Origin of the sequence: Maribacter corallii, assembly GCF_047345415.1 — a bacterium.
GTDB lineage: Bacteria > Bacteroidota > Bacteroidia > Flavobacteriales > Flavobacteriaceae > Maribacter_C.
In genome coordinates, this window is record NZ_JBLFEP010000002.1 from 229,525 (window position 1) to 287,195 (window position 57,671).

Genomic DNA, 57,671 nt, shown 5'->3' on the forward strand with positions numbered 1-57,671 from the left:
ACTCTCTACCAACTGGGTAGGTAACTTACGGATGAATCCTACCGTATCGCTCAGAAGAAAAGGAAGATTTCCGATAACGACCTTCCGTACGGTCGTGTCTAGGGTAGCAAAGAGTTTATTTTCGGCAAAGACATCACTTTTACTAACCACGTTCATAAGGGTCGACTTGCCCACATTGGTATATCCGACCAAAGCAACTCTGACCAAAGCTCCTCTATTGCCACGTTGGGTTTCCATTTGACGATCTATTTTGAGAAGTTTCTTCTTCAAAAGAGAAATGCGGTCGCGAACGATACGCCTATCGGTTTCGATTTCGGTCTCCCCAGGTCCGCGCATTCCAATACCCCCTTTTTGACGCTCAAGGTGCGTCCATAGACCGGTCAGCCTAGGAAGAAGAAACTCGTATTGTGCCAGTTCGACCTGGGTGCGCGAATAACTCGTTTGCGCACGTTGCGCGAAAATATCAAGTATGAGACTCGTACGATCTATAATTTTACAGCGCAATTGCTTTTCGATATTCCGCTGTTGGGCCGGCGTGAGCTCATCATCGAAAATCACCGAACCGATTTCATGTTCTTCTACATAGGCCTCGACCTCTTTCATCTTTCCGCTCCCGATCAATGTTTTGGGGTTGGGCACATCCATACGCTGTACAAAGCGTTTGTACACTTCGCCACCGGCTGTATAGGTCAAAAACTCTAGCTCATCGAGAAATTCGGTTACTTTTTCCTCATTTTGCTCTCGATTGATGACCCCGATTAATACCGCTTTTTCGTATGCTATGGATTTTCTTTCTAACATGTATCACTTGAAAGTGCAAAATTAAGCAATAGAACACTAGCTATTTTCGTAAATTTACATCCCCAATAGAAAAATCCGTGAAGTTTTCGTTTTTTAAAAGAAAGAAAAAGAATATCTACTCAGTAGGTTTCTACAACCTAGAGAACCTTTTCGATACTATTGATGACCCAGATACCCTAGATGACGACTTTACCCCGAAGGGAATAAAAAAGTGGTCAAACAAACGTTATCGAAGAAAACTGTATAAATTGGCCAAGACCATTTCTGAAATAGGAAATGAGACCACCGACCATTGCCCAGTATTGATGGGGGTCGCCGAAGTCGAAAACGAAACGGTAATGCAGGATCTCATCGATGCGGAACCCTTGCGCGACATCAATTACGGTTTTGTTCATTATGACTCCCCTGATGAACGCGGTATCGATACTGCGCTAATTTACCATAAGGATTGTTTTGAGGTTTTGTATTCTGACCCGATTACCTTATTTATTTACGAGAAAAACGGAAATCGTGATACCACGCGTGATATTCTATACGTAAAAGGAAAATTGAACGGTGAGCTGGTACATATTTTCGTGAACCATTGGCCTTCAAGAAGAGATGGCTCCAATGAAACCAGCTATAAAAGGGTAAAGGCCGCCGAAACCATTAAGGCATATATGGCAGAAATAGAATTGGAGGAAGCTGAGCCTAACTATATCATAATGGGCGATTTTAATGATGGGCCGGAATCAGAGAGCATCAAAACGCTTATGGACTCAAATCGGCTCTATAACCCTATGGAAAAATTGCTCACCCCAGACCGCGGAAGCGCCAACTACAGACAATCATGGATGTTGTTCGATCAAATCATGGTATCCCATAACTTTTTGAACTACGAAAAAGGAACACATAGTTTTGCCCATGCGAATATCTTTGATGAAAACTTTTTAATGGAATTTAAAGGAAAGTACAAGGGAACCCCGTATCGAACCTATGCAGGCCGAAAGTATATCGGAGGCTATAGCGATCACTTTCCGGTATATATTCAATTGAAATACAACGGCTGAATCATACTTTTTTAATTTCACTTTCGTGAAGTAGTTCCTCATTTCTAAGACGGAGAAAAACTTGTGCAGTAGTCACCACATCAAGCTCGCAATATGTGATAATACGGTCGATATCTTGATCTTCATAATATACTTGACGCACCCTGCTGCCGTCAATATCCTGCTTTGGTGAAGGAATCCCTAAGATATGGGCCAAGAGTTTTAAAGAGGTAAAATGCTTGTAGTCGCCGAATTTCCAAAGATCCATGGTGTCGAGATGCGGCACTTCCCACGGTTTTTTGCCAAAAAGGTTGAGTTTGTAGGGCAATTCAATACCATGTATGATCATGCGCCGTGCGATATACGGAAAGTCGAACTCTTTGGCATTATGACCACACAAAAGGTGTTTTGCCAAATTGAAATGGCTATTGACCAAATTCTTGAAATCTTTCAGGAGTTTGGCCTCGGGCCCATAAAAGGAGGTGGTCCGGAAGGTTCTGATTTCTCCTTGGAAATGGAAGTAGCCTACCGAAATACAGATGATTTTACCGAATTCCGCCCAAATACCGGCCCGTTCGTAAAATTCTTCCGCCGTATAATCCTCCTTACGTTGGTATTTTGACTTATGCTCCCATAACTCCTTCTTTTCATCGTCAAGCGCATCAAAGCTGCTGTTTTCCGGAACGGTCTCTATGTCCAAAAACAAAATATGGTCCAAACGAATTCTTTCTAGCATAAAAACGATTTAGCGAATAAATATAAGAAAATAGTGGCCTTGGCTTCCGAAAACGAGGATATTTCCTACAATACTGATCCTGAAAGCAGGTAGTTCATCGAAATTGTTGAAGAATAACCAATATCAGAGTGAAGCCTCACGTTCATGGTATATCCCACAAATCTTAAAATTACTATGCAAAAACTAAAGCTACGGAAAAGACCTACTTTTGTCTCGTATTTGATCTTGACATTCTTTTTAATCTCCGTTATTACCTCTTGTAGTACGGATGATGGCATCCCTGATGAGGAAAGTGTTGAGAACACCTCCAAGGATGTACCTTGTGCCAATGCCGCCGATCTTGTTTTTAATGAAAAAGACGGACTCTTGGTGGTCGAATTCGAGAATGCCGAGTTTCCCGACAATTGGAAGTTAAAGAATGGAGGAAACGGTTTTTCTGGAAAAGGTTTTATGGTATGGCAGGGCGAACAATACTTTAGCCAACCGGGAAATGGTGCTGCCACCTTTAAAATCAGGATAAAGAATAGCGGACAGTACCGATTTCTTTGGAATTCGGCCGTAAAATCCGGCAACAACGGTACAGAACACAATGATACTTGGTTGCGATTTGCCAACGCTAAGAATTTTTACGCCCAGAAAGGGGACAGTCGAGTCTTTCCGAAAGGTTCTGGGAAAACACCGAATCCTGAGGGAGCCTCGAAAGACGGGTGGTTTAAAATCTACCGTGGAGGTAATGATTTGGGCTTCAAATGGCAGGCCTTGACATACGATAACAATGGCCATGAAGTTTTTGTGGTTTTCGATAAACCTGGCATTTACGAAATGGAGGTTTCGGCCCGTTCATCGGGGCACGCTATTGACAAATTCGTGCTGTTCAATTCATCACATACTCTTGAATCGGCCACCTCGTCCGATAAATTGAGTGCCACAAGCTGTAATTGATACGATATATTGGAGCTTGATATTTTTTGAACTCCATTGTCATCCTTTCTAACTTATAGTAGGAGCAACAACCTAAAACCGACCGATACGTCGGTTTTTACCTTGAGCATTTGAATGGAAAGTGTTCTCGCAGCTCTTGCAATCAATAGGTTTTATCGACGAAATACAAGACTTGCAACAATAGTCGTTGCGGACTAAATAAGAAAAGACCATTCGGTCGGTAATTTAACTCGATAAAAAACCTAAAACAGGAAATGGTACGTGTGCGAACCGAGGTCTGTAATAGGCGCTGGGATGCTGTTTTCTATTTAACACCCTAATTCTCCCATTTCATATCGGGAATGCGTATTTTTAATAAAAAAAGTGCGATGAAAAACTATCCTAAGGGCATCTTTGCCCTTGTCGTTTTTGCTCTTTTTTCGTGTGCTAAAGACGATGGTGTTGATATAGAGGTCTCTAATGAGCCCAATATCAATATTACTTTGGTGGGCGAGGATCTGGAAAGGGTATATCAATACGAGTATGATTCTTCCAGTGGTTTGGAAGTGCAATCTGACCTTACGCAAGAATTGGGGTTGGGGAGTTCGTACCTTACCCTTCGTCAAAAGGGGGATGTATTGTCATTCTATATTTTCTCTTCCGGTAATTTTTCCCTTATCCAAAAAAATGTGGAAACAGGTCAAAGTTCGATCAATTCAAATTTTTACACGGAAAACAACGAACGCAATATCCTCTGGGGAACCAATGATGACGAAAACATTTATCTAGGGATTTTTGAACCGCAGGGAACTTCAAATTTTGGGGTACTCACTATTGACAATGCAAATGGTATGCAGCGCCAACTCATGATCGAGGAGGACATTCAAATCTCATACCAGCCTATTTACCATCAGGGAAAGCTCTTGCTTACCTATCGCGATGGTCTGGATAATTACAAAGTAGCGGTGGTGGAAACAGCAACGAACAATGTCATCAAACGCTTGGATTTTGGCGAGTTAGTTCCGAATATTTTCATCGATGGTATGGACGATGTAGTTATCTTGAAAAGTGAAAGCGGCGAAAACTATAGCTACACCATTTATGATACGAACACGTTTGAACAGATTGAGGAAGTTGAATTTCCATTAACGCGTTACTTTGACCCCGGTATTTTAACGGCACGCTTTATTGGAAAGGAGCTTTTCTATTACAGTTTATATGTGCAACCCGCGGAAGTCCGATTCGGCCCCGCATCTTTTAATTTCACAACAAATAGTGAAACACTGGTTGACATGGAGCGTATTGTGCGCCAAGTGGAGGCCGAAAGTGGGAAGAGCATTCAACTGTTGTCGCAAGGAATAGATGAACAGACCGGGTCTTATCTTGTAGGTTACGTTGAGGTAAATGACAATGACCAGCTTGAAGGGGGCGCGCTTATTATTTCCTCTAAAGGCGAATTAATCAAAAATATCGAATTGCCTTTCGTGCCGACGTATTTTTTGATCAAAGACTAAAGGAGAAAGTCGTGTAAACGATGCTTAAAATAGGGACTGTTGCTGCACAGGTGATTCATGATCCAGCAGCCATTTTTTTCGATGTAATCCTCCCGCGTAGCCGGTCAAAGAACCATCGCTGCCAATTACCCGATGACAAGGTACTACGATCCACAAGGGGTTTTTGCCATTAGCGGCGGCCACGGCCCGAATGGCTTTTACATCGCCTAAGGTCTTCGATAGTTCTAGGTACGAGGTCGTTTTTCCGAAGGGAATATCGAGCAAGGCTTGCCAAACCCGTTTTTGAAAATCAGTGCCTTGCGGATTCAAATCAAGGGTGAAGTCCTTCCGCTTGCCATGAAAATACTCTTTTAGTTGGTAGGCACCATCTTCTAAGACTTCCGGAATAATTTCCGTGGGTTCTTCCTCCGTATTCATAACGGTTATGGCCCGTAGGCCGTTTTCATCGCCTTCAAGCTTGGTGATACCCAACGGAGTTGGTATGTAGGCCCTTTCCATTAGTCGCTTGATTGTTCCTTGTCAATAATGCCAATGCGCTGCGCCCTGTTCTTCCAAGTCTTACGGGCCAATTCCTGTAGGTCTGCGACATTATCGCTTTCGTCCATGATTTCAAGACCGAGTAAGGTTTCGATAATATCTTCCATAGTTACCAAGCCGCTCACTGAGCCGTATTCATCAACCACAAGCGCGATATGCTCTCTTTTACTGATCAGGGTATCAAAGAGTCTTGGAATAGGAGTATTGCGCTCCGTTACCAGAATATCGCGTTTGATTTCCGATAGAGGAGCATCCCCATTTTTGTTGATGATTTCTTCCAGAATGTTATCCTTGAGCACGAAACCGGTGATATGGTCTACTTTCTCTCCGTGAATCGGAATACGGGAAAAACGCATCTTAGGGTTTTCGCTGAAATAATCTTGTATGGTTTCTTCTTCGGAAGCGATTTTCATTACGGCCCGCGGCGTCATCACATCTTTGACCAAGACCTCATCGAAGCGAAGGAGGTTTTTGATTATGGTAGATTCCGACTGTTCAAAAACACCCTCTTCTTCGGCAATATCGGCCATAGCGCTAAAATCATCCCGACTGAGTACACTGCCATGGTGGCCCTTTCCACCAACCAATTTGGTGAAGAGTTGTAGAATCCATAGTAATCCGGTCCATTTCAACACAAGTACCATTCCCTTCAAGGTTTTGGCAGTAAAATTGGCCAGTTGTCTCCAAAAGGTCGCACCAATGGTTTTAGGAATGATCTCGGAAGCCACTAAAATCAAGATGGTCATGAGGGTCGATACGACCCCGACCATCAAATCTTCGGTGAACGTCAGTCCGAAAATGGAGCGTGGCGTGCTACCATAAAGCTCTGCATAGGCTACTTTTGCCTGGACCCCGACCAAGATTGCCCCTACAGTGTGGGCAATGGTGTTGAGCGTTAGAATCGCGATTAGGGGTTTATCAACGTCTTTCTTGAGTTCCTCCAGTGTTTCGGCATAGACTTTTCCTTCTTTTTTCTTGATATTGACAAAGGTAGGAGTGACACTTAGTAGCACTGCTTCTAAAATGGAGCATAAAAAGGAAAAGAAAATGGATATTACAGCATAAAAAATTAGAAGGCCCATGCAATCTGTTTAATGATACGAATGTACTAAGAAAAATACTAATCCGAATGGGTCGCTGCAGCTTCATAGAACACGGAATGCAACGCTGTTCTTATATTCAGGCTGTAGAGTTTCCGATGAGATCGGTAAGGGTACACGCGGTTGGATAGAAAAATAAATACCAATTGGTCTTTTGGGTCTGCCCAAACGAAAGTCCCGGTAAAACCCGAATGTCCAAAGCTTTCGGCGCTCGCTTTCGGTGCCGGATAAGCCGCTTCGAGTTTTAGCGTATCATTGCCCAAGAGTGGTTTGTCAAAACCCAGTCCCCTTCGATTTTCGTTTTCCGGAAACTGTACCTTGATGAACTCTTTTACGGTTTCTTCTTTAAGATACCTTCTGCCCCCATATATACCGTAGTTCATGTACATCTGCATAAGGCGGGCCAGATCTTTGGCCGTGGCGAATAGGCCAGCATTACCGGAAATTCCGCCCATCAGGGCCGCATTTTCATCGTGCACCCAGTCTTTGGTAAGCGAAAACCGGAACAGGGTATCTATTTCCGTAGGGACTATGGCATTCGAAAAGTTTTTGGTTTTGGGATTAAAGCCCATGGTCGTGTTTCCCAAAGGGTCATAGAATTGGGTTCTTAGGTATGTCGCGTAATTGGTTCCGGTTAAATTTTTTACAAGTTGGGGATATAGTAAAAAGGTGAGTCCTGAATACCGGTATTTTTTTTCATCGTCTACTGCGGAACGTGAAATTTCACGATAGACTTTTCGCTTGAATCTGTCTTTGATGAACAGTTCTTCGTAGGCTTGGTTATTGTACTTTGAATTTGCCTTGGGGCGCACCCATCTTTTTTTGAGCCTTCCGTTCTTTTTGGTAATCTCATTTAGAAAAACGATATATGGGGTAAGTCCGGCCTGATGTGACAGGATCTCACGAACGGTAAGTTGTTTTTTGTCGGCTACTTTTTTCCAAGGGTCCCAATAGGAGCTAAAGGGTTCGTCCAAGCATAACTTACCTTCACCGTGAAGTTTCATCAAGGCAGGAAGGGCAGCCGTGATTTTTGTCACGGAGGCGAGGTCATAGATGTCATTCAAGGCTACCCGCTGAATACTATCATAGGTGTGGTGGCCATACGCTTTGTGAAAGATGATCTTCCCCTTTTTCGCTACTAACAATTGGGCTCCGGGAAACGCTTCTTCCCGAATACCTAGGCTCATAATGGAGTCGACCTGGGTATAAATAAATGCAGAATCTAGGTCGACCTCTACGGGACGTCCATAGGTCAATTCTTCTGAAAAGGCAGTTAAATTTACTTCTGAAACACCTTGTGCATAGGCATTCGTAGCTAATAAACCGATTAGTATAATAAAAGTAGTTTTCATTTTCACACTTGTGAAGACCTGTCTTCTTTTTGCGATGGACTACCCCATCAATCGTACCGCATCTTTGGCAAAATAGCTCGCAATGATAGTTGCTCCCGCTCTTTTAAAGGCGATAAGCTGCTCCATCATTACAGCATCATGGTCGAGCCATCCTTTTTCGGCAGCGGCTTTCACCATGGCGTATTCTCCGCTGACCTGATACACCGCGACGGGTACATCGACCTCGTTTCGTATTTCACGAAGAATATCTAAATAAGCGGAACCCGGTTTCACCATCACGATGTCGGCACCTTCATCAATATCGGCTTGGGTTTCGGTTATGGCCTCAAATCGGTTGGCCGAATCCATTTGGTAGGTCTTCTTGTCTTTAGGTACGTTTTTCATATCGACCGGAGCGGAATCCAGCGCATCGCGAAACGGCCCATAGAAGGCACTGGCATACTTGGCGCTATAGCTCATGATCCCCGTATTGATATGGCCTTCATCTTCCAAAGCTTCCCGAATGGTGAGAATACGTCCGTCCATCATATCACTTGGTGCCACAAAATCCGCTCCGGCAGCGGCATGGCTGACACTCATTTCCGCCAAAACTTCAGAAGTTTCGTCATTTAAGATCATCCCATCTTGCACAATACCATCGTGCCCCAGTGAAGAATAAGGGTCCAAGGCAACATCGGTCATGACCAGCATTTCAGGACAGGCGTTTTTTACCGCTTTTATGGCCAGCTGCATGAGCCCGTCAGGATTGAGGGCTTCGGTGCCCTTATTGTCTTTTAGGTCATCGGGTACTTTCACGAACAGCAGTACGGCACATAGGCCCAGGTTCCATAATTCCTTGACTTCTTTTTCAAGTTGGTCGATACTCAACCGATAGTAATTGGGCATTGAAGCGATTTCTTCCTTTACGTTCTTTCCTTCGACCACAAAAAGGGGTACCAGAAAATCACTTGGTGTCAGAATAGTTTCACGTACTAAGTGACGAATGGCTTCGTTAGTTCTAAGTCTACGGTTTCTTCTTAAGGGATACATTGAATTGGCCTATTTTTGGAAACCCAAAGTTACTTATTATCTCTTTAAACCCATCAAAACCGCAGAACTCTTGACGGAACTCCGCAAAAAGCTAAAATTCAAATTCTCCTGGCGGAGCTATCAAGAAAAATTTCTCAGTCGGTTTGAAGATCATTTAGCGGACAAGCACCTGCATGTTGTTGCCCCACCAGGATCAGGGAAGACCATTTTAGGCTTGGAAATGCTTATACGGGTGAATGCCCCAACACTGGTGTTGTCACCGACATTGACCATACGCAATCAATGGCAACATAGGTTAGAGACTTTTTTTCGCTGTGATAACGGGTTTGATGAATATACCACTGATATCAAGAATCCAGCTGTCATTACCTTTTCGACCTATCAATCGTTACATGCCCTCGACAAGTCATTAGCTGAAAATCAAGAGTGCCTTGTAGATTATGTCACGAAACATGGTATCGAAACCTTGGTGCTTGACGAAGCGCATCATCTCAAAAATGTGTGGTGGAAAAGTCTTTTCGCATTGAAGGAGATCGCACATATGACAATCATCTCTCTGACCGCAACTCCACCATATGACAGCACATCCCAGGAACTCAAAAAGTATTTTGAACTATGTGGGCCTATTGACGATGAAATTGCAGTGCCGGACCTCATTGCGAATGGTGATCTGTGCCCTCATCAAGATTTTGTGTACTTCTCCCGACCCGATGCCGCCCAAATTAAATATATCGTTTCGTATCGAGAACAGATTATCGCGTGTAACAATGCACTGGTCGCCAATGCGCATTTTCAAAAGTTGCTCACTGAACTTCCGATTTATGCCAAGGCTGCGGAACATTTGGAGCTGATTTACGAAAACCCCGAGTTTTTCTCGTCCATACTCATATTCCTGAACGCCAGTGGACAGCCTATTGATAAAAAAAAGCTGAGGTTTCTAGGGTTCGACGACGGAAAAATAGAGTTCCCAAATTTGACCTATGAATGGTTGGAAATTTTGTTACAGCACCTATTGGTCGAACAAAGGGAAGCACTCTCGGCACACGAGCCGTTACTGTCCGATTTGGAAAAACAACTGGCACGTATTGGCGTATTCGATAAACGAAGAGTCGATTTCATTGGCGATGAACAGTTGTATCGAACGCTCTCAAACAGTCCTTCAAAACTTAAAAGTATTTCGTCAATACTTCTGCATGAGAAAGAGAACCTAAATCAAGAGCTGAAGGCCGTGGTGCTGACCGATTTTATTCGCAAAGAGTATATCGATTTTAAAGGAAACGATACGGATAAGCTTCAAAAACTTGGGGTGGTATCCATTTTCCAGTACTTAAGAGCGACTGTCGCTTTTAAGAGGGATATTGCGGTTTTAACGGGTTCCTTGGTGATACTGCATGCCAGTGCGTTAGATGATTTTCAGCAATTGGTCAAAAGCACGCAGGTGAGCACGGTGCCTCTACGAGGTGATGATGAATTCGTACTCATCAATTCTTCCGGAGGAGTCAAGAGCACTATAGTCGCTAGTATCACCCGATTGTTTCAAGATGGAATTATCAAGATTCTTGTGGGAACCAAATCGCTGCTTGGCGAAGGTTGGGATGCGCCGGCCATGAATACCCTCATTTTGGCGTCGTATGTAGGCTCTTTTGTGTCGTCAAATCAAATGCGAGGGAGGGCCATTCGAATTGATGCGAAAACTTCCGACAAAACTGGAAATATATGGCATTTGGCCTGTCTCGACCCAACGGCTGAAGATGGGGGCAAAGACTTGGAAAAACTCCAGCGAAGATTCGAAGCCTTTTCAGGAGTATCACTTTCGGGTACGACCTATATTGAAAATGGGTTGGAGCGACTTCAAATTCCTAAAAACTTTACTTCGGAGCAGAATTTGCAAACGTTGAACGACCCTATGCTACGGATAGCGGCCCAAAGGAATGAACTAAAAGACCGATGGTTCGATGCCATTTCAAAAGGAAGTGTGCTTATTCGCGAGGTCAAGCTCCCGTATTTTGATAAGGTACCTTTTCAAGAGGCAAAAAGGTTACGGTGGGGAAGCGCTTCAAAATATCTATTTTTTGAGGTCGTTGTCGGTGCGGCCCTGTTCTTTCCGGAATTTTTGGCCAAGCATCTGGCTACCTTATTTACACAAGGCGTTTTTCAATTCCTATATGTTTTTCTAGCGGGTATTTTCGTGAGCCTAGCCCCGAAGACCTACAAGGCGCTTAAACTGTATCTATTGTTTGGAAATACGTATAAAAAAACCAAGAAAATAGGGTCCGCCTTGTTACAGGTAATGTATCGCACGGGTAAAGTGAACACACCCATCGATACGATTTCGGTACAAACGGAACAGCAATTGAACGGAACCTTTGTCTGTTATCTGAAGGGGGCATCCAATGCTGAAAGTAGCCTGTTCGTGAATTTACTGGCGGAAATATTGGCCCCTGTGGAGAACCCTAGATACCTTTTGGTATATAGACACTGGATCAAGCGACATTGGGGCTTGCGAAATTATTATGTGGTACCGATGCAATTTGGGAAACGCAAAGAGGACGCCCATCTTTTTCATAAGTGTTGGAAGAGCCATGTAGACTCGTCAAAGCTTTTGTATACCAGATCGATCGCGGGCCGAAAGGAGCTGCTCAAAGCAAGGCTCTCCCATATCATATATCAATTCAAGCAAGTTTCCCAAAAGGCGATTACCTGGAAATAGGTGCGGAATCGTGGGCCGACCATATGACTTTTTAATTACGCGAAGCTTCATGACAGGTGATGATATCCTGTAATTTTCTGCCGAGCCCTTTTTCTGCCCAAAGGCCTACATCTTTTTTCAATTCCATAGCATTTTGATCGAGGTCGATATACCTCCTAACCGAAGTAATCAAGGGGTCCTCAGCACCTGATATCTTGAGGATCGATTTCCCGCCGGGTAGCGTATATCCACCTTCATAGTCATAGCAAAACACCAAAACCCGGTCTCCCGTCCGTAGATCGAGCCCATCAAAACAATCCGTGGTAATGAATTGTTGATTGGCATAGGTGTCTTCACCCAGATCTTTGATGGTATAGACCCGCTCAATTTCAATGGTTCCTTTTTGGGAGGTATATAAAGGCCCGGCATCGTCAGTAGCAGGCTGGAGATTGATGAGTGTTCCTGAAAACACCAGGGAGAGTTCATCTCCACACTGCCCAATGAATGGTCCTGATTCTGGCCACCAATAGGTATAGCCAACGTTCAACGTATCTTGAACGAATTCGATGTCGATATCGCTTTTTGATTTTTTACCTGTACAGCCTATCAAAAAAGATAAAATCAAAAGAAAGAAAGCCGGTCTATTTTTCAGATTCATCATACAAAGTTAATCGAAACCCAATTTACGATTTACCGCAGCGGCCTTTTCAATCCACTTTTTGGGTGCTTTAAAACGGTACCCCAAATATACTTCCACAAAATTAATATCGTCTTGCACGATGGAATTGCCGGTGGTATCGTATTCTGTAAACTGAGCGCTCAGATTTATTCCGGTAAAGAAATGCTCCGAATTGTAGCCCAAGGCGGTTCTGAGTGTGGTATGGAACAATACCGCAGTACTTGACTTGTCGAAAGATTTGGTATGGTTTAACCCAATGCCTGCGGTCAGGCCTGCGGAAAGGAGAAAATGCTTCTTGATGACCCAGTTGTAATAATAACCGGGTCCAATGGAGATATTGTAGGCTTTGCTACCTGTAATATCACCCAAACCTGTGTTTTCAATATCGAACTTGGTGTAGTATAAGGAGAAACTAGGAATAAAACTACCTGCACTTTTTTTCTGCCATTCGTTTTGAAAACCGATTGCTCGAAACGAAAAATTTCGATTGAAAATGTAGCTGGTCGTACCTCCGATTTTCAGGGTTCTCGCGTCCGGGAATGAAGTGGAAATCACCCCTTGAAAGTCGTCGAGGAAAAATCCTTTTTGCTGATAGAAATCCAATGTTTGCATCCATTGCCCTAAAAACATCCTAAAATTCAGGGTCAGTAATTTGGATCCTTTATTATCCGTATTCTCCGAAAAGAAATTAGGAGCATAGCCTAAATCCAATTCTACCGATCGAAAGAGGAAGGAAGCGCCCAAATAGGTTTTATCGTTCGGAAATAGGCCGACTTCTTCAGCTGTCTCATTATTTAAAAAATAAAAGGAGTTCGATGTATTCTGTACTCCAAATCGGATGGTGAACTTTTCGGGAAATTCTCGCACGTATGTGGAATCGCGTTGCGAAAATCCGAAGCTGCCAATAGTTAGGAAAATCAAAGTGACAAGCTCCCGTAAATTTGAAAGGCATTCCTTTAAGCTTCCAGGTGATGTTTTCTGAACCGGAATCAAACCTATTTTCAAATCCACTCCCTAGGGTTTTTAAGAACTTCCAATAGTTTGGCTTCCTCACTATCTTTTGCAGGCTGGTGGTCATAGCGCCATTGAACATGAGGTGGAAGGCTCATCAAAATACTTTCGATACGCCCATTGGTTTTTAAACCAAACAAGGTGCCTTTGTCATGTACGAGATTGAACTCGACATAACGGCCCCTCCTAATTTCTTGCCAATCGCGCTGAAGCCTAGTAAAAACTAGGTCTTTTCGATTCATAACGATTGGTATATAACCTTCAAGAAAACTATCTCCTACCTCTGTAACGAAGTTGTACCAATCGTGCATTTGCATTTTTTCCGAGGCTTTGCAGTAATCGAAAAAAAGCCCCCCGACACCTCTGGCCTCATTGCGATGAGTATTCCAAAAGTACGAATCACAGCGCTCTTTATATCGCGCATAGAAATCCGGGTCATGGGCATCGCAGGCGCGTTTGCAAACCGAATGGAAATGGATCACATCTTCTTCAAAAAGGTAGTAAGGGGTCAGATCTTGTCCGCCACCAAACCATTGGTCTACGATGTTTCCCTCTTTATCGTACATTTCAAAATAGCGCCAATTGGCATGTACCGTGGGTACCATGGGATTCTTGGGATGTAAGACTAGGCTTAAGCCACAAGCGAAGAAATCGGCATCCGCCACCCCAAAATAGGCTTGCATGCTTTGAGGAAGTGCCCCATGAACGGCTGAAATGTTGACCCCGCCTTTTTCAAAAACGTTTCCATTTTCAATAACACGTGTTCGCCCTCCTCCTCCTTCTGGGCGTTTCCAAATATCCTCTTGAAATCTGGCCTTCCCATCTATGGCCTCTAGTTTTGCAGTGATGCTATCTTGAAGCTGTTGTATGTAGTCATAGAATTTGTCTTTCATGGGTTTGAAGGTTTTACGAATGGCCTACCAAAGCTTGGGCGCAATGAAACGGCCTCGATAATTGCTAAGATACAATAGTACGCACATCCAAACGCAATCGCTACGTGCGGCATTTCAATGAGCAGTCCCGAGGCCGATGTATCGCCAGGGTAGCCGATCAGTTCTATCTTTTCTGGTGTTATCCCCCATTCCGGAACATATTCGGCACCAAAGGCAAACGGAAAAATCAACACAAAATAGGTCAACGCGGCTAGTACGGATTTCAGAATATTCTGTGCTTTGATTTCCTTGGGGACATCTGCAAAGGCAAACCGCATTCGATTGAACACTACGACCAGATAGATGATCAGGACAAGATTATCTTGGGCGGCCAAATTAAAGGCCAACGCAAAGAGGCCATAAAAGGGAATAAGTACGAATAGCGAAATTTTCTTGGGCATTGCCGACATGAACACCCCGGAATGTACCATGATGAATTCAAAACCCATCAAGAGTGACATCGTTGCGATTTTTGGTGCGTCATTCAAACCGGGATCTCGCCAGATAAGATAAAATTGGAAGGCGATCAATACGGTCATCAGCACGCCCGCATACTCAAACTGTCGATTGTATTTTTCGATGATGCCTTGGGTCATCGGTCAGGCATGAAGTTCATAGAGTTCCATATCCAAAGGAGATTCTCCTGGAGGGGTATGTTCGGCGATCAGTACTTTTTGCCAGGTATACCCGCTTTTTTCGGCTACTCGAATACTAGCGGCATTCGATTGATGTACGATGATTTGAAGCGTTTTCAATTGGAGTTCCTCCAATGCCCATTGAGAGATAGCTTTTACGGTCTTGGTCATATATCCTTTCCCCGCTACCTGATAGCCGACGGCATAGGCAAGCTCAGCTTGTTTCTTTTCCCAATCGAGCTCTTTGACGTAGATGAGACCGATCAAGGTGTGATTCTTCTTCTCTTTAAGTACAAACAAAAATTCATTCTTTTCCTGAAACTGCTTGACCTTGCGCTCCACAAAATACTTTGATAGATCGGGAGTCAGATTCTGCTCCAGAGTCTGGGGAAAGTAGCGTTTTAAACGTTCATCGTTGATGGTACAAAAATCACAAAGACGCCATGCGTATTTTTCATGGATGGCTTCTAGGTAGTAGTCTTCGAATTCTTGCATCATTATTTTTATACCGGGCTTTTGTACGTTTTGACCGCGTCGATAAAGGCTTTGGCGTTTTCCACTGGAATGTTCGGCAGAATACCATGCCCTAGATTGACCACATACCGATCTTTTCCGAACTCATTGATCATCTGAGTGACCATTTTCTTGATTTCGGCAGGGGGTGATAACAAACGTGCCGGGTCGAAATTGCCCTGTAAGGTGATATTTCCTCCTGTCAGATAGCGCGCGTTTCTCGCGGAGCACGTCCAATCCACTCCCAGGGCGGAAGCACCTGATTTGGCCATGTCGCCCAGAGCGAACCAACAGCCTTTTCCAAAGACGATGACCGGAATCTCATCTTTGAGCGCATCTATAATCTGTTGAATGTATTGAAACGAGAATTCTTGATAGTCGGTAGGTGAGAGCATGCCACCCCAAGAATCGAAAACCTGTACGGCATTGACACCTGCTCGTACCTTGGCTTTCAAATAGGCAATTGTGGTATCGGTGATTTTTTGAAGTAGGTCATGGGCAACCGTAGGTTGGGTGAAGCAAAGTTCTTTCGCCTTATCGAAGGTCTTACTGCCTTGCCCTTGTACACAATAGCACAATAATGTCCATGGAGAACCTGCAAAACCTATCAGGGGCACTTCATCATTCAATTTTTCCTTGGTTTCCTTTATTGCTTCCATGACATAGCCTAACGCATCGTTGACATCGGGAACAATAACCGAATCCAGGTCCTTTTGAGAACGGATGGGATGTGGCAAATATGGACCGAAATTTGGCTTCATTTCGACCTCGATATTCATCGCTTGTGGAATCACTAAAATGTCGGAAAATAAAATGGCCGCGTCCATTCCGTAGCGACGGATGGGCTGGACCGTAATTTCGGAAGCCAATTCAGGGGTTTGACATCGGGTAAAGAAATCGTATTTTTTTTTGATTTCCATGAATTCGGGAAGATATCGCCCAGCTTGGCGCATCATCCAGACTGGAGGCCGCTCTACGGTTTCGCCTTTGAGGGCTCTTAGGAATAGATCGTTTTTTATCATAGTTAGAGAATTGCTATTAGCCTTTGGCTTCTAGCTGTTTTTAATCTTTCTTATTAAACTATTTAGCATTTTTGATTCTTTTTCTAGTAAATCAAAAGTGATTTCAAGTTCATTGGAATCGATAAAACCTAATTCTTGGGTTAATATCAATTGCGTTTGAACCTCGAAAAGCGAACCCATGGCTATTTCTAAATAACGCTTGAACTCAATCTCACTGTTTCTACTACAACCTTCGGCAATGTTCGAAGGGATGGATACAGCAGCACGGTTAATTTGACTTTTTAATCCAAACTTTTCTTCTGAAGGCAATTTTTCTGACAAGCTGTACACTTGTTTTACGACCTCAATACCGTTCTTCCATATGTCGAGTTTTCGAAAGTCCCTCATATTTTATTTATTCTAGCCAACAGCCAACAGCCAACAGCCAACAGCCAACAGCCAACAGCCAACAGCCAACAGCCAACAGCCAACAGCCAACAGCCAACAGCCAACAGCCAACAGCCAACAGCCAACAGCCAACAACTACTTATAATTCTCGTTGACCAAGGCAATAACGCTCTCCGTATCCGGCATTCGCGCTACCCTCACGTCTGAAAAATAGGTTCGCGCATGAGTCGCGGTGGTCTCCCCGATACAGTAAGCGATTTTGTCCGGTTTGTTTTTCAATAGATAGCTATCAATAGTCGATGGACTAAAAAACAGTACGCCTTCCACTGATGGGTCTAGCGACACCGAATCATGCTTGGTCTTATAGGCTTCTATTTCGTTGATAACGATATTATGTTCCTTCAATATATCCGGTAATACGTCTAAACGGATGTTGCTACAGAAATAGGTCACTTCGGTACCCTCCATAAATTCCACGAGATAGTGAGCGAGCTTTTTGGCGCTGTTCTCCGAATGGGTCACCTTGCCGATGTGCCGTTCGATGGAACGCTTGGTCTTTCGTCCGACGCAATAGATATTCTTGAATTGCAATTTATTAGCAGGCATGGTAGTTAAAAGTGCCTCCACCGCATTCTTACTTGTGATGACGACGTTTTGAAGGGGCTTTTTCAAAATAGGCGCTGGAATTCTGGATGAATTTATCTTGACAAAATCATCGGAATCGACCTGTATGCCGTCCGCAAACAACTGTTGTTGTTCCGGGGTTATTTTCTTTGTTGAGAAAATGGTGGTTTTTTGCGCAACCTTTTGTAATTCGCTCATCAACCGTTTTCCCCCTCTAGCCAGAATGCTATTGGCACAGTCTTTTGCCAAAGACTGGTGTTGACCTAATCTGACGGTGAATTCCGCTTCTAGTTTTTGTGTTCCGTCCACCGTCAACAAGACACCCTTCAAGGTGATATCTTCACTTGTTTCGGTAGTTTTTATCGTGGCCAGGGCGCCTATGGGAGCGGTGCAACCACCTTCTAATATTCGAAGAAATTCACGTTCGATGTCCGTACAGATTTCCGTGGGTTCGTGATTGAGTTGGGCACAGGCTTCTTGAACATAGTCATCCGAAGCGAGAGCTGCGATCATAATGGCACCTTGGGCGGGAGCCGGTAGCATCCAGGTCAAGCCTATGGTGTTTTCAGGTTCCAGTCCGATTCTGTCCAATCCTGCGGCGGCGAAAATAGCACCGTTCCAATTGTTGTCTTCAAGCTTTTGAAGACGACTGTTCACATTGCCCCTTAAGTCCGTTATCGTATGGGTCGGATAGCGGTTCAACCACTGTGCCTGTCTACGCAAACTGCCGGTTGCAATGGTCGCTTGGCGTTGCCCCAAAAATTCTTGATTGTTCTTATATACCAAGAGATCTAAAAAGTTGGCCCGTTCGAGTACGGCTGCTTGAACGATACCCTTAGGCAAGGCCGTGGGTACATCTTTCATAGAGTGCACCGCAATATCGATATCCCCTTTGAGCATGGCCACATCTAAGGTCTTGGTAAAGATTCCGGTGATACCCAACTCATAAAGGGGTTTGTCCAAAACTAGGTCACCGGTTGATTTTACCGGAACCAATTGCGTTTGATATCCCAAGCTTTCCAGCTGGTCTTTGACGGTAGTTGCCTGCCATAGCGCCAATTCGCTATCGCGTGTACCGATACGGATTACTTTGGTCATTGAGTATCTAGTTCTAGTTGGAAGACTTTGCGTATCAAGGCCAAGCTGGTATCGGCATCGATACTGTCATCTTTGAGGTGATTGGCGAACTGCTTGGTGATTTTTTGAATAATCCTTTCACTGATAACATCGGCTTGCTTCTCGTTGAAATCGGAGATTTTCTTGGATTGATAATCCAACTCCTCGTCTTTCATGGTGTTCAACTTCTTTTTCAATGCTTTGATCACAGGTGCAAACTTTCGGGTCTCAAGCCATTGGATGAAGTCGTGTTTGACTTCTTCGATGATGGTCTCCGCATTCGGAATGAATTTTTTTCTGCGCTCAAGGGTGTCATCGGTCATTTTAGAGAGGTGGTCGAGATGTATGACGGTAACGTTCTCAAGATCTAGAACGTCATCGGAGACATTCTTGGGAATGGATAAATCTAAGATCAATAAAGGTTTTTTGGTATAAATGAGTTCCTTTGATATGGTAGGTGCTTGGGCACCAGTAGCTACGATCAAGATATCGCTATTGCGTATTTCGGTTTGAAGATCTCCATAATCCTTTACGAGAAGGTTGAATTTCCCAGCGACTTTTTCGGCCTTGTTCTTCGTGCGATTGATTAGGGTGATATGATTGTTCTTGGTGTGTTTGATGAGATTTTCACAAGTATTTCGACCGATTTTTCCAGTTCCGAACAGTAAAATGTTCTTGTCGGAAACATCGGCCACGGTGTTCATGATGTATTGCACCGAAGCGAAGGCTACCGAGGTAGCCCCTGAGGAGATCTCGGTTTCGTTCTTGATCCGTTTGCTGGCCTGAATCACAGAATTGGTCAACCGTTCTAAAAAAGGGTTGGCGATACCGATTCTTTTGGATCGATTGAAACCGGTGCGTAATTGGCTGATGATTTCGAAATCACCCAGAATCTGACTGTCGAGTCCTGTGCCTACTCGAAAGAGATGGCTGATGGCATCGTTATTTTTAAAAACGTAAGCCACTTCCTGAAATTCCTCCACCGAACCTACAGTATTGTCGCAGAGTAATTTTATGAGTTGAAAAGGGTGCTGTGCAAAACCGTGTAGTTCTGTGCGATTGCAAGTAGAGGTGACAATCAACCCATCGATTCCCAAGGCCAACGCCTGAGTCAATAACTTATCGGTAGCCTCGCCATCTAAACTGAATTTCCCCCTGACGTGGGCATCAGCTTTTTGATAACTTAGACCGATAGTATAAAAAGAGTTATGTTTGGAAATATGATAATCTTTCATATATACTTGACAATCGCCAGCAAATGTAATAGCATTGTTATTCAAAAAATAACGCTAGCGGAACAATAAATGTCGTTTCGCGTATTTTTAGATATAAATGAATATAAATCGGATGAAATCCAATACTTTTATAGTAAATACAGCGCTTATCACCCACTCTATTTAGACTCTTTCTAAATAAAAATGAACAAAACCGCTCATTTCATGGAATCAAAAAATATCGCTCAAGGTTCATTTTCTGAAATTCTTATCGAGGATGGTTTCTTCGTGTTGAAGATTCAAAACGATACTACGCAGGTGCAGAAGGTTACACGTGCTATCGATAGTTCATATATTCAATTTCATTTTTGCCTTAAAGGAAGTTCAAAATTCATTTTCAACGACGGACACTATGCTTTGGATGTCTCCGAGGAGAATTCGCTCTTGCTGTACAATACACAAATGGATTTACCCCTTAACCTGGAATTGCCCCCAAATTCCTGGTTGGTATCCGTGGTGATGACCATTCGGAAGTTTCATTCGCTCTTTTCACGTGAGGCCGACTACATTCCTTTTTTGAGCAAGGAGAACAGCGACAAAAAGTATTACTCCCAAGAAGGTTTTAGTCCGGCCATAGCCGTTATTTTAAGCCAAATGATTAACTATAACTTGCATCCTTCCATTAAAACACTGTATATCAAGGGTAAGGTCTATGAACTGATTTCGCTCTATTTCAATAAAAGTGATGATGCTGATATTGAGCAATGTCCATTTTTGGTAGATGAAGACAACGTGAGGCGCATTCGGCAGGCGAAGGAAATCATGATATCAAGAATGGCAGAGCCGCCGACCTTGGCCGAACTTTCAGAGGAAATAGGGTTGAGTTTGAAGAAATTAAAGGAAGGATTCAAGCAAATTTATGGAGACTCCGTGTTCAGTTTTCTTTTCGATTACAAAATGGAATACGCCCGTAAAATGTTGGAAACCCAAAAATACAATGTCAATGAGGTGGGCCTGCGCGTAGGGTATAGTACGGCGAGCCATTTTATCTCGGCCTTTAAAAAGAAATATGGTACTACACCTAAGAAGTATCTTATGGGATTAGCGACCAGTTAATAGCAGCTCGAATGAACCTGAATCAGATTACAGTTCCTTCAATTGACGTGGCCAAAGCGATTTCTTTTTATGAAAAACTAGGGCTTCGTCTGATTGTCAAAGCCTTGCCCCATTATGCCCGATTCGAATGCCCCGAGGGAGACGGTACTTTTTCTATCCATCAGGTCGATGAACTTCCAAAGGGAGAAGGGATTTATGTTTATTTTGAATGTACCGATTTAGATGAACAGGTCGCCAATTTAATGGAAAAAGGAATTGCGTTTGACGAACCAGCAACGGATAGACCTTGGCTATGGCGCGAAGCACGTTTACGGGATTTGGACCGCAATCGCATTATTTTGTTCTATGGAGGGGTGAATAGAAAAAGTCCACCCTGGAGGATATAGCAGGGAGACGTGTCGAATGAAGTGACAATCTCATAAGGCGCATCAAGCACCTTTTCGTCCCAAAAAGGATTTCACAAAGGCATCTTCACTCATCAAGAATTTCTCTGGACTATCGCCGATGAGCTTTTTGAAGTCACTGATAAAATGGGACTGGTCATAGTAGCCGTATTCCAATGCCAATGCCAACAAGCCCTTAGCTTCGGTAGTATTGATAATCTCGAAAATGCTATTTAACTGTACGACCTTACAGAAGTATTTGGGCGGCACTCCTATGATTTCCTTAAAAGTACGCCCATAATGACGAAGACTAAGATTGGCTTTTTCCGCTAGTTCGGAAATAGCGACGCTACCATTGTTTTTGTATATTTCATCTATAGTCAAATCAAGCCAGGGAAGAGCACTTAGACGATTGGTCTCCAACGTTTCCAATAGCTTCAAAAGCACCGGAACCCTATCGATGTTCGACTCACATTCCGCTAGTACCTTAAGTGTTTTATTGGCATTGAACAAGTTGGTGCTTTCAAGTGACTCCCACTTATTTAAAAAAGAAGCCCCCTTCAGATGAAACAGATAGTAGGGTGCCGTCGGATGTAATAAAAACCCGATTTGACCAAAATAACCATCGATTTCCATTTTAGGGATGGTGCCATAAATCTGTCCAGCAAGGTTTAAACGCGAGGGAGCAACACTCGAGTTCTTTTTGACATGCAACCAAGGTAAATCACCGTAGACATGAATCAAAACCGGAAATCCGTTCGGAAGAATAGGGAAAGTGACCTTGACCTTTTCATGGGTAGCCCCGTGAATTCCGGCAATTACGAATGGTCGTAATCTTTCGGGGATGTCACATTCCAGCTTTTCGGCAAATTTTTTAATCATTTGAAGGAACTACAGTAAAGATTTTAATATACTAATAAATGTCCATTTCTTCCTATACAAGAAAACATTCAAGGCTTATCTTAGGCTCAGAGAACAATTTAAAAATGCCAATTTCTAGAAGCTCAATACCATTTTTTCTTTTTTGCGTACTCTTGGTCTGCTCCTACTCAAAGCAATTGCAGGGGCAAGAACAATTCAGTTTTCGTCAATTAAGCGTAAAAGAAGGATTGTCACAGAACAGTGTGGTTTCCATAGCACAAGATAGTACCGGTTTTTTATGGCTGGCAACACAAGACGGCCTGAATAAGTATGACGGCAGGCAATTCACTACTTACCCCTTTCAGTTTACGGATATCACCAGACCTACCTACAGCAAATTGGGCAGTATCTATACGGATAGAACAGGTGTCGTTTGGGTAATACCCGATGACCATTTGGTCTACAGTTATGATGAAACCAAAGATTCTTTCAATGATGTTCAGGGAGTGACCCAAGCGAGTACGGTATTTCAAGATTCTGAGGGCACCCACTGGTTTGGCACGTTCAATGGCGAAATACATTTTATGACCAAGGACGGTAGGGTGCGTGAATTACCACTTTCCCTAGCCTCTGGCCACAGTATTTATGATATATCCGATCTAAACGAAAACGAGGTGTATGTGCTGACGAACCGGAACCTTATTCAGATTGATGCCAAGACCAAGCAAACTCGGATAATTGCGCCCAAAGTGTTGTTGGGAGAGGCCCTGGCTGCCGACTTTAGTGCAATGGTAAAAACAAACGATGAAAGAATCTGGATAGGTACATTTGGTGACGGCCTCTACTTTATGAAACCTGGAAGCCAGTACATGGAACGTGTTGACCCCAATGAATTTGAAGGATACCTACCCAGTAACCTCAACATCTTGGATTTATATTTCGACTCAAAGCAGCGCCTATGGGTTACTACCTATGGTAGCGGATTGATGATGCTCGATTTCAAGAAAAAAACGGTTCAACAATTCAAGGCCGAAAAGAACAATCCCAAGGCGCTGCATTATAATGACATCCTGTGTGCTTATGAAGATAATTCGGGGACCCTTTGGTTCGGCACCGATGGAGCAGGAACAAGTTATTACGATGCCTATTTAGAAAAGTTCAATTCCTATACCAATTACCAAACACCGGAAAACATTAATATAGATGTCGTGCGGGCCCTTACGGTAGATAGCGAATCCGCCATTTGGATCGGCACTTCCGGTAAGGGATTAACCCAGTTTGAACCCAGATACAATAGCTGGACAACCTACACTTCAATGAATTCCGACATTTCGTCAAATCGTATCATGAGTTTACATTATGATGCTGATGGAGCACTGTGGATCGGTACGCAAGGAGGGGGACTATCTATACTGGAGAACCAACAATTTCAAACCTACAACCGTACGAGTGCTGTTTCGTTGCCTGCAATGACGATCTGGACCATTTTTGAGGACAGCAGGCATCGTGTTTGGCTCGGTACGCGAGACGAAGGTCTGCTGCAGTTTGATACTTCGGATGGGGTATTGGGGTCGTATCAGGATTTTGCCGTTGGGGACTCTCTCGTTAGCCGGAAAAACATTCGCGTGATCATTGAAGATCCCCATGGCAATTTTTGGCTGGGCACGGATAACCAGGGCCTTGTAAAGTTTAATCCGAATACTGGGGAATCAGAAGTTTTTATGACCGGAGCGGATAAGAATACCATCTCGGGCAACGGAATTAAATCTTTGTTTTATGATCAGGACGGAGTGTTGTGGGTTGGTACGTCTGGCAAGGGTTTAAATGCGCTAGACATCACTTCCGGAAAATTTGAAAACTATACGACAGCTGACGGACTTTCAAATAATGTCATCTATGGCATCTTGCCAGATGAACAAGGCCATCTTTGGCTTAGTTCCAATAAAGGAATTACCCGGTTCACCCCTCCAAAGAAAGGCAATGGGGCTCTGGGTATCGTGAACTATGATAATTATGATGCCTTGGCGACCGAATTCAATACAGGTGCTTATTTTAAAGGTGAAGATGGGCAACTATATTTTGGTGGTCTTGAGGGGCTGTATTGGTTTAATCCGGAGCACATCAGTCAGAGTACATTCTTGCCTCCTACGGTCATTACGGATTTTAAGGTCTTGAATCAAGATAGATCAATACATTCCGATACCTTGTTGGCTTACGATGAGAACACCATCGACCTTTCCTTTTCAAGCCTCCAGTTTTCGGAACCGGAAAAGAACCAATATCGATATCGCTTGGTGCCTTATGAGGAGAATTGGGTGACCTCGGGCAACAAGAATTTTGTGCGATATACACATTTGCCCCCCGATGCGTACGAATTTCAGGTCATCTCAAGTAATTATGATGGCCAATGGAATGATAGCCCTGAACGTTTTAATTTTACTATTTCTGCTCCTTGGTACTTCAATACATGGTCGAAAATAGGATACGCCTTACTTTTTATACTTACCGGTATAGTGATATACCGCTATCTGAAGTGGCGATGGAAAATGCAACTTGACCTCCAATTAAAAGAGGAAGAAGCTCATCGGCTGAAGGAGCTTAATGCATATAAGTCGAAGATTTACACCGAGATCGCCCACGAATTTCGCACGCCACTTACATTGATTGCAGGCCCTGTGGAATCAAAACTTTCCGAACCGGGCCTTTCGGAATCGGATATGTCAAGATTTTCGATGATCGAACGCAATACCTCACGCCTTACCAACTTGGTGGATCAGCTACTGCAATTGGCGAAGCTCGAGGAGGGCGAGTTTGAACTTCAAAAAGAATGGGGCGATCTCGGACTTTTTCTCAAATCGACCGCTTCTTCCTTTGCGTATGAGGCCAAACAGCAAAAAGTACACTATCAGTATGAGGTTGAAGACGTACCCCTGGCGTTCTATGATCAAGATGCGTTGGACAAAATCGTCGTCAACCTTATTTCCAATGCCCTTAAATATGGTCGAAAAGAAGGAAGATGTGAATTTTCGGCTAACCTTGATACAAATGTCTTGTATATAAGGGTCGAAAACGATACCGATGGCGATATTGGCGATGTGCAAAAATTGTTTGAGCGTTTCTACCAAAAGGATAAAAGTTCTAAAGGGGCTGGCATTGGACTCTCCCTAGTGAAGGAATTGGTAAAATTATACCATGGGGAAATCCGAGTGCAACAAGATAACCATAAGATGGTATTCAACGTAAAACTTCCCATAACGGTCAAAGAACCTGAAATCAATATAGGGCAGGCCAATGAAAGGGGTGTGGTCGAGTCTACTAAGGATGTACCTATTTTACTGGTGGTAGAGGACAATGCCGATGTGCGGGATTTTATTGCAACGGAATTCGGCAAATCGTACAGGATACTACAGGCCGAAAATGGACGGAAAGGGGTGCAAATAGCTTTTGAGGAGATTCCCGATATCATCATATCCGATGTAAAAATGCCTGTTCAAGATGGTATTTGGTTGTGCAATACCTTGAAAACAGATGAGCGCACCAGCCATATCCCTATTGTTTTGTTGACGGCAAGTACGGCCAGAAAAAATGAACTTGAGGGTTTAAAAGCTGGAGCCGACGATTATGTCACCAAACCTTTTAAGATCAAAATATTGGAAAAACGGGTTTCCAATTTGATCAGCTCCCGGAAATTATTACGTGAACGCTACGTTCAAGAGGGGTTTGTCACACCTAAGGAGATTGCCATTACCCCTACCGATGAGGCCTTTTTAACCAAAGTACAAGACATCATGGATGAGCACTTGGCGGATACCGAGTTCAATACGGCCCAGTTCAGCCGTTCAATAGGTATGAGTCGCATGCAATTGCACCGAAAACTGATGGCATACACCGGCCTTTCCACTTCCGCCTTTATTCGTTCGCAGCGTTTGAAGCAGGCGGTGTATATTTTAAAGACTTCAGATGCTACCATCAATGAAGTTGCCTATACCGTGGGCTTCAATACTCCTAGTTACTTTATCAAATGTTTCAAGGAAACCTACAAAAAAACCCCAATGGAGTATCTTCAAAATTCTGATAATTAGACACTTATAATTGGTGTTACATTTCTTCTACACTTTGTTACATATGGGCTATCGTTTCTAATTTACTCCAAATACTTTTGATTCCAGAGCATTGAAAACAGAATCATGAGCACAAAAACCATATCAAAATGAAAAACAAATTCTCAACTAAAATATGCCTTGCCATTGCGCTATTGAGTACCATCGCATGTGATGAAGACAATCCTTTGAATCCACTGGATGTCTGTGCCGATGGAGTAGGTTGGACAGAAGCAGTATCTACAGAATTGAACGCCTACAATCAAGCATCACAGGCCTATAATGAGGAACCAACATCGGAAAATTGCGCAGCCGTCAAGACAAGTGCCAAAAACTATTTTGACGCGTTGGGCGATGCGCTTGAATGTGTTCCTTCGGCAAGTAGGGCAGATATTGATAGTGCAATTAAAGAGGCAAAAGACGAAGTTGATCGGGAGAGTTGCGATTGATGGTCATACTCAAAATGCCCAGACCCTTGATTGGAAATACAACTTTTTTATATGTGCTTTTACTAGTATCCTTTAACCTTTTGGCCCAGGCGCAAACAAAGACGACAAAGGAAACCAAGCTTATCGTCATTGTATCGTCCGATGGGGAAATCACGGCGCTCGAACTTTTTGAAAATGATAAAAGCAATAGAAAAAGACTCTTGGAAATATACCCTGAAAGCGCTTATTTTTTGGGCACTTTGGTCGGTCGGTACCAAATGAACGGAACCCATGTCGTACCCGTACCCGAATCAACGGTGAAAGTGTTCAAGGGCCATAAGCTATTCTCGGAGAAAGGTTTTTCCAAGGGGGAAGATTTTGAAAAAGGAAATGATATCATATTGGGTGAAGTAAGGGCCTTGATACTTGAGCATAGCAAGGCAGAACTAATTTTAAAAATAACGAATAATGAAAACTAACCTATTATTTTTTATGGTCTTCTGTATCATGGGGGGTACCGCAAGGGCCCAAAGCCCTGAGGAAAAACGAGCGCAAAAAATGATGGATAGCATCATGGAAAACATGCCCGAGGACCAAAAGGCCTTTATGCAGCAGGTGATGGCAATGGGCGAAAAGGCCAATGAGAATCGCACGAAAGAAAGAGCGGAAGTCCGAAAGGCGCAAGAAGTTAAAAATAGAGCCGCCGAAAAGAAGTCGGAAGATGAATTTTATTGGAGGAATACCATCGCCAGCAATACGCAAGGTAAATTTAGTAACTGGCCATACGGCAAGGCCGATATTAAAGTGCGGTTTTCAAATGGATGGAATAAACCTGCGGACTATCTAAAGGTGGGCGAGGTTTCCGCTAACGGACAAGTCACCTTGAAACTTCCGAATATCGATAGTTCAAAATGGCCAAGAACACCGATTGAGAAGGCCGATAACGAAGGAGATGGGATGTGGGCCAATCTAGAGTCATTGGCATTTTCAAATGAAGAGGTTACCTATTTTTCGACAAGATTCAGTCTGCACATCTTACGTGGTGAAGAAGAATTGGGGAATCTTAAAATAGGGAATGCCATCAAACCCGTAGTGAACTTGAATTCACCTTGCTGTATTGGTAAGGCGGGAGATGGGTACACCGCACACTGGATGTATATGAGTCAGGGCCATAGTATTCAGGGTGCCGCATATGATAATGGAATAAATGGCAGTGAAGGCGAAATAGTACACGATTTAAAGTTTCAACCCGGCTGGAATTTGGTCAAAGTTAGGGTAGAAGGCACAAAAGGAATGACGGCTAACGCAACCTCCCGAACCGACTATTGGAAGAACAAATATTATACGGCTACCACTTCCCTGCCTACCGACGCAAAATACTATTTCATCTCATTCGTAAATAAATAAAAAATGAGAGCTAGCAAACTAAACAAACTCATACATCTGGTATTCGCCCTCTGGTTATTGACCATCTTGGTGATGGTCTATCTGGGGCTTGATATCTAATGCCTACGGTATAGATTTTCCAAGTTAATTCTCCATGGGTCGAACAACCATGATGCCGATGTTCTTATTTACTTTTTTAAGGTAATCGGCCAGTGGCAGCTGGGAGACCTCCACCTGCATCGACCCTGTAGAAGCGTGTAGCAAGTGAATGCGTCCATCCTTTTCACGAGTAGCAATGCCGGTATGGGTGACATCTAGTCCCTTTATCGAAGTGGCCAAAGCAATAATATCCCCGGTTTGAATCAAATGTTCGTTCGCTTCAATTTGGTCTTGGGGTAGGTAACAAAAGCTTTCTTTGGCCAATTCTTTTTCCGTGGCGAGAATTTTTTCAAAGTTGCGATCATCTTTCAGAAAGGGATACAATTCGCGATGTGTCCCCATAAAATTGATGTCCTTTTGAATGGCAATACCCCCGATTTCAGAAGTGATATCTTTGACGAGTCCTTTTTGATCGTTATTTCGAATCCATTCAGTAAAGTAATGTAGGCGAGAGCCGTATCCGTCTAGCTTGCCATCTTTATACCGAATGGTTTTTAATACATCGATAAAGCTGTCAAAGTCAGCTTTTCCATCCCTAAGTGAAGTGCTAAAGGCCAATACATTCTCGACATAAGTGGTACAATCCAGCCCCTGCAAGTTAATGACCAAGGTCTCGGTATCGCCGATCTCTAAGGTTTTGGCCACATACGGAATCTCTAAAAAGGTCTTTCCGACCGCGACCATGGTCTTTCCAAAATCGGCTTCCAGCAAGCCATCGATTTCGATAGTCTTATTCTCAAAGGCTTCTTTATCGGCCGGGGAGCATGTGATTTGCTGGGCAACGCTATTTACAACAACAAATAGCAAAGAACATAAGAGCAATTGTGATTTTCTCATTGTGTAAAATTACTTGAAAAATCGTAAAAAGAATAAAATCACATTTGTCACAAATAGTACGGTCAATAAAACAGGAGCACTGTACTCATATAGTTACTATATCAAGTTTGACAAACAATTACTCCTCTTTAAAAAGTGTTAGAATTTCTAATTCTAGATCTCGATTCCAGAAGTCTGAGTTGGTTTCAAACGTGTTGAAAATAAAATCAGCATAAGACTCGCTTCTTAAACAAAATTCGGTAGTTGAGTACGTAATGTTTGCCAAATCAATATGTGGATAGAGCGATGTCAGTTCCTCAGGGATTTGTCCAAGTGTGGGATAGATTGTGTTAGTGGAATGGATTTTTCTTATGGTAACCGCAGTTGCATCATCAGTTATATCGCTACGTACGAACCAAGAACTTGCTTTACGTTGATAATCTAGATCAGTATTGATGGTGAAACTATTGATGTTTTTGTCGACGAATTCAACGATAGGTTTATCGGGTACAAAGGTGTTGTTTGGATAATCACCTTGTTTTCTGTAAAACCATTTATAGTCGTCCATGACCATTTGAACTACTGTTTGAAACTTGTCGAAAGTTTCGATAATTGGTATTTGCACTCGAGACCGATTGCTCGATGTGCTTTCTGGGTAGACACTAACGGGACCATCCATCAAGGTGAAAGCACCATTATTGTAGCTTTGATCTGACGTTAGCCCACGAGCAAGAAAGGATTTAAATTTTGTGGGAGGAAAAGAGAAATTTGCACCTAGAGTTACAGGGGTTAAATCGGCAAAATCTAATTCTGGTAGGGTAATATTTTGAGTTGGCTCAATAAGCGTATAGTGATATACCTGGTTTTTGCTATCTTCAATAAGAAGCAAATATTCCCGATTTTCATAAAACGGAATATTCTCCATTTTCATGTTGATTCCACCAAATACGTAACTTCCTGAAATACCATCAGGAAAAACAGACTTTTTACTTGTCGATAATGAATAAAAGGGGAAGCCTCCTAATGGCGGATTTGGGATGTTATTTATTGTTTGGTTAAAAATACCACTGGAGGCTATTTCATTTGCAGTATAACGATATGTGTTCAAAAACCACTTACTTCCTTTCTTAATATTTGGATAAGTTTCAAGTTCGTGCCTATATTCTTTAATGCGAAAATGATGATTGAATATGGTGATATTTAGTTGTTCAGGAATATCTTCTGGAACTTTTTCGAATACTAGTTGATCACCGTTTTCAAATGATTTATAATCGATTAGATTACCTTCTGTATCATGGATAATTATCCAATTCTGTACCTGTTCTGAAGTTGGAGGTGCAGATTCATATGAAGAACCCACATTGAAGGTAAAATAAACCTCAGTAGCAGGTTCTTGAGGCTCCTCTACTTCAGAAATAGGCTTTTCTTCTGTTTCCGGATTTGGAGTGGGCTCTTCATCTTTGGCACAATTGACCACAATCAAAAAAGCGAAGAACAAGAGGGGTATTTGGATAAGTTTCATTTCGTACTGAATTGGAAAATAGTTGTCGGAAAGGTAGTACATATTATAAGAGGGCACTTCGGTTACTAGGTCAACACCATAAAAACATCGATTAAAGAATTTTTGCGCTGGTGTAACAAATCTTAATTTTTAGCTACCAATTATTTGCGCTCATATTCCGTAGCGCTTTTACACCTCGGTTTTTTTGCCGAAATTGGAACAATATAAAGAACCCCGGTTCTATTTCACCAACTTTTTATTTGCTTGACTTTACCAATATCGATTGGCTAGGGTAGCAAACGTTAAACACTAAAAACAAAAACCATATGGCCGACGATTTTGATTTATTAGAGACCGATTCCGCTTCCGAACAAGAAAAAGTAGATGTCAATTGGGGCAAGGCCGTTGACCAGATGAAGTCAAAACTTGCCCAAGAAGATGACCCCGAGGCACGTCAAAAAATATTGAATGCGACCCTTGACGATGTGGTAGGCATGGCCGAAAAGGATCGAAAGTCCCTGTTGGAGGCCATCAAAGATCTGACCGACTACCAAGATGAGGTCGGCATCATTTTCGAAAAATTCTCTACCCTTAATGCCGAAGAACAAAAGGTCATCGACGACGCCCAAAAAGGACTCGAGCGGGCCAAGATCGCCTTGGAAGACGCCGAAAACGTCAAAGACAACTGGTGGAACAACCTTTGGGGAAGAAAATCAAAGATCAAAAAACGCGCCGAGGAGTTGGCGGTTGCCCAAAAGACCAGAGACGGGGCCGATTTGAAAGCGAAACAGATGTTTCAAGAACGAATCGAGTCTGCCGATGTACAGACCCTGCTAAACGAACTCTCTTACAAAAGTCAAGCCGCTGTTGGGCGTTTGAAAAACAGGGAAAGCGAAATCAAGGAGGTCGAAGACAAGCTTCAGGTGGCTATTGTCGAAGCCAGTAAGAACCACACCAAGGCCCTCGAAAAGAAAAAGGAGACTGAAGACAAACTTGAAGAGCAATATGCCTTATTGAAACAGGCGCGACAGGCTTTGGAAGAGATTGCGGATAAGCAATCCTCTGCGTATTCCGAGGCAATTGGAAAGGTCACGACCATCGAGCAAAAGGTAGAGGAACTCGAAGGCCTGAAAAATGCCTATACCACGCTGGCCGCCAGTAAGGACAGTTTTGTACACAAACACAATCTCACCATCAAGGTGTTGACATCATTACGCAGTAATTTACAGACCCATCGTGCGAAATTAAAGAGTGATACGGATGAGCGCTTGAAATATTATGACGGATACGTCGTGGCCTTAAAAGCGCGTACGGATCAAGAATTCGCCGCTATCTTAGAGCATCTGGGCGTTAAGACGGATGAACACATTGGTCAAACCTTAGCTTCGATGCATACCGCCAGTGCCAAAGCACGCCAAGAAATGATGGACAATATTCCGGTACACGAAAAAGTAATGCAAGGCGTATATTCCAGCTACGCCGAAGCCCTTCAAGAAATACGGGTCAAGGATTCTGAAATCCAGAAAAATTTCGCCGATCGCTACGGTATCGATATGAAGGAAATTTTCGAAGAGTATTATGCCAATGATGGAGCTGCACCCTCCAACGATGGTGATGACGCTCCTCCGACACCCGCCCCGGAAGCTGAAGATGACTTATTGAGTTAGATCCATAGCATAGACTATAGAACAACAGCTGGTTGTAGCGTTTCGAAGTTTCGGAGCGCTAGAACCGGTAGCTACAAAACCTTAATCCAATTTTAGTTCTTTCATGACCATCAATCAAATCGTTACGCCTTTAGATAGCGCTGTTCTGGAAACCAAAGAACAGTACAAGGTCTATTTTAAGATTGTGGTACATGCATTGAACGAGTTGGTCGATAGTGTGGAAAAAGAGGATATCTGTACCCATGCCGAAGCGACTTTTGTCAAGCAATATGGTGAGTTGCTAACGTATTCGTTAGAAGCCTTCCGTATCAAGTACCTCTTTGACGATGAGGAAAAGATGCGAATCGACCTGACCGAATCCGGTTTTCCGAGTTATTTGGAGTTTCGATACCTGTACAACGATCTTGAATTGAAACAAGAACACGTGAACAAACTGCCCGAGGTTTCCCGCTTGAAATCGGAATTTTTGGAGACCCTCATGAAAGATAAGCAACCGATCAATGATAGAAGGTTGCGTCAGGCCGCATCCCTAGTCTATTATACCTCCGTTGAGAAGCGATTCATCTATAATCGTTTTGTACAGGGTAAAATAATCCCCGTTATGGGCCTTGATGCGGAGTATATGGTGAGTTGGTCCTTCTATGATGTAACCTTTAATCGACCGTTTATCTGCTTTATGTACTTTGATTTGAACAAAGAAAAGGCGGAAGATATCAAAGCTGAATTGTACGCGGTCTTGAAGCAGAGCTCAGACCGTGATATGCCCATTGATATGATGGCCTATGCCATCGATAAAAAATTACCGAACGTATTTCCAAAACGGATCAAAAAGTTGGATTTGGGTCCTTTGCACAGTGTCTTTGCCAAAGATGAACTCGAGGTAACCCACGTTATTCTAAAGGCCATCGTAGAAAAGACCTTTGACCTTTCGGCCTACGCGATTTCGCTGCATGCCGATGAAGCGATTTCCACCTCGGAATTCAAGGAGGGTGGTTTTTTCAAGAAGCAAACCTTGCAAGTTTGGGAAAAATCAAAACGAAAGAGCTATCTGTTTTGCCCACATCGGGTGATGCAGGCGTTGTATGATAACATCCCCGAAACCATCAATGCCTTGACAGGAAATCCGATTGAGATTTCAAGTTTGAAACTAGAGTGAGGTGTGAAAAGTATATAGAACGTAACAACGAAAAGGGAGGCGATACAAGTGTGGCTCGAACAACCCTGGCACTAGAGGTCTATCTTCTAGGAAAAGAGCTCTAATACATAGGAACAGTAAGTCAAACGTCATAGGTCGAAAATCCAAAAGCGCAGTAGTTTAAAAGAATAGCAAATGGAACACAACAGTACATTTCCCATAAAGAACTCCGAACTCAATGCAGTTCGCGATGAGGCGACTTCCTATTTAAAAGGAATCCAATGGGAGCAAGGCGGAAAAGCCAAAAGCCGGAATAAGAATAAAAAGGATGAATCGATTCTTTTATACTTATCAAAGGCAACAGGCAATGCGGCCAATGAAGTGATTTCGGTGTCCAAGACCATTTTAGCCCTGAAAAAGCGGTTACTGCCTGATTCGGTGGCGATTCCTTTGCACCTGAACCGTGCGTTATTCGCGTTACAGGAAGGATTGACCATGGGCATTTGGTTGCGGGACAGTTATTCCGATGCTTCTGGATTATCTGCATTAAATGAGCGAAAATCGACCTTAGATGTAGCACAGCGGCGTGAATATGATTCCAAACAACAGACCGCCACAGCTTTTATGCTGCACGGAATCGCTTGTCGTATTCTGTTCGACTTGAAACCAGTGGCTTCGGATGATCTGAGCGTGATGAAAAATAAGTTTGCCGGTATTCCCGAGCTTTCGGTGCTATCGCCACTCAAAGGCGTTTCATGTATGCTGTTCTACTATGATAAGTATATGGGCCACCCTGAGATCATCACTTCAGATGAGGAGGTAACCAATTTTACCGTAGTCTTCTTTGAGGCCTTGATTTCGGAAATACAACAACGTCTGGGTACGTTTGAATATACCGAAACTATAACCGACCGCACCTATAAGCTTGAAAAAAGCGAGTTTGCGATTTCTGGATGGAACAATGCCTTTGAAGGAACTGCCGTCAGTGTGGAGTTCAACAAAATCCGATTTGAGGAAATCGTGGGTAACCGTGATGCAAAACACTTTGCCCGCCGCTTGACCGAACGGATGATGAGCTATGATTTTGAGGTGAAGAAAAATCCGTTTCAAGAACTAGGCGGATTTATGCCGGTCTTTATGGGATATGGTATTCCGGGAACAGGAAAAAGTATGCTGATCGCGGCCATTGCCACGAAACTTAAGGAGCAGTGTGATGCGCTCGATATTCCGTTTTTGTTCCACCCGATGCCGGATACCTTGATATCTACTTTTCAAGGGGGATCCGCAGAAAAAATGGTACAATGGATGAAACCTTTACAAGACCCGACCAAACTGATTTTTGCACCGATTGACGATGCGGAGAACAATTTACAGGAGCGAACCGCACAGGGGGTATCTGCCGGGGTCAAGGAAGTCATCGGCGTTTTTCTGAGATATACCGAAGGGGCTTATGCCATTAATTATGGAAATAGTTCGATCGGTTTGTTCACGAATCTTCCGGAAATGTTGGATAAAGCGGTCATTTCGCGTGTACAAGGACGATTTAAGATCGATGGGGCCCGCACCATTCCCGATTTTGTGGATCAAGACTACATTTGGTGGAGCAAGTTTCAAGAGACCATGCCCGAGTTTGTGAATATGCAAAATCCGAAGGATTATGAATTCTTGAGCGCACAGGGCTTGGCAAAGAACCTGAGTGAGATTTTAAACCAATCCGAAAAACCGACCGAGGCAAAGGTCTTAGAGATTTATGAACAAACAGCGGCGAAGCACCAAACCGATGAGCATCTGTTTTTTGCGGAACTATACAATAACATCCAACAGTCGTTTCCCTTTTTCTCTTCACGGGATATTCGAAATATTCAAAGTGCCGTTTCGCTGCGCCTGACCGATTTTGACCTCCCGGAAGAATGGTTCAATGATCCTGCCCTGTATTTTCAAAAGGACTATGATACGAAGTTCGGAATGCTCAAAGAACTCATGAAAGCCAATATGAAGGGTCTTGATTTCTCCGACATCCGAAGACAGGAAACAATTCGCTATTTAGATAATGTGGCCACTATTGCCGATACCGACTTCAAACGAAAAGTAGCCGGTCGTGTACACGACATGAACGTGCAACGGGCAGCCAGCAAACAATTTGAGCAAGGAAGCTAATGGAGAAATTAAGGGCATCGGGTTTATTCGGTGGAGGCATGGTTGTGCTCTCTGGTTCACTGGCGAAACGCTATAATGAATGCTTGGATATGCTGGGGGTAAAACCGACCAAGCTAAAGACGTTTTCCATTGACGGTATGGGATGGAGCCCTGAAGTCGCCGTTGAGAAAAAGGAAAACTATTATTTGAATACGGGCGAAGCGAATGTGAACGCTATCATCATTTCGCCCCAACAGAAAGACAAGCCGGTACATATGCCCTCGCATAGTTTTGATCGCGATGTGATGGAAGCGGTTTTTGCGGCCTATGGGCGAGAGATTCGTGATATCACCAAAGACGCCGCCCTAGTGCTTCATTTAGATCAACGGATCGATGCTTTTTTCGATCCTTTTGATCTACTTCGGTATGACACCATTGAAGTTTCATTTGCGGTCTTGAACGATTTGGATAAGAAGCAACTAGAGCAGCAGGCGTTTATCAATTTCTTTAACCGCGATAACAATTTCATTGATCGTGATGTGCACAACCACCTCCTTAAATCAGCCAAGGAATACGGAGATCTGCGCGGGCGGAAATTGAAGTTGGATCCTATCAAATTAAAGGTCAAATCATTTCATACCAGGGCCTTCGGTGGGGTGTTCGTGCTAAAGAATTTTGTAAAGAAAATATTGGTGTTCGAAGATGAAAAGGTGTTTAAGAGTGCCATCAATGATACTGCGCATGATATCTTATTGTTTCACAAAGACCATGACGAATTGATGGAGGCCTTGGTAAGTAATATGGTGCTTCGAAAAGATTTTAAGGGCGCTATGCGCACCCCTAGATATGACCGCGTCAAAAAGCATGTTTTCGTTGAGGAGACCACAAAGACCGACCATCCCTTAAGTGAAATTTTGGACAGTCATTTCTTGTTCAAGAAGTACCTGAACAAACTACCGAAGGAGACGCAGAAAAAGATATCGGGGGTTGAGTTATATTACCAACGCTTGATCGTTGACAAGAACTTGAAAATCGCGGAGTATGTCGATGAACATTTTGTCAAAATACTGCATGAACCACATCCTTCGTTAAGCGAAGAGGAGGAAGAATTAGCCTGGAAGTTACTTTCCAAGATCGTACCCAAAGATCCGGTACACCTCTATTGGTATGACAAAGAACAATTCTATAACATCTTTACCGCCTGGAATCCGGATTATCAAGATTGGGTCATCGATGAGATTCTTGAAAACAATAAAAAACAGGGCATATGACACTAGAAATCATTGTATTTATCGGAGCGATCCTATTCGGAATAGTTTGGTATTGGAGCGAGTCAAAAAGTAACAAGCTCTATCGCTTGGGAAATCGGATTACCCATGCGAAAGACTTGCAAATGAGGTCTGATAACCGAAAAGGGTTTTTGCATCAACAGCCATTTTTAGTTCGGTTGGTTTGGGTAACTGTCGCATTTGCACTTGGTGCTGCCCTGGTCACTTTTGTAACCCCGATCAACGTTTTCTTCATTCAGTATTTTGCATCCGCTATAGTGGGAACCTTGATCGGGAGCTATATCGCTTCCGCAGTGATTTTTACGAGGGATAGTACGAGCAAGGAAAATCTTGAAAAAGTGTTTGACAAGGGAAAGGAGTTCGTGGAAGATTTGGTAGATAGTGATGAAGAGGTCAAGGAAGAACCCCACCAGCAAACAGTCGAAGAAAAGCAACCGGAAGCCGAGGTCAAAAAATCGGCCAGAGATCGACTGAAGGATAAAGGGATGATCAAGTAGCTTACCGTCACATCGAACACAATCGAGATGGATATAATCTAGCTAGTTGAAGTGGTAAGAAAGCTTAATTATTGAAGATGATACAGTATTTGTATTGGGGGTTGTTCGCCGTCGGAATGGTTTTGTTGTATTTCGCAATGCGTTCCTATAACAATACACGAGACCTGCTGAGTACCGGAATAAAAACAGCGGCTACCGTTGTTGATATGATAACGGTACATGACAGCGACGGCTCAACCTATAAACCTGTTTTTGAATTTACGGACCGTCAGCAAAAACTACGTAGATATCGAAGTGAGGTAAGCTCACGTCCACCGGCATATAAGATAGGGGAAAAAGTCAAGATAGTGTATGACGAACACGATGATGACGAAGTAAAAACCCTTTCGTTTTGGGGCTTGTACCGTTGGTGCATCATTTTGTTGTGTAGCGCGTCATCCCTTCTGATAATTGGTGGAGGCTACCTGCTCTACACGTTATAAAGGCGTAAATTGAAAGTAGCATTTGAGCTAGGTGGGAAGTGAAATAAGGATGCGAATAAAAAAGGGAACGAAATCAATGAAACAAAGAATTGCGCATATTGCCCTGGTCGTAAAAGACTATGATGAGGCCCTAGCGTTTTACACGGAAAAATTGGATTTCCAAGTTCTGGAAGACACCAAGTTGAGTGATGAAAAAAGATGGGTGGTCATCGCTCCCCCGGGAGCAGACGAGTGTAGCTTGTTGCTGGCAAAAGCCGCTAATGAAAGGCAAGCGGAAAGCATTGGAAACCAAACCGGAGGAAGGGTGTTTTTATTTCTTTTCACGGATGATTTCTGGAGAGACTACAATGCGATGCTAGAGAGAGGGATTAGTTTTACACGACCTCCTACGGAATACGACTATGGCACGGTTGCCGTTTTCGAAGATCTCTACGGAAATCTATGGGATTTACTAGAACCGAGTAATCAGAATACAGGACTGATAAAAAATTAAAAAAATGATCAAATCATACTATCAAAAAGGGAAAAAACAAAAACGAATCGTCATCATTGGTGGAATCATCCTCGTGCTATTGTTGTTTTTTCTTCGGGATGACTATCAACCCGTCTTGCTGTTTCTAAGAAAATACATTTTTATAATCCTCTTGGGGATCGGCTTTTTATGGTTTACCCTTGCGAAGTTCAGGAACGCCGCCAGTACAGTAAAACGCCTGTTGATTCTTGTGGGTATCGCTGCTTTTTTTGCCACGTTGTGGTTCTTCGGATGGAAATTGAATCTGTACAACTATATGCAGACCTACAACGTCTTCAATAATTTGAATTTAGAAGAACTTGAGGAGCTCCCACTTACGCAAAACGAGCGGATACAGCCCTTTAATAATATCGTGACCATGGCCTACGAATCGGTAGGGGAGACCCAAGAGGTGTCATTGCCACAGCTGGTGCGTGTCGATAGTACCAATCAATGGACCATGGCGGTTCAACCGGCCAAAGAGTATACGTGGCAACGGATGAATGATAATACCGAAGAGATTTTCGTCGTGGAGAGTACCTCGCCCTTCCCCCGTTTTTCAAATGAGAATCGCGTGCCGGTTACCTTTTCGATCGGAGAATCATTGGCCTTTAGTCGTAACACCTATAACGCCGTGGTACAGCGCTTCAATTTTTTTCAGTTGTTCACTATGGAGCCTAGTGATGTTTTTTACATGAAAAACGATGCAGGCAATTGGGTGCAAGTGGTGAACTTGATCAAATGGAAAGGCTTCTTCTTTCCCTACCCGACATATGGCGGAGTGATGGTCGTTGATTCGGGAGAACATGACCTGCAAGACTATCTAGAACGTATAACCATAGGGAAAGGAAGCTATATCGCCCCGGACGAGATTCAGGAGTACCCCTATCTGAAAGGCCAGAATACCTTGGCCGAACGTATTTCGCAGCTACAAGCACAATCGCTTCAATTTCTCGGAGGGTTTACCGATCCCCTGCCCTGGAACATGAAGACAGCGGTCAAAATTCCAGAGTTGCCCGAAGACCAAAACCAGCAACCTTATGTGACCGATTTTGATTTTGAAGGGATGCCGACCGAGGCCGTAAATGGACTCTACCACTGGTTTGGTCTTGAGCCGATTGGAGATGAGCGCACCAGTTTGGCATTTAGCGTAATGATTCCGGCCGATGGAACCCAGAAATTATACTATTACGACCATTCAGCGAAAAAAGAAGGGTATGCAGGAGTATCCGCAATGCCGCTGAAGGTCATAGAATCAAAAAAGGAGTACGACTGGTCCGTGAATAAGCCAGTGGAATTTCGCCCGTTTATAAAGAAAATCGCAGGTAAGAAACGAATGTTCGTTTTAGGTACTGTTGCTGCTATTCGAGATGATAGCAAACAATTCGATGGGGCTGCAACGCCCGACTTGGCCTTGGTCGATGCCGAATATCGTGATGTCATCTGGATCGATGCTAAGCATCCCTCTAAATGGACGACCACTATTCTGAACCAATTAGGTGAAACGTGGAAGGCCTCTGAAAACCTGACCGAAGAACAGCTCTATCCGAATAAAAACGATTTGGATATGAATCCCGCCGCAATGGATTCTATTCCCGTAATGGAAATCGAAATCGACTCCATGGCAATGAAAGCAGCTGAGGTACTTTCCGATAGCCTAAAATAGAAGACAAAGGTCCAGTTTTCAGTGCATTGAAAATGAAGGTGTCCGAGCTGTATTAAAATCCATGATACCCATAGCCACCATACGAATTGGGGCGATAGACTTCTGCACGTTTTCGGTCTTTTAAGACAAAGGCTTCAGAAGCATACTGTATTGCTTCCTTGTCGGTGTCGGTATCTTCGATTCTCAATCCATCGCTTTTGTAAAAGGGTCTAGGAGAAAGTCTTTCCGCAGGATCAAAGACTAAAAGATGGATTTTGAAATTTTTGTCGTAATCGGTCCCTTTTCGAGTTTTGAAAAAATAACCCGTGTAGTTCTTTCCTTTATAACTCAAGGGTTGTTGTTTTAAAAAGTGTATCGAATCACGTTCAGCGTTGAAATGGTAGGTATCAAAGACCAAGGCCTCAGCCAGATGTTTTGTGTTCTTATAGCGAATTGGGAATAGATTCAGTTTACCTGTGTTCTTCAATTTGTTGAATAACAGCACCCTACTATTCAGGTCGGCAGCGAGTGTGTCCAGTAAAGCTCTTGGTACGGTAAGTTCATTTTCGGACAATAGGGTCGCATATGTTGTTCTGATTTTTGGGTCGCGTATCAATTGTAGACGATTGAAAAACTGCTTCACCTCTTTTTCTTTAATAAATGGGTACAGTAAAATGGCGTAGTCTTCCAATACTTTGGTGCTGTTAGTAAAGGAATTGGCTTGGGTATTGTAATAATTTGCAGCTCTATTGGTCGCTCCTCCTACCTTGCCCAGTTGCCTTTTCAATTGAATCTTGGCGTCGTTTAAAATCTGCTTACGATATTTCTTATAGCTCCTTGCTTTGACCAATCCGTTAGATTGTAGTTTCGCCAACATTGTGAAAATAGGAGACTTGTATTCTTCTATGGCACTGTAATCAAGGATTTCAGGATAGAGGTTCCTTGCAAGGGGTAGACTATCGCTATAGGGCTTGAAAATATTTTGGATATCGAAAGTGTTCGAGACCAAGGGTAGGTCTTTTGACATCAACTCAAGTAACAAGGCTACCGACTCCTCATCCGCCTTTTTGGTAATCGCACTAAGTATTAAGGTCTGTGCACTGGAGTTATTGTATGACTTCAAATAGAAATCCTTGAAAAAAGGGATGACATCGGGGTCATCTAAACGTGACAACTTCTGGATCAAGTGGGATTGGATGTCCTTTTTGTCTTCGGGATAATGGAATTCCGAAATATAATATTTTAACGAATCGATATGCTTGTTTTGAAACCGTACAAAGGGATAGCCTTCTTTCACAATGCTATCATTTTTTCGGAGTGCTGCAAAAAAGGTAGCGGTCTTATCTTCTAGAATAGAACTACCGATAATGGTATCCATCGGTCTAAAATTTTCAAAGAATTCGCGAACGAATTTCGTCGGCTTATGAACGGTGTCGATTTTGGCCTTGACCTCGTACAGTAAGCCATCTTTGACCACATTTTTGATCCATATCCCCCTAGTGCTAGCCGTATCCGTCAATACAAGGTCCAATATATGTTCCCCGGTGGCCGAGGTTTGGCACGATTCATTCTGTATTGTAAAGCGCTTGTCGGCGTATATCTTTTTACGGAGGGCCCATACCGAGTCTATATGTTCGAACATCAAAAAGTCATGTGATTTGTTCAATTCCACCGCAACTGCTTCGTTGTTTTTATTCTGGTATATGGTTTTCTTGTTGTAAGCACTATAGGCCTTGGGTTTGTTTTGACCAGTATAGTAGTTGTTGCTGTTTTCAACGAATTTCGCCGGCTTTACGGAGGTTTGGGTACTAAAAAACAAAGCGGTATCCGTGACGGTCTCAAAGGGTTCGTGATATGCGGGATCTTCGATTTTAAAAGACTCAAAAAATGCCCTTGCCTGTGCACTTTCGGCGGTAACGGTCCCTAATAAATAATAATCGCCCCTTTTGAAAACGCTTCTCAGGTACAACTGTTTACTTCGAGCGGAGTCAATGACGGCCTTCGAATCCAAATGATTTCCTTGAAGAGTTTGGTATTCGGGATTCAGCTTTAGATCTTGGTAGAACCGCTTTTGTATCTGTTTGAGCTCAAAGGCATCTTCTTCAATGAACGCAAAATCATTGAGCGTTGCCTTTTTCAAGAAATAATACGAGTCGGTAATGGAGTCATAACCATGAACGAAACGATCGCCCTTACGCGTGCGGTTCGTAAACGTATACAGCGATGGCATCCGAATCTCGAAATCCTGATAGTGGGAAGAAACGGGCGATAGCCTTTTTTCAAAGTCTTTGAATTTCAAACTATTGAAAATGGTATCGGAATAGGTATGTACATAATCACCCTCACCACCCATTTTGAAAATCAATATTTCCAAAGGTGAAAGAAAGATTTGATAGCGTTGTCGGTCACCGTTCTTCAATTGATTTTTGATATCGAGCCCCTGAAGCCCGTTTTTGGTAATTGTGGTTTTCTCTAAAATCTTACCAGGAATATTTTCAAATAGGAGCTTATCAATGGTCTCGAGCGTATATTCCCCATCTGGCCTCAAAAACGGAAAAATAGGGATACGATTGAGCATAACATAACTTCCATTGGCCAGATCGGGAGCTATATAGGTTGTGGTCACATTCTCTGTGATCGGATATAATTTGTTCGGTAGTGCTATACTGAAAAAGCCATCGTCCGGCTGAACCTTGAAATAACGATTCTCACGTAAAGTGGTATCTATCTTCTCCTTGATTCGTTTTCCCCTATTCGTAGTTCTTGAAACCAAAGGTTTTAGCGTGTATCCTTTTTCACGTAACATGGCGATTACCCCTTGTTTACCAGGTAAGTGAGCGGCGCCGATACCGGCAAAGACCTTCGCCTTACGAATGGCAGAGTCGAGTTTCTGGGCCATATTTTGGTTCCTTATAAAGAGCATGTTCTTGAGATAATGTTGGGTGTACATGGCCTTATCTATAGAATCTAGCATATTGATGTCGCGATTGCGATAGGCGTCTTGTAAGAGCGATAGTGGATCTTGCTCTTGCATTTTTTTCTGCAACCATTCATCGGGTTTGGGTTTTACCGCATTCAAACTTGCCCGCCCCACAAGCGCCGAAGACTCTTCTAGGTCTTCTAGGGCCAATACGGGTTTATCGAACTTTCTGCCCGCTTGGTAGATAAACATATCGAGGTAGGTCTCCTCCTCAAAGTTTTGGGAGTATTCGGTAGTGCGGTATAGAATGGAGTTGATACGTCGGTCTTCAAAGGCAATATAGGCACCCAATTCTTCTTTCTTTGGGTTTTTTACCATAAAGGGGTATCGATAGAAACCTTTTGAAACGAACCCATTGCCTTGACCATATCCGCTCATCCCCATAGCATCTTCGTTGTCCAGCCACGTACTGGGATCCGATTCCAAGGCGATAACATCGCTTTGGTCTAGGGCTTCGTAAAAAACGTCATCCAAACGAAAGGCGATACGTTTGCTCACGTGCATGGTACCATAGAGATAAGAACGCTCTTTCAGACCATTGCCGGAAATCTCCCAAAGCAGGCTATTTTGCTCTTGTGACAATCCCGCAATCGAAAAAAACGCAAAAAGTAGTAGTATAACTATTCGCATAAAGGTGGTTTTGGTCGTCTGGGTTTTTACAAATTTAAAGAAGTACAAACCTCATTTTATCCCTAAAAACTGTGAAAGTTTTATAGATCTCTATTATAACGGGGAATTTCAGCTGGTATTTTCCTTATTTTGAAAATTCCATTTAGAATCGATATTCATTATGACACCATCAAAAAAGTTATGCTGTGAATTAAAGACAAGTTGCCTCTCAAACCGTATTTTTGCAATCGGAAAATAGAATGCTATGAAAGGAGTTTTATTGGTGAATTTAGGTTCTCCGGATAGTCCCACCGCCAAAGATGTCAAGCCATACCTCGATGAGTTCTTAATGGATGAGCGCGTAATCGATGCGCCTAAATGGTTGCGTACCCTTTTGGTAAGAGGAATCATTTTACAGACCCGCCCCAAGAAATCCGCAAAGGCCTATGCCAAGATTTGGTGGGAAGAAGGTTCTCCCTTAATTGTATTGTCAGAACGATTTACCGAAAAGGTGAAGGCCCACACGAAAATGCCCGTTGCCCTGGGTATGCGTTATGGTAGCATGAGCATCAAAAAGGGATTGCAGCAACTCAAGGATCAAGGTGTTGATGAGGTTCTTTTGGTACCCTTGTATCCACATTATGCGATGTCCTCGTATGAGACCGTGGTTGTGAAAACCATGGAAGTAAAGGAGCAATCCTTTCCGGAAATGAAGCTGACCACCTTGCCCGCATTCTATAAGAGTCCCGAATACATCAAGGTATTGTCCGAGAGCATCGCGGAAGGACTCAAGGACTTTGACTATGACCACATTCTATTCTCATATCATGGTATCCCTGAACGACATATCCGTAAATCGGATCCTACGCGCTTTCATTGTAAAATCGATGGTAGCTGTTGTAGCGTCAACTCTGTAGCACACCATACGTGTTACCGCCATCAAGTATATGAAACCACCGAATTGGTCAAAGCTGAATTAGGGCTGCCCGAAGAAAAAGTGAGTTCCTCTTTTCAGTCGCGTCTCGCGGGGGATCCCTGGTTGAAACCCTATACCGACTTTGAGTTCGAACGCTTGGCAAAAGAGGGTAAAACCAAGTTGGCCGTAGTAACCGCTGCTTTTGTTTCCGACTGTCTCGAGACCTTGGAGGAAATCGCTATGGAAGGAAAAGAACAGTTTGAAGAAGCGGGCGGCGAGCAGTACAAACATATTCCGTGTCTAAACGATGGTGAGGCCTGGGTCAAAGTGATGGCCAAATGGATGAACGAGTGGGAAGTTAGCGGAGTCTTACCAGTATAGTATTTCGATTTTCAGGATTAACGGTGGTTTCGAGCCTTTCGAATGGACGCAAGACAGGCGCTCGAGAAGTTGAAGTCTGTGTTTTCAATTCCATTTTTGGGGACGACGAACCATCCCAAAGCTAATTAGTTCAGCACATAAACCATGGCAAAAGTCTCATCAGAACAACTGGGAACAGAACCGATAGGGCAACTCCTGATCAGACAAGCGGTGCCTGCCAGTATCGGTATTCTGGTGATGTCATTGAATATCTTGGTAGATTCCATTTTTGTCGGTAACTGGATTGGTTCCATCGCTATTGCGGCGATTAATGTAGTTCTACCGGTTTCTTTTTTTATCGGTGCTTTGGGTATGGCGGTTGGTATCGGGGGGTCCAGTATCATCTCTAGGGCTTTGGGTGCCGATAACAAGGCGAAAGCGGTGAAAACCTTTGGCAATCAGATTACCATGACCCTCTTGGTCACCATTTCAATGGCGCTTTTAGGACTTTACTTTGCCGACTTCTTGATTCCCGCCTTCGGCGGAAAAGGATCTATTTTTGAACTTGCCAAAGTCTATTATACCATTGTACTTTATGGTATTCCGTTTCTGGGTCTCTGTATGATGGGCAATACGGTAATTCGGGCCGAAGGGAAACCAAAATTTGCGATGGTCGCCATGATTATTCCGTCTATAGGAAACTTGCTGATGGACTATGTCTTTATCTATGTTTTTGATTGGGGCATGCATGGAGCGGCTTGGGCAACGACCATTGGCTATGTACTATGTTTTGGTTATGTACTGTACTTCTTTTTGTCCAAAAATTCCGAATTAAAATTAACCCGATATTGTTTTATCCTTGATTTTACCATTGTTAAGGAAATTAGCTCCCTTGGATTTGTAACCTTATCGCGCCAAGCGGTGGTCAGCATCACCTATTTGTTGATGAACAATATACTTTTCAATTTGGGAGGTGAGGCCATGGTAGCAGTCTATGCGATAATCGGTCGCATGTTGATGTTCGCTTTGTTTCCGGTGTTCGGTATTACCCAGGGCTTTTTGCCCATAGCAGGCTTCAATTATGGTGCAAAGCACTTTGCACGGGTCAAGGAAAGCATTTTCACGGCAGTCAAATATGCAGCACTGCTAGCCACCTTGGTCTTTCTCGGACTTTTTATCTTCCCAACTGAAATTGCTTCGCTCTTTCTAAGCAGTAGACCTGACCAGTCTGACTTGGAATTGGCGACCAATGCCTTTGTTCTAGAACATACCCCTAGTGCGATGCGCTGGGTTTTTGCGGCTACCCCGATTATTGCACTACAACTTATTGGAGCCGCCTACTTTCAGGCCATTGGAAAGGCGATACCCGCTCTTTTGTTGACACTTACACGCCAAGGGTTCTTTTTTATCCCATTGATCTTGATACTGCCCCGATTCTGTGGGGAATTGGGAGTATGGATTTCTTTTCCAATTTCTGACCTATTGGCCACTATGGTAACCGGGCTTTATCTGAGAAAAGAAATAAAGCATACATTGTAGTTGGGTAGTGGGCTGGGAATAGAGAGTGATGACCTATAGAAAATCCTATGTCATACGAGGGTGCTTTCGAAAATCAGAAGTATTCAATAAGGATTTACTTACTTCTGAAAAGACTGTTTCTTTCATCTTAAACCAAAACCTGGAAAATTGTTTCAAATACACGTTAAATGGGTGCAAATACCCGATAACAGGTATTTAGGATTCGTTATTTAAGTGTTAAATTGTAAGCGAAACCATATGAAAACCATTATGAAAAAACTACTCTTTATTTTCTTCTTGTTCAGCACCTTTGCCTTCTCTCAAACCCAGAGAAGTACAGGGCTACTTTTTGATGACGATGCTTACGAAAAGACGCCACTTAAGGCTCGAAATGTGGCTTTTCAAGATGTAATAACCGAAACTACCTTGACCTCGTTGAAAATGTTTGTCCCTGAAATTAAAGACCAAGGGGGCTATGGTACATGCGTAGGCTGGTCATCGGCGTATTACGGGAGGTCGATTCTAGAAGCGCGACTGACCAACAATAAGGACCGGGCAAAGATTACCGAAAACACCTTTTCACCTGTATATACGTATCTCCATGCAAACGTTGAGAACGATTATAATTGTCAGGGAGGGGCATTTATTGGGAAAGCTATGGAAGCAATGGTGTCCAAGGGAGTTGCATACTATAAGGATTTTGACGTCATGTGTGCGAGCGAAATCCCTGAAGACCTCATGCCGAAGGCCGAAGCGAACAAGATCAAGGATTTTACCCGCATATTCGGAGCTGATGAATCTGATGAAGTCAAAATCGATGGCGTGAAACGATCATTGGTCAATGGCAATCCCGTAGTCATCGGCTTTAAGGTCGAGAACTCGTTCTTTAGTGCCAAAAATGTTTATGAACCTGACAATCTGGGAACCGAAGGTGGTCATGCAATGTGTTTGATAGGATACGATGATGAAAAGTACGGCGGGGCTTTTGAAGTAGTGAACAGTTGGGGTCCTGCCTGGGGGAACGATGGCTTTATGTGGATCCGTTACGCCGACTTTCCAAAGTATACGCGGTATGCCTTTGAAATGATCCCCAACACACAAAAACCCAAACAAAAAATTGTACTTGCCGGGGAGCTTGAACTTCGGTTACGGGATGACTCTCCGATGAGTGTCACCAAAGAAGAGGGGGAGTATTCAGGATCCGTATTCGGATTTCAAGATGTGGTCATCGAAGATGAGTCACAGAGTATCGGCGATTATGTGACGACATCAACTTACCCTACCGGAACCAGATATCAAATGATTACCAAGGTCAACCAAGCCTCGTACGTCTACGTACTCGGTGCCGATTCGGATAATGAGAACTCGCTGTTATTTCCCTACGAAGAATCGATCAGCCCCTTTATTAACTCGGATAATGCAGAGGTTATCATACCCTATGCAGGCCCCAAGCAAAAGGCCTTTTTTCGCTTGAATAAGGAAGTGGAATCAGACTATTCTATCGTGATTTTCTCCTTGGAAAAAATTGATATTGCAGCGGTCAAAACCCGACTTGATGAAATGGAAGGTGAATTACTCGATAAACTTTATGTTATTTTCAATGACCAACTCATCGATAAGGAATCCGTACAATTAATGGATGGTAAAATGGGCTTTACCGCTGAATTTGAAAAGGGTTCAATGGCAATGATGATTCTGGATATCAAAAGGTCATAAGCCATGATCAAAAATCTTTTGGCAACGTTATGTCTGATTTTTTTGGTTTCTTGCAATTGTCAACGAACTGCGGATAAAGGAAACAGCCGTGCCGACAAGCAGATTTCAAGCGATAAAATCAAGGTTTTTTTACGAGAGAAAAATTTTGATATCGTCACCTCCGCCAATTTGGTCGTTGTATTCGATATCAAAAAAAAATTGATTGAGGGCACCACTGATGAGTATTCGAACAAACTGGTACTCAAGGATACCTTGGCCAATGAGAAGGCCAATGAATTGCTGGCACTTTTGGTTGATGACTCCTCGTATGACTGGACCGAAAAAGAAGTGAAAGAAGATTTTAATCCCGGGCTACAGTTTCTTGTACGAAACGATACGGAACGAATCTTTCTCTTGGTCGACAAGAAAAATCGGCGTTTGGGCTTTATTAATTTAGAAGGGCAGAAAATAGTGGAGCTTTCTAAAAACCTGACTGATTATTTTGACCAGCTACAGCAATAGGCCAATGGTATTCCCTTAAGAACAGTTCATCCAATGTACCTAAAAAAGATCTTACCAAAACCAAACAAATTCCTTCTTAAGGAAGCTCTGTTTTGCATGGTATTTTCCTTTATAATCTTGGGTTTGGTCTCTTTGATCGGTTTTAACTTGAGTTTTTTTACTCCCTTTAACAATGCGTTCAAAGACTTTAGCTATCTGGACCTGTATTATGCCGAAAAACTGGATAGGAATATCGGTGATATCAATAAAGATATTGTTCTGGTGAATGTAGAACGTTTAGGAAGGGCTGAAATCGCTGCCATGATGACCAAACTAGAGCGCCAAAAGCCGAAAGTCATCGGGTTGGATATCATCTTCAAAGAGGAAAGAGATCCTATTGAAGATAGGGCGTTGGCTCAAAGTCATCGCATGGAAAACTTAGTGACGACCTATTCCATATTGAATTCAGGTGTGGATAGTTCGGCCGCTAGCATCAGTAGACCAGACCAAATTAGCGGGTACAGTAATTTTAGTTTTGACCCTACCAGTTCGGTGGTGCGTAATTTTCAGGGGTATCGCAAAGACGGTGATTCGGTACAAGTGGCTTTCGGCGTTGCAGTAGCCAAGTTTGTAATGGGAGAGAAATGGGATGGCAGCTTAGAACGCTATCTCGATGAAGAACGCCCCATCAATTACAAAGGCAATCGCGACAATTTCCTGATTCTGGAACCCGATGATATTTTGGGCCGGGATACAATTCCGGTAGTAATGAATAAAATAGTTCTGATGGGGTATTTAGGACATCAGGAAAACCATCGGTTTGATATCGAAGACAAACATTTCACGCCGATGAACGAGAAGTTTGTTGGAAAGAGTGCACCTGACACCTTTGGTGTTGTCATACATGCAAATATCATTAACATGATTGTATCGGATGAATTTATCAGTGTGGTACCCAATTGGATACTGGTACTATTGACCATACTGTTCACGTTTTTGGCGCTGACCTACTTCATCTGGCTGGCCAAAAGGCAATTGGCCAGTTATATTTTACGATTGAACATCGTGAGATTAGTCTTTATCGCCGTATTCGTCTGGATTGCGCTGTTATTGTTCCGAAATGGAATTCTATTCAAAACGGCGGGAATCATCGCCGTTGCGGCCTTTAGTATCGGTCTGATCGGGTATTACAAAAAATTGGCACATTTTCTCTATAAAAAATATAAATGGAACGGATATTTCTACCAAGACTAATGCTGTTGTTCCTATTTTGGTTCGTAGGTACAGCTACCTTTGCGCAGCAAGGCTATTTTGTCTTTAAAAAGACGGGAAGCCCCGCCCTCAATACGAGTACCCTTCTGGAACGAGGAAGTCAATTGCTTGAGTCGGACACCCTGTATTTGGGTCAAAAGGACTATGTGCTTCTGGTGAATGAATTGGGGGAACTTTTCGAGATCACCAAACCCAATACATATGCTTTCTCGGTAATTGCCGATTATCGACGCCGACTTGAAGCCGACTCTTTTACCGAAAAGTACTTTACTTATGTGTGGAAACAGTTCATCAATCGGATCAAAAAGAAACAAGAGTCGGGTGTTGTTTATCGGGAGGAACGAAACATAAAATTAATCGCCCCTAGGGATAGTGTGAAGATGTTCGCGCCCGAACTGAAATTCGTTTGGCAGAATAATTCGGATACAGAAGCACTGTTTTTTTTCCTTAAGGATGTTAAGACCGGGCACCTGACGAAAATCGGGCTCACTGGTGAGCAAATCATACTCGGTTTGGATAATCAACTACTGAAAACAGGACAAACCTATCAATGGTCCGCCTCTACAGAGTCATTTCCGAATCTGAACGAACTAAAGTTCCACCGATTGACCTTGTTGTCCAAAGGGGAATTTGAAGCACTTGAGAAGGAGGTGGACGCACTAATTAGGGCTTTTACCTTATTGGGGTTTAGCAAGGCTGAGATTCAAGAAGCTATTTGCCAAGACTATAAATTTTGCCAGGAATAAATTAGATTTTTAAAAAGTTGTCGAAAAAAAGGAAGCATAGAAAACTATTACTACGAGATGGGTTGCTCAGCACCCTTCTGTCGCTATTGGTCTGTTACCTGTTCTCCCTTTTGTTCTTCAACACCTCCTTCTTCGACCCGTTGAGTAAAGCCTTACAGGATTTTAGTTTTTTGGATGTGTATTATGCCGAACGTTTGAATGAGCAAGAGTTGACCGATACCAAAGTTATCTTGGTCAATGTAGAACATAAAACCCGACAAGAACTGGCCAATGCCCTTGATAAGGTCATTGAAAGTAGGGCCAAAGCAATTGGTTTTGATGTCATATTAAGAGAGTTTGAAAAGACAGCGGCCGATACCTTGTTGGCCAAACTATTGAAGGAAGACCGTGTCATCGCTACTTACATTATTGGGGATGATGGCGAGGAGATCAAAAGCCATACCTTCTTCGGAGAAAACTTGACTTCGGGCTTCGCCAACTTTAGTTTTGATTCAAGTAGTTCTGTGATACGGGAGTTCAGTGGAAGGTACGAATCGAAACAGGATATAAAGGAATCACTGCCTGTCGTATTGGCAAGGCAGTATTTGTCACCGAAAGAGTGGTCGGCAAGAGAAATAGATGAAAAAATAGCAAAACCTCGGGTAATCAATTACCAGGGCGGGCTAGATCATTACCTGCATCTGACCATTGATGATATCCTGTACCTAGAAAATACCGACCTGTTGAATGACAAAATAATTCTCTTCGGCTATTTGGGATCGCCCTCCGGAAACTCATTCGATATTGAGGATAAACATTTTACCCCATTGAACACCACGACAGCGGGTAAAAGTATTCCTGATATGTATGGGGCTACAATTCATGCGAATATTATATCAATGCTGATTTCTGATAGATTCATGTACAAAGTACCTCGATTGTTGGAATTAACCCTTTTGTTTCTCTTCAGTTTTGTGGCTAGTGTCTATTTCATTTGGTTAGACAGACGATTGAATATCAGCTATCGAACCGTTAGAAAAACAGTGTTGTTCGTTTTTTCCATACTCTTGGTTTGGATAACGCTTTTATTGTTCAAAAGAGGAATCGTTTTTAAATCCGCTACGATAATCGCGGTAGCTGTTTTTAGTGCCGGTTTTGTAAAGTATTACAAACATTTGGTGCGTTACATTAACACCAAAAGAAAATTCAAAAGCTATTTGAACTAGTGCTATTTGGCCCTGGCCTTATCCAAGATTTCGCGTTTGAAGCGCGATTCGTTTTCCAAAACAGCAAAAAAATCAAGTAGGTAATTCCTTGTTTTTTGATAGGTTTTGCGATTGTCGAAGTCCTCTTTCAGGTCATCCACGATATTCAACAAGGTTGTTTTTTGATTTAAGAATTCGGTCCGTATCGCCTGGGTGGTTTTCGGGTCTCTTTTAAAACCTCGGTAGAGGCGTTGGGTGACATCTGAAATAGGCAGGTCTTGATTATTGATATTTGATACCACGGAATAGCTCGCATCGACCAAACCCGACATATCGAAGTCATAAGGCAGGGGAACTGCCTTTTTATCGAGAAACAATAGTTTTTGGTTGTGCCCATAAGCGGTTGAAAAATCGGTATTGCCGATCATGAATTGAAAAAAGGCATTGCGCAAGGATGACATAGCGTCTTGTGCTAGGGGGTGCACAAAGCGATCGAAAACCTTGGCATCATTTCTTTTGGCCACATTTTTGATGTCTTCGATCAAGATGGCCCGTAAATGGTGCGTTCTTGGTTTCCTTCTAGCAAAAACACTGTCATTCAGTGTGGAAAGGTTCCGTTTTTTGACTTCCATAAAAATGGCCGTTAGCGGATCTTCCGCCTTCTTTTGTCTGGGGTCATCGGTAAACTCCAGATCTACTAGCCTTGTTTTGAAGTGGGCTGTACTGAAGGGTTCGTATAGCTTATAGGCCAAATATTCCTTAAGGATATCGTCGTTCGAGCGATTTTGTAACAAACAGGGCAGCACTACTTTCATTTTCTTAAGGCCTTCAAACAGGGTGCCTTTGGAATCCGAAGATTTGATTTTTAACTTGATAGGTGGAAAATAACAGTTGGTTCGTCGGAAGTTCCCCCTTGCCCTGAGCTCCACCGGAATACTATCCCAAACACCCTCATGCATGTAAGACATCATAGACTTCACATACGACTCTGTACTCGCTTGCTTGCGCATTTGCTTGTTGGAGTAGGTGAATTGTAGGGGGAGGGCATCATAAGTCTCGAAAACCACGGGAACTTTGTCATCTTGACCTTGGGAATAAGCGATAATTCCCATGAAAAAAATAACTCTAAAAAAAGATTGGTATCTGAACATTTGAGTTTTTTACCTTTTTACACCAGGTGCAATAAGGGTATATAATTCTGTTGAGAGGGTATTCCATTTAAATAATACCGTAAACCACTATGTTTTTGGAAACAAGAAAAGCGGTTTCTATTCACTGAAATGTGAAATTAGTAGTCCGTCAAAAGATTGACTCTAACATAGAAGCTTGAGATCAAATCTTGGACTCCACTTTTTGCAATAGCGTCGATTTTAAAAAAGTAGTCCCCTGCTTTTAAGCCGGTCTTAGGTTGTTCTCGAATCAATCTATCATCGCTGTCATACGATGTCCCAGGCTGGTCAAACACTATATCCGGGTAGTTTATTTCCGCATCTTTTTCAACTCTTGTACTGAAATAGACCCTATAAGATAAGTCCCTATTTGTTTCCTCAGGGTGATTCTCCCATTCTACGATAAAGGTATCTGGGGTGGCAACAGAATTGGTAATCGCTACAGGAAATGGAGTACTTTCACTTAAAACAAACTCGCTTACAAATTCTTTCGAATCACTTTGAACTGCTTTTCCGGTCTCTACGGAATTACTTTTAACGTACCAATAATATTCTATGCCTCGGGGCAAACTAGCTTCGGCTTTTTTGGTGGCTGTCTCAATGGGTTTTTGAACAACAAGCTCATCCATGTTCTTTTCAAAAACAAAAAGCTCGCCATCGTCAAAAGTTCCGCTATTTTCCCAGGTGAACTCGACAATGATGTTGTCACTATTCCTTAGATCGTCGCTGCCGTTCTCACAATTTCCGATTGGGGCTTTAAGTAAAATATAGTTCTCGGGACTAGGGTCAAAGTTGCCTTCACAAGATATCAAGAAAGCAATGAAAACAAGTATCCGAATAAGATATAGACTCTGCTTCATACCATTATTTTTTAACGATTTTAAAGGTGGATGATGAACCATCATCACTCAAAATTTTACAGAAATAAGTGCCTCTTGCATATGCATAAAGCGGTATTTCTAAGGTGGAAGAGCTGTTGTAGGTAGGGGTGTCGGACAGCATTCTTCCATTCAGGTCAAAAACTTGAATGCGTAATTCTGCACCTGTTTGAAACCCGGCCACATAGATAACATCGGTAGTCGGATTTGGATAACTGACGACATTATCTAAAACGATAGTTGTCTCCAATATTCCTTGACATTCAGAGTTCCCTTTGATGGAAATTTTGTTTTGACCATATTGAAGGGGTACTTCAAGCTCAACACTATTTGCAGTATTCACCTTAAATTCATATTCCGTTCCGTTATTTTTAACATAATACAAGGTGCTTCCGGATACTTTAAGGTTAACTAATTTAAGTGCTTTGGATGTTGTGGACCGAATCAGCTTTACTTCCTCTTCGTTCCTAATCGTCATTGTGAACGAAGGCAACTCTATGCTGGGCCTGTCAAGTTCTTCATCGGAGCTGTAGCTTAGGAAAATGGTGTAGGTAGCTGCCTCTAGTTTCTCGAAGAGATTGGAAAAGTTCACGGTATTAGCCTTTAAGGTTTTGGGTTGCCCGACTACCTTTCCGTCAGTATATAGGCTTGCTTTATAGTCGAAATCCGTTCCGTTTTTCAAAGCGATTCTACCACTTTTTGTATTCGGACATGAAGAACTTGTTACTTGTGCAACGATACTGTTCGTATCTGCACTAGGTTCTTCTCCACCCTCGGCGTCATCCTTAATTTCAACCGTAACTGTTTTGGGATCCGTTGCGGAATAAAGGTCACTCGCCCTCAGCACAATCTCGACTCTCTCATCGCCCTCCGGTGTTCCATCTTCATTAGTTTCGTCATCAGGTAGTGCCATAATACGGAGTTTTGCCGTCGTACTTTGAGAGGGTATGGTGAGATAAAACCCTTCCGACGACGTAATTTCTCGTTCCGTCCCATTGCTCAAAATTTCATAAAGTTTAAAATCTTCATTAAATAAGGCAGTGGGATCTCCGGGGACAATCGAAAAATCAAGCCTCAAGTCATTAGGGGCGATTTTATCTTCTCCTAATTTGAATTCTATTTCTTCCGAGTTCTTTTCGGCTGGATTCTCAAAAATCAAGAAATCGTCTGTCACAATAGAAACAGGTAGCCCAGTCTTATCATCATCTCTAATAACTAATTCTTCAAAGGAATTGCCTAGAGAATAACCAAAATCATCCTTAAGGGTGATTTTGATGCTTTCTTCACCCTCGTCTAGTGGATCGTTTTCCGGTTTGATCCTGAAAGTGACGATTTGCTGATTTCGATTGACATGAATCACACCTCTGTTTCCACTGACTTCGATTCTATTGGATGATATGATGGTATAGTCACCTCCTTCTCCCGTGCCGAAGGTAGCGTTGTTGGTACCGCTAGCGAGTTCGAAAGGTATCTTTAATGAAGTCGGGGTTTTTCGGTCTAATCTCAGTTGCACTTCTCCATAACTGTCCTCATCTTCTTCCTCAATTATGTTGGTGCCATCTACAACTGAGATATATACGGGTACGGCATCTATTGTTCTGAACTTAAAACTATCGCCGTAAGACCTTGAATCCCTTTTTGAAAAACGGTAGGTCTTTTCATTATTAGGCTCTGCAAATCGAATGGAAAAGGGTTCATTACTATCATCTTCGTTGTCATTTTCCACCTTGACTTGTATAGTTTCGTCAATATCTTTTTCATCAACCGTGATTTTAATGCCTTTGGTTTGGTCCCCGAACGTAGGAAGGGAAACATCTTTGTTGAATCTAAAAGATTTGTTGGTATCAGCATCGAAATCTAAGTCGAGCGTATACTGATAAATAATAGGTACTCCGTTTGCGGCATCCAGATTGAATTCGATCGTACTGTTTTCTTCCACTTCGTAATAGTCGATACACTCTCCGTCACAAACGCTGCTAAAATAATCGGGATCTTGAAGTTGATTGAAGGCTACCGCTCGTATATTCTCATTGAGAATCAAGTCTACAAATACAAGATATTCGGTTTTATCTATAACTTTGATGGTTCTCCAATTCTCATCAAAAGCAATAGAATAACCGGCACTATCCAATACCTTATCTATTTTTATAGTATAATAGTTACAATCCACGTCCAAGGCATCCAACGTGCCGTTTTCTGCGACTCGTTCATCCAAATAGGTTGCTTTTATAGTGGCAGTACTATTTCCCGCGGGAAATACGAAGATATTAGTATCTAACTCATATTCCCACGGGTTAATTCTTAAATCATCATTGGTATCGATTTCGTCTTTTAGTTCGATTCGTATTTCGCTGGTGTGCGCTGTAAACGGATTCCCCTCGTTATCGAACAAAGAACAGGTAATGATATCGGGATCATTTGTTTGTCCTTCGATACCACCACTATTACTTAGAACAGCATAAACGATTTCTTGACTGGCCGTATCCGAAATCAAAAACTCATATTCTAGGGAGGACCCTTCAATGGCCGCACTTTGAAAACCGGCAATTTCTTCAAAGGAGGCGGGGCCTTCCTCGTCTGGAGTGGTTATTAGAATTTGAGGGAATAACTTTAATGTAAGCTTCTCTACGGTTTCGTCTACCCCGTCGGCCTTGAGGGCGATACTTACTTTTGCGTTGTACGCAGCTGAATTATCAACTTCGAATAGGAACGCGTCATTTCCTTGTTGGAGGTTGACTCCTTCCGCATTTTCGATTGTGAGTTCATAATCATTTGCATCAAGATTATTCCCGCCAATGAGTTCATATCCTAAAGTGTAGGTCTCTCCTTGTCTAGTATTGGGTTGTAACGCTCCAAGTAGAATTTCTACAGTATTTCCTTCCGTGGCACTAAACTCTCGGGCAAATGCACTGGTAGTCTTGGTTATCCGTTCGGCATTGGTAACAAAATCGGTTATAAATTGTGAATCCTGACTTAATGGGGCTTCAGGGTTATTCTCAATTTCAATTTCCACGGTGAATGTTTCTCCAAAGGCAATTCGATCTCCCAGGGGGGAATCGAGGTTGTAATTCTTGGTAGTCGGTGTGATGTCAAGAAAGAAACGTTCCAACCCTTCACTAGGGTCATCATCTTCGAAGTAAATATCCAAGGAAAAAGATTCGTCGAAGAGCCGCGGCCCTACAAGATTCCCATCGCGTGTATAGAAGTCGTTTTCATCGGCCTTTGCTGAACCGTCTCGGGCGGTAATAAGAAATCCTTTTTCTACTGTAGAATTGTCCTGGGGGACTATCGAAAAATTTAATAGCCCCGTCTCACTTACCTTAATCGGGTAGTCTTGGTAAATGGAACCATTCCCATCTTTGAAAACCATGGCATAGTCCGCCAACGCGTCTTGGTTTTCTTTATCCTTCAATTTTATTTCAAAAATCAGATCCCCATCGGCATTGATGGTTCCCTTGCCATCGATATTCGACCATCGATAGGCTCCCTCAGGCTTGGGCAGCAGTATTTGAATCGTTTCGTCCTCGTCCTCTTGGATTCCGTCGACGATGGATTGGATGGTCACCTCTGTATTAAATTTCAGCTCTATTTGCGGAACTCCAATTAGCTCAAAATCGACATTGTTTTCGGCGAGGTTATTTCCAGTTCCAAATTGCATGTCAACATCAAATCGTGTAGGTTGGACCAAATCTTCAGGAACGTCCAGGGGTCTAAAAGAGACTTCAAAAGCATTCCCTTCCGTAATTTCCTTGTTTAAGGCAGTACCCAATTGAACGTCTACAAAATAAGGTTCGACCTCAGTTATGGGTATCGTAAGGGTTATACCGCCATTTTCGTATGCACCGCCACTTCCACTATAGAAATAATTACCGTCCGGTTTTGGTAGGCTAA

Annotated in this window: 47 protein-coding genes (2 of these 47 only partly in view); 25 read left to right on the top strand and 22 right to left on the bottom strand. The window is 42.9% G+C overall.

Features of this window, described 5'->3' with window-relative positions:
• Positions 1-801 carry the 5' portion of a GTPase HflX gene (gene hflX, locus ACKWCA_RS06315; RefSeq protein ID WP_413977320.1) on the bottom strand. The gene continues 411 nt to the left of window position 1, outside the view, so the window shows 801 of its 1,212 coding nt (coding positions 1-801); the start codon lies at positions 799-801; its stop codon lies beyond the left edge, outside the window.
• A 77-nt stretch (positions 802-878) separates the two neighbouring features.
• Here hflX and ACKWCA_RS06320 point away from each other — a divergent pair, with 77 nt between their 5' ends.
• Entirely contained in the window at positions 879-1,850 is a 972-nt protein-coding gene (locus tag ACKWCA_RS06320; protein WP_413977321.1) for an endonuclease/exonuclease/phosphatase family protein, read from the top strand.
• Position 1,851: 1 nt separating this feature from the next.
• Here ACKWCA_RS06320 and ACKWCA_RS06325 read toward each other — a convergent pair whose 3' ends face one another.
• Positions 1,852-2,565 carry a 3'-5' exonuclease gene (locus ACKWCA_RS06325; protein ID WP_413977322.1) on the bottom strand — a complete coding sequence of 238 codons (714 nt, stop codon included), beginning with the start codon at positions 2,563-2,565 and terminating at the stop codon, positions 1,852-1,854.
• A 174-nt stretch (positions 2,566-2,739) separates the two neighbouring features.
• Here ACKWCA_RS06325 and ACKWCA_RS06330 point away from each other — a divergent pair, with 174 nt between their 5' ends.
• A complete protein-coding gene (locus ACKWCA_RS06330) occupies positions 2,740-3,507 on the top strand; it encodes a hypothetical protein (RefSeq protein WP_413977323.1) in 768 nt (255 codons plus the stop codon).
• A 368-nt stretch (positions 3,508-3,875) separates the two neighbouring features.
• Positions 3,876-5,000 (top strand): hypothetical protein, encoded by a 1,125-nt coding sequence (locus tag ACKWCA_RS06335; protein WP_413977324.1) that lies wholly within the window; start codon positions 3,876-3,878, stop codon positions 4,998-5,000.
• A gap of 24 nt (positions 5,001-5,024) precedes the next feature.
• Here the strand turns inward: ACKWCA_RS06335 and ACKWCA_RS06340 are convergent, their stop codons facing one another.
• Genes ACKWCA_RS06340 through hemB form a run of 4 tightly spaced genes read right to left on the bottom strand, consistent with a single transcriptional unit; the run spans position 5,025 to position 9,018 of the window.
• The gene (locus tag ACKWCA_RS06340) at positions 5,025-5,498 is read right to left on the bottom strand and encodes a methylated-DNA--[protein]-cysteine S-methyltransferase (protein WP_413977325.1); all 474 of its coding nucleotides are present in this window, start codon (positions 5,496-5,498) and stop codon (positions 5,025-5,027) included.
• Positions 5,498-6,619: a CNNM domain-containing protein gene (locus tag ACKWCA_RS06345; RefSeq protein WP_413977326.1), complete on the bottom strand. Its 1,122-nt coding sequence runs from the start codon at positions 6,617-6,619 to the stop codon at positions 5,498-5,500. Before ACKWCA_RS06345 ends, ACKWCA_RS06340 begins: the two co-directional genes overlap by 1 nt.
• Positions 6,620-6,657: 38 nt before the next feature.
• Positions 6,658-7,989, bottom strand: a complete 1,332-nt coding sequence (locus tag ACKWCA_RS06350; protein WP_413977327.1) for a serine hydrolase domain-containing protein — start codon at positions 7,987-7,989, stop codon at positions 6,658-6,660.
• Positions 7,990-8,028: 39 nt separating this feature from the next.
• Positions 8,029-9,018, bottom strand: a complete 990-nt coding sequence (gene hemB / locus ACKWCA_RS06355; RefSeq protein ID WP_413977328.1) for a porphobilinogen synthase — start codon at positions 9,016-9,018, stop codon at positions 8,029-8,031.
• On the opposite strand from hemB, the gene ACKWCA_RS06360 reads away from it, so the two are divergent.
• On the top strand, positions 8,972-11,728 hold the full coding sequence (locus tag ACKWCA_RS06360; RefSeq protein WP_413977329.1) for a DEAD/DEAH box helicase family protein: 2,757 nt from the start codon (positions 8,972-8,974) through the stop codon (positions 11,726-11,728). The two genes, hemB and ACKWCA_RS06360, sit on opposite strands and share 47 nt — an antisense overlap.
• Before the next feature lie 31 nt (positions 11,729-11,759).
• Here ACKWCA_RS06360 and ACKWCA_RS06365 read toward each other — a convergent pair whose 3' ends face one another.
• The 9 genes from ACKWCA_RS06365 to hemA all read right to left on the bottom strand — a co-directional run bounded on the left by ACKWCA_RS06365 (position 11,760) and on the right by hemA (position 19,861).
• On the bottom strand, positions 11,760-12,368 hold the full coding sequence (locus tag ACKWCA_RS06365; RefSeq protein ID WP_413977330.1) for a hypothetical protein: 609 nt from the start codon (positions 12,366-12,368) through the stop codon (positions 11,760-11,762).
• A gap of 6 nt (positions 12,369-12,374) precedes the next feature.
• Complete coding sequence (locus ACKWCA_RS06370; RefSeq protein WP_413977331.1) at positions 12,375-13,397, bottom strand: DUF4421 domain-containing protein; 1,023 nt, start codon at positions 13,395-13,397, stop codon at positions 12,375-12,377.
• Positions 13,388-14,290: an oxygen-dependent coproporphyrinogen oxidase gene (hemF, locus tag ACKWCA_RS06375; protein ID WP_413977332.1), complete on the bottom strand. Its 903-nt coding sequence runs from the start codon at positions 14,288-14,290 to the stop codon at positions 13,388-13,390. Before hemF ends, ACKWCA_RS06370 begins: the two co-directional genes overlap by 10 nt.
• Entirely contained in the window at positions 14,287-14,925 is a 639-nt protein-coding gene (locus ACKWCA_RS06380) for a hypothetical protein (RefSeq protein WP_413977333.1), read from the bottom strand. The genes hemF and ACKWCA_RS06380 overlap by 4 nt, the downstream gene beginning before the upstream one ends.
• Positions 14,926-14,928: 3 nt before the next feature.
• Positions 14,929-15,462: a GNAT family N-acetyltransferase gene (locus ACKWCA_RS06385; RefSeq protein WP_413977334.1), complete on the bottom strand. Its 534-nt coding sequence runs from the start codon at positions 15,460-15,462 to the stop codon at positions 14,929-14,931.
• Between the two features lie 5 nt (positions 15,463-15,467).
• Positions 15,468-16,499: a uroporphyrinogen decarboxylase gene (gene hemE / locus ACKWCA_RS06390; protein ID WP_413977335.1), complete on the bottom strand. Its 1,032-nt coding sequence runs from the start codon at positions 16,497-16,499 to the stop codon at positions 15,468-15,470.
• A 30-nt stretch (positions 16,500-16,529) separates the two neighbouring features.
• Positions 16,530-16,886, bottom strand: a complete 357-nt coding sequence (locus ACKWCA_RS06395) for a four helix bundle protein (protein WP_413977336.1) — start codon at positions 16,884-16,886, stop codon at positions 16,530-16,532.
• A 135-nt stretch (positions 16,887-17,021) separates the two neighbouring features.
• The gene (hemC, locus tag ACKWCA_RS06400) at positions 17,022-18,608 is read right to left on the bottom strand and encodes a hydroxymethylbilane synthase (RefSeq protein WP_413977337.1); all 1,587 of its coding nucleotides are present in this window, start codon (positions 18,606-18,608) and stop codon (positions 17,022-17,024) included.
• Complete coding sequence (hemA, locus tag ACKWCA_RS06405) at positions 18,605-19,861, bottom strand: glutamyl-tRNA reductase (RefSeq protein WP_413977338.1); 1,257 nt, start codon at positions 19,859-19,861, stop codon at positions 18,605-18,607. The genes hemC and hemA overlap by 4 nt, the downstream gene beginning before the upstream one ends.
• 204 nt (positions 19,862-20,065) lie before the next feature.
• Between hemA and ACKWCA_RS06410 the strand changes: the two genes are divergently transcribed.
• Both ACKWCA_RS06410 and ACKWCA_RS06415 read left to right on the top strand, forming a co-directional pair.
• Positions 20,066-20,956 (top strand): helix-turn-helix transcriptional regulator, encoded by an 891-nt coding sequence (locus ACKWCA_RS06410; RefSeq protein ID WP_413977339.1) that lies wholly within the window; start codon positions 20,066-20,068, stop codon positions 20,954-20,956.
• Between the two features lie 11 nt (positions 20,957-20,967).
• Positions 20,968-21,342 (top strand): VOC family protein, encoded by a 375-nt coding sequence (locus ACKWCA_RS06415; RefSeq protein ID WP_413977340.1) that lies wholly within the window; start codon positions 20,968-20,970, stop codon positions 21,340-21,342.
• Between the two features lie 42 nt (positions 21,343-21,384).
• Here the strand turns inward: ACKWCA_RS06415 and ACKWCA_RS06420 are convergent, their stop codons facing one another.
• Positions 21,385-22,221 carry a helix-turn-helix domain-containing protein gene (locus tag ACKWCA_RS06420; protein WP_413977341.1) on the bottom strand — a complete coding sequence of 279 codons (837 nt, stop codon included), beginning with the start codon at positions 22,219-22,221 and terminating at the stop codon, positions 21,385-21,387.
• Positions 22,222-22,325: 104 nt separating this feature from the next.
• On the opposite strand from ACKWCA_RS06420, the gene ACKWCA_RS06425 reads away from it, so the two are divergent.
• From ACKWCA_RS06425 to ACKWCA_RS06440, 4 genes are all read left to right on the top strand, one after another.
• Entirely contained in the window at positions 22,326-26,282 is a 3,957-nt protein-coding gene (locus ACKWCA_RS06425) for a hybrid sensor histidine kinase/response regulator transcription factor (RefSeq protein WP_413977342.1), read from the top strand.
• Positions 26,283-26,410: 128 nt separating this feature from the next.
• The gene (locus ACKWCA_RS06430) at positions 26,411-26,749 is read left to right on the top strand and encodes a hypothetical protein (protein ID WP_413977343.1); all 339 of its coding nucleotides are present in this window, start codon (positions 26,411-26,413) and stop codon (positions 26,747-26,749) included.
• Positions 26,750-26,802: 53 nt separating this feature from the next.
• On the top strand, positions 26,803-27,207 hold the full coding sequence (locus ACKWCA_RS06435) for a hypothetical protein (protein WP_413977344.1): 405 nt from the start codon (positions 26,803-26,805) through the stop codon (positions 27,205-27,207).
• Positions 27,197-28,135: a hypothetical protein gene (locus ACKWCA_RS06440; protein WP_413977345.1), complete on the top strand. Its 939-nt coding sequence runs from the start codon at positions 27,197-27,199 to the stop codon at positions 28,133-28,135. The genes ACKWCA_RS06435 and ACKWCA_RS06440 overlap by 11 nt, the downstream gene beginning before the upstream one ends.
• Before the next feature lie 123 nt (positions 28,136-28,258).
• Here ACKWCA_RS06440 and ACKWCA_RS06445 read toward each other — a convergent pair whose 3' ends face one another.
• Both ACKWCA_RS06445 and ACKWCA_RS06450 read right to left on the bottom strand, forming a co-directional pair.
• A complete protein-coding gene (locus ACKWCA_RS06445) occupies positions 28,259-29,110 on the bottom strand; it encodes an N-acetylmuramoyl-L-alanine amidase-like domain-containing protein (protein ID WP_413977346.1) in 852 nt (283 codons plus the stop codon).
• A 118-nt stretch (positions 29,111-29,228) separates the two neighbouring features.
• Positions 29,229-30,611, bottom strand: a complete 1,383-nt coding sequence (locus ACKWCA_RS06450) for a hypothetical protein (RefSeq protein WP_413977347.1) — start codon at positions 30,609-30,611, stop codon at positions 29,229-29,231.
• Positions 30,612-30,916: 305 nt separating this feature from the next.
• On the opposite strand from ACKWCA_RS06450, the gene ACKWCA_RS06455 reads away from it, so the two are divergent.
• The 8 genes from ACKWCA_RS06455 (at position 30,917) to ACKWCA_RS06490 (ending at position 39,973) form a co-directional block, all read left to right on the top strand.
• Positions 30,917-32,257: a coiled-coil domain-containing protein gene (locus tag ACKWCA_RS06455; protein WP_413977348.1), complete on the top strand. Its 1,341-nt coding sequence runs from the start codon at positions 30,917-30,919 to the stop codon at positions 32,255-32,257.
• 103 nt (positions 32,258-32,360) lie between these two features.
• Positions 32,361-33,413 (top strand): hypothetical protein, encoded by a 1,053-nt coding sequence (locus ACKWCA_RS06460; protein ID WP_413977349.1) that lies wholly within the window; start codon positions 32,361-32,363, stop codon positions 33,411-33,413.
• 174 nt (positions 33,414-33,587) lie between these two features.
• The gene (locus ACKWCA_RS06465; RefSeq protein ID WP_413977350.1) at positions 33,588-35,549 is read left to right on the top strand and encodes an AAA family ATPase; all 1,962 of its coding nucleotides are present in this window, start codon (positions 33,588-33,590) and stop codon (positions 35,547-35,549) included.
• Positions 35,549-36,799: a DUF6638 family protein gene (locus ACKWCA_RS06470; RefSeq protein WP_413977351.1), complete on the top strand. Its 1,251-nt coding sequence runs from the start codon at positions 35,549-35,551 to the stop codon at positions 36,797-36,799. Before ACKWCA_RS06465 ends, ACKWCA_RS06470 begins: the two co-directional genes overlap by 1 nt.
• Positions 36,796-37,314 carry a hypothetical protein gene (locus ACKWCA_RS06475; protein WP_413977352.1) on the top strand — a complete coding sequence of 173 codons (519 nt, stop codon included), beginning with the start codon at positions 36,796-36,798 and terminating at the stop codon, positions 37,312-37,314. The genes ACKWCA_RS06470 and ACKWCA_RS06475 overlap by 4 nt, the downstream gene beginning before the upstream one ends.
• A 77-nt stretch (positions 37,315-37,391) precedes the next feature.
• On the top strand, positions 37,392-37,796 hold the full coding sequence (locus tag ACKWCA_RS06480; RefSeq protein WP_413977353.1) for a DUF3592 domain-containing protein: 405 nt from the start codon (positions 37,392-37,394) through the stop codon (positions 37,794-37,796).
• Between the two features lie 76 nt (positions 37,797-37,872).
• Positions 37,873-38,289, top strand: coding sequence for a VOC family protein (locus ACKWCA_RS06485; protein WP_413977354.1), 417 nt, complete (start codon positions 37,873-37,875; stop codon positions 38,287-38,289).
• 4 nt (positions 38,290-38,293) lie between these two features.
• Positions 38,294-39,973 (top strand): hypothetical protein, encoded by a 1,680-nt coding sequence (locus tag ACKWCA_RS06490; protein WP_413977355.1) that lies wholly within the window; start codon positions 38,294-38,296, stop codon positions 39,971-39,973.
• Positions 39,974-40,025: 52 nt separating this feature from the next.
• Here the strand turns inward: ACKWCA_RS06490 and ACKWCA_RS06495 are convergent, their stop codons facing one another.
• A complete protein-coding gene (locus ACKWCA_RS06495; RefSeq protein ID WP_413977356.1) occupies positions 40,026-43,562 on the bottom strand; it encodes a TraB/GumN family protein in 3,537 nt (1,178 codons plus the stop codon).
• 244 nt (positions 43,563-43,806) lie between these two features.
• Between ACKWCA_RS06495 and hemH the strand changes: the two genes are divergently transcribed.
• The 7 genes from hemH (at position 43,807) to ACKWCA_RS06530 (ending at position 51,754) form a co-directional block, all read left to right on the top strand.
• A complete protein-coding gene (gene hemH / locus ACKWCA_RS06500; RefSeq protein WP_413977357.1) occupies positions 43,807-44,838 on the top strand; it encodes a ferrochelatase in 1,032 nt (343 codons plus the stop codon).
• A gap of 144 nt (positions 44,839-44,982) precedes the next feature.
• Positions 44,983-46,356 (top strand): MATE family efflux transporter, encoded by a 1,374-nt coding sequence (locus ACKWCA_RS06505; protein WP_413977358.1) that lies wholly within the window; start codon positions 44,983-44,985, stop codon positions 46,354-46,356.
• Positions 46,357-46,605: 249 nt separating this feature from the next.
• Positions 46,606-48,051 carry a C1 family peptidase gene (locus tag ACKWCA_RS06510; protein ID WP_413977359.1) on the top strand — a complete coding sequence of 482 codons (1,446 nt, stop codon included), beginning with the start codon at positions 46,606-46,608 and terminating at the stop codon, positions 48,049-48,051.
• 3 nt (positions 48,052-48,054) lie between these two features.
• Complete coding sequence (locus ACKWCA_RS06515; protein ID WP_413977360.1) at positions 48,055-48,552, top strand: hypothetical protein; 498 nt, start codon at positions 48,055-48,057, stop codon at positions 48,550-48,552.
• Between the two features lie 96 nt (positions 48,553-48,648).
• On the top strand, positions 48,649-49,785 hold the full coding sequence (locus ACKWCA_RS06520) for a CHASE2 domain-containing protein (RefSeq protein ID WP_413977361.1): 1,137 nt from the start codon (positions 48,649-48,651) through the stop codon (positions 49,783-49,785).
• Complete coding sequence (locus ACKWCA_RS06525) at positions 49,758-50,549, top strand: hypothetical protein (protein WP_413977362.1); 792 nt, start codon at positions 49,758-49,760, stop codon at positions 50,547-50,549. The genes ACKWCA_RS06520 and ACKWCA_RS06525 overlap by 28 nt, the downstream gene beginning before the upstream one ends.
• A gap of 17 nt (positions 50,550-50,566) precedes the next feature.
• On the top strand, positions 50,567-51,754 hold the full coding sequence (locus tag ACKWCA_RS06530; RefSeq protein WP_413977363.1) for a CHASE2 domain-containing protein: 1,188 nt from the start codon (positions 50,567-50,569) through the stop codon (positions 51,752-51,754).
• A 2-nt stretch (positions 51,755-51,756) separates the two neighbouring features.
• Here ACKWCA_RS06530 and ACKWCA_RS06535 read toward each other — a convergent pair whose 3' ends face one another.
• From ACKWCA_RS06535 to ACKWCA_RS06545, 3 genes are all read right to left on the bottom strand, one after another.
• Entirely contained in the window at positions 51,757-52,845 is a 1,089-nt protein-coding gene (locus ACKWCA_RS06535) for a hypothetical protein (protein WP_413977364.1), read from the bottom strand.
• Positions 52,846-53,021: 176 nt separating this feature from the next.
• Entirely contained in the window at positions 53,022-53,762 is a 741-nt protein-coding gene (locus ACKWCA_RS06540) for a hypothetical protein (RefSeq protein WP_413977365.1), read from the bottom strand.
• 4 nt (positions 53,763-53,766) lie between these two features.
• On the bottom strand, positions 53,767-57,671 hold the 3' portion of the coding sequence (locus ACKWCA_RS06545; protein WP_413977366.1) for a T9SS type A sorting domain-containing protein. It continues 2,536 nt past the right edge of the window; the window shows 3,905 of its 6,441 coding nt (coding positions 2,537-6,441); its start codon lies off the right edge, out of view; the stop codon is at positions 53,767-53,769.

Bases quoted from the DNA above. Each gene is read 5' to 3' on its own strand.
- ACKWCA_RS06540 (WP_413977365.1), bottom strand. From the start codon at position 53,762: ATGAAGCAGAGTCTATATCTTATTCGGATACTTGTTTTCATTGCTTTC.
- ACKWCA_RS06465 (WP_413977350.1), top strand. From the start codon at position 33,588: ATGGAACACAACAGTACATTTCCCATAAAGAACTCCGAACTCAATGCA.
- ACKWCA_RS06470 (WP_413977351.1), top strand. From the start codon at position 35,549: ATGGAGAAATTAAGGGCATCGGGTTTATTCGGTGGAGGCATGGTTGTG.
- ACKWCA_RS06430 (WP_413977343.1), top strand. From the start codon at position 26,411: ATGAAAAACAAATTCTCAACTAAAATATGCCTTGCCATTGCGCTATTG.
- ACKWCA_RS06365 (WP_413977330.1), bottom strand. From the start codon at position 12,368: ATGATGAATCTGAAAAATAGACCGGCTTTCTTTCTTTTGATTTTATCT.
- ACKWCA_RS06490 (WP_413977355.1), top strand. From the start codon at position 38,294: ATGATCAAATCATACTATCAAAAAGGGAAAAAACAAAAACGAATCGTC.
- ACKWCA_RS06395 (WP_413977336.1), bottom strand. From the start codon at position 16,886: ATGAGGGACTTTCGAAAACTCGACATATGGAAGAACGGTATTGAGGTC.
- ACKWCA_RS06485 (WP_413977354.1), top strand. From the start codon at position 37,873: ATGAAACAAAGAATTGCGCATATTGCCCTGGTCGTAAAAGACTATGAT.
- ACKWCA_RS06450 (WP_413977347.1), bottom strand. From the start codon at position 30,611: ATGAAACTTATCCAAATACCCCTCTTGTTCTTCGCTTTTTTGATTGTG.
- ACKWCA_RS06385 (WP_413977334.1), bottom strand. From the start codon at position 15,462: ATGATGCAAGAATTCGAAGACTACTACCTAGAAGCCATCCATGAAAAA.
- ACKWCA_RS06440 (WP_413977345.1), top strand. From the start codon at position 27,197: ATGAAAACTAACCTATTATTTTTTATGGTCTTCTGTATCATGGGGGGT.
- ACKWCA_RS06325 (WP_413977322.1), bottom strand. From the start codon at position 2,565: ATGCTAGAAAGAATTCGTTTGGACCATATTTTGTTTTTGGACATAGAG.
- ACKWCA_RS06380 (WP_413977333.1), bottom strand. From the start codon at position 14,925: ATGACCCAAGGCATCATCGAAAAATACAATCGACAGTTTGAGTATGCG.
- ACKWCA_RS06410 (WP_413977339.1), top strand. From the start codon at position 20,066: ATGGAATCAAAAAATATCGCTCAAGGTTCATTTTCTGAAATTCTTATC.
- hemB (WP_413977328.1), bottom strand. From the start codon at position 9,018: ATGTATCCCTTAAGAAGAAACCGTAGACTTAGAACTAACGAAGCCATT.
- ACKWCA_RS06460 (WP_413977349.1), top strand. From the start codon at position 32,361: ATGACCATCAATCAAATCGTTACGCCTTTAGATAGCGCTGTTCTGGAA.
- ACKWCA_RS06525 (WP_413977362.1), top strand. From the start codon at position 49,758: ATGGAACGGATATTTCTACCAAGACTAATGCTGTTGTTCCTATTTTGG.
- ACKWCA_RS06350 (WP_413977327.1), bottom strand. From the start codon at position 7,989: ATGAAAACTACTTTTATTATACTAATCGGTTTATTAGCTACGAATGCC.
- ACKWCA_RS06445 (WP_413977346.1), bottom strand. From the start codon at position 29,110: ATGAGAAAATCACAATTGCTCTTATGTTCTTTGCTATTTGTTGTTGTA.
- ACKWCA_RS06520 (WP_413977361.1), top strand. From the start codon at position 48,649: ATGGTATTTTCCTTTATAATCTTGGGTTTGGTCTCTTTGATCGGTTTT.
- ACKWCA_RS06425 (WP_413977342.1), top strand. From the start codon at position 22,326: ATGCCAATTTCTAGAAGCTCAATACCATTTTTTCTTTTTTGCGTACTC.
- ACKWCA_RS06360 (WP_413977329.1), top strand. From the start codon at position 8,972: ATGGCTTCGTTAGTTCTAAGTCTACGGTTTCTTCTTAAGGGATACATT.
- hemC (WP_413977337.1), bottom strand. From the start codon at position 18,608: ATGACCAAAGTAATCCGTATCGGTACACGCGATAGCGAATTGGCGCTA.
- hemA (WP_413977338.1), bottom strand. From the start codon at position 19,861: ATGAAAGATTATCATATTTCCAAACATAACTCTTTTTATACTATCGGT.
- ACKWCA_RS06475 (WP_413977352.1), top strand. From the start codon at position 36,796: ATGACACTAGAAATCATTGTATTTATCGGAGCGATCCTATTCGGAATA.
- ACKWCA_RS06335 (WP_413977324.1), top strand. From the start codon at position 3,876: ATGAAAAACTATCCTAAGGGCATCTTTGCCCTTGTCGTTTTTGCTCTT.
- ACKWCA_RS06515 (WP_413977360.1), top strand. From the start codon at position 48,055: ATGATCAAAAATCTTTTGGCAACGTTATGTCTGATTTTTTTGGTTTCT.
- ACKWCA_RS06455 (WP_413977348.1), top strand. From the start codon at position 30,917: ATGGCCGACGATTTTGATTTATTAGAGACCGATTCCGCTTCCGAACAA.
- ACKWCA_RS06480 (WP_413977353.1), top strand. From the start codon at position 37,392: ATGATACAGTATTTGTATTGGGGGTTGTTCGCCGTCGGAATGGTTTTG.
- hemH (WP_413977357.1), top strand. From the start codon at position 43,807: ATGAAAGGAGTTTTATTGGTGAATTTAGGTTCTCCGGATAGTCCCACC.
- ACKWCA_RS06415 (WP_413977340.1), top strand. From the start codon at position 20,968: ATGAACCTGAATCAGATTACAGTTCCTTCAATTGACGTGGCCAAAGCG.
- ACKWCA_RS06495 (WP_413977356.1), bottom strand. From the start codon at position 43,562: ATGCGAATAGTTATACTACTACTTTTTGCGTTTTTTTCGATTGCGGGA.
- ACKWCA_RS06340 (WP_413977325.1), bottom strand. From the start codon at position 5,498: ATGGAAAGGGCCTACATACCAACTCCGTTGGGTATCACCAAGCTTGAA.
- ACKWCA_RS06330 (WP_413977323.1), top strand. From the start codon at position 2,740: ATGCAAAAACTAAAGCTACGGAAAAGACCTACTTTTGTCTCGTATTTG.
- hemE (WP_413977335.1), bottom strand. From the start codon at position 16,499: ATGATAAAAAACGATCTATTCCTAAGAGCCCTCAAAGGCGAAACCGTA.
- ACKWCA_RS06505 (WP_413977358.1), top strand. From the start codon at position 44,983: ATGGCAAAAGTCTCATCAGAACAACTGGGAACAGAACCGATAGGGCAA.
- ACKWCA_RS06510 (WP_413977359.1), top strand. From the start codon at position 46,606: ATGAAAAAACTACTCTTTATTTTCTTCTTGTTCAGCACCTTTGCCTTC.
- ACKWCA_RS06345 (WP_413977326.1), bottom strand. From the start codon at position 6,619: ATGGGCCTTCTAATTTTTTATGCTGTAATATCCATTTTCTTTTCCTTT.
- ACKWCA_RS06420 (WP_413977341.1), bottom strand. From the start codon at position 22,221: ATGATTAAAAAATTTGCCGAAAAGCTGGAATGTGACATCCCCGAAAGA.
- hemF (WP_413977332.1), bottom strand. From the start codon at position 14,290: ATGAAAGACAAATTCTATGACTACATACAACAGCTTCAAGATAGCATC.
- ACKWCA_RS06535 (WP_413977364.1), bottom strand. From the start codon at position 52,845: ATGGGAATTATCGCTTATTCCCAAGGTCAAGATGACAAAGTTCCCGTG.